Source organism: Comamonas odontotermitis (assembly GCF_040396735.1).
GTDB lineage: Bacteria > Pseudomonadota > Gammaproteobacteria > Burkholderiales > Burkholderiaceae_C > Comamonas > Comamonas odontotermitis_C.
The window spans coordinates 1-56,218 of sequence record NZ_JBEBNZ010000020.1; the positions used below are offsets into that span (position 1 = coordinate 1).

Sequence of the window (56,218 nt, forward strand, 5' to 3'; positions counted from 1 at the left end):
ACCAGACCAACCCGCTGGCGGAAATCACGCACAAGCGTCGTGTTTCCGCTCTGGGTCCGGGCGGTCTGACCCGCGAGCGTGCTGGCTTTGAAGTGCGTGACGTGCACGTGACCCACTACGGCCGCGTCTGCCCGATCGAAACGCCTGAAGGTCCGAACATCGGTCTGATCAACTCGCTGGCACTGTACGCCCGCCTGAACGAGTATGGCTTCATTGAAACGCCATACCGCCGTGTGGTGGATGGCAAGGTCACGAACGAGATCGATTACCTGTCTGCCATCGAAGAAGGCAAGTACGTGATCGCTCAGGCCAATGCCGAGCTGGACAAGGATGGCCGCCTGACGGGTGACCTGGTGTCTGCCCGTGAGAACGGGGACTCGACCCTGCTGTCTGCCGAGCGCGTGCAGTACATGGACGTGTCGCCTGCGCAGATCGTGTCGGTGGCTGCCTCGCTGATTCCTTTCCTGGAGCACGATGACGCGAACCGCGCGTTGATGGGTGCCAACATGTCGCGCCAGGCCGTGCCTGTGCTGCGTCCTGAAAAGCCCATGGTCGGTACCGGTATCGAACGCGTCGCTGCCGTGGATTCGGGTACGGTGGTGACCGCTACCCGTGGTGGTATCGTTGACTACGTCGATGCGACCCGTATCGTGATCCGCGTGAACGACGAAGAAGCGGTGGCCGGTGAAGTGGGTGTGGACATCTACAACCTCATCAAGTACCAGCGCTCCAACCAGAACACCAACATCCACCAGCGCCCTGTCGTCAAGCGTGGTGACGCGCTGGCCAAGGGTGACGTGATCGCCGATGGCGCATCGACCGACCTGGGCGAAATCGCCATTGGTCAGAACATGCTGATCGCGTTCATGACCTGGAACGGCTACAACTTCGAAGACTCGATCCTGATCTCCGAACGCGTGGTTGCAGAAGACCGCTATACCTCGATCCACATCGAAGAACTCGTGGTGATGGCTCGCGACACCAAGCTGGGTGCCGAAGAAATCACGCGCGACATTCCGAACCTGTCCGAGCAGCAACTCAACCGCCTCGACGAGTCCGGCATCATCTATGTGGGTGCAGAAGTGCAGCCTGGCGACGTGCTGGTGGGCAAGGTCACGCCAAAGGGCGAGACCACGCTGACGCCTGAAGAGAAGCTGCTGCGCGCCATCTTCGGCGAGAAGGCATCCGATGTGAAGGACACTTCGCTGCGTGTGGATCAGGGCTCGCAAGGTACCGTGATCGACGTGCAGGTCTTCACCCGTGAAGGCATCCAGCGCGACAAGCGTGCTCAGCAGATCATCGACGATGAACTCAAGCGTTTCCGTCTGGATCTGAACGACCAGTTGCGCATTGTTGAAGCCGACGCGTTCGACCGTATTGCCAAGCTGCTCAACGGCCGCGTGGCCAACGGTGGTCCGCAGAAGCTGGCCAAGGGCACGAAGATCGACAAGGCGTATCTCGACAGCGTGGAGAAATTCCACTGGTTCGATATTCGCCCAGCCGAAGACGACGTGGCTGCGCAGTTGGAGTCCATCAAGAACTCCATCGAGCAGCAACGTCATAACTTCGACCTGGCGTTCGAAGAAAAGCGCAAGAAGCTCACCCAAGGCGACGAGCTGCCTGCCGGCGTGCTCAAGATGGTCAAGGTGTACCTGGCCGTCAAGCGCCGCCTGCAGCCAGGCGACAAGATGGCCGGCCGCCACGGTAACAAGGGTGTGGTCTCCAAGATCGTGCCGGTGGAAGACATGCCATTCATGGCAGACGGCACCACCGCCGACATCGTGCTGAACCCGCTGGGCGTGCCATCGCGCATGAACATCGGTCAGGTGCTGGAAGTCCATCTGGGCTGGGCAGGCAAGGGTCTGGGTCAGCGCATCGGCGACATGCTGCAGGCCGAAGCGCGCGCTACCGAAGTGCGCTCCTTCCTGGAAGAGGTGTACAACAGCCGTGGCCGCAAGGAAGACCTCAAGCAGCTGTCCGACGAGCAGGTCATGGCCATGGCCGAAAACCTGAAGAACGGCGTGCCATTCGCAACGCCAGTGTTCGACGGCGCCTCGGAACAGGAAATCAAGGACATGCTGAAGCTGGCATACCCTGATGACATCCAGGCGCGCAAGGGCCTGACCGAGCCACGCACGCAGGCTTATCTGTATGACGGCCGCACTGGTGAGCGCTTCGAGCGTCCCACCACGATCGGCTACATGCACTACCTGAAGCTGCACCATCTGGTCGACGACAAGATGCATGCCCGCTCCACCGGTCCTTATTCGCTGGTGACGCAGCAACCTCTGGGCGGCAAGGCCCAGTTCGGTGGCCAGCGTTTCGGTGAAATGGAAGTGTGGGCGCTGGAAGCTTACGGCGCCGCCTATGTGCTGCAGGAAATGCTGACCGTGAAGTCCGACGACGTGGTGGGCCGTACCAAGGTGTACGAGAACATCGTCAAGGGCGAACACTCCATCGAAGCCGGCATGCCGGAATCGTTCAATGTGCTGGTCAAGGAAATCCGTTCCTTGGGCCTGGACATCGAACTGGAACGTTCTTAATTTGAAGGGGGTAAGAGTCTATGAAATCGCTACTCGACCTGTTCAAGCAATTCACGCCAGATGAGCATTTCGATGCCATCAAGATCGGCCTGGCTTCGCCCGAAAAGATCCGTTCGTGGTCTTTCGGTGAAGTGAAGAAGCCCGAGACCATCAACTACCGTACCTTCAAGCCCGAGCGCGATGGTCTGTTCTGCGCCAAGATCTTTGGCCCGATCAAGGACTACGAATGCCTGTGCGGCAAGTACAAGCGTCTGAAGCACCGCGGCGTGATCTGCGAGAAGTGCGGCGTTGAAGTCACCCAGACCAAGGTGCGCCGCGAGCGCATGGGTCACATCGACCTGGCTGCGCCTTGCGCCCACATCTGGTTCCTGAAGTCGCTGCCTTCGCGTCTGGGCCTGGTGCTCGACATGACGCTGCGTGACATCGAGCGCGTGCTGTACTTCGAAGCCTATGTGGTGACCGACCCTGGCATGACCCCGCTGAAGAAGTTCAGCATCATGTCGGAAGACGAGTACGACAAGAACGTTGAAGAGTACGGTGATGAGTTCGTTGCCAAGATGGGCGCCGAAGGTATCAAGGACCTGCTCGAAGGCATCGAAATCGATGCGGAAATCGAGCGTCTGCGCAATGACCTGACCGGCTCCGAAGTCAAGGTCAAGAAGAACGCCAAGCGCTTGAAGCTCCTGGAAGCGTTCAAGAAGTCCGGCATCAAGCCCGGCTGGATGGTGATGGAAGTGCTGCCTGTGCTGCCTCCCGATCTGCGTCCGCTGGTGCCGCTGGACGGCGGCCGCTTTGCGACCTCCGACCTGAACGACCTGTACCGCCGCGTCATCAACCGCAACTCGCGTCTGCGCCGCCTGCTGGAGCTGAAGGCTCCGGAGATCATTGCCCGCAATGAAAAGCGCATGTTGCAGGAAGCCGTCGATTCGCTGCTGGACAACGGCCGCCGTGGCAAGGCCATGACGGGCGCGAACAAGCGCGCGCTGAAGTCGCTGGCCGACATGATCAAGGGCAAGAGCGGCCGCTTCCGCCAGAATCTGCTGGGCAAGCGCGTCGACTACTCGGGTCGTTCGGTCATTACCGTGGGCCCAACGCTCAAGCTGCACCAGTGCGGTCTGCCCAAGCTGATGGCGCTGGAGCTGTTCAAGCCTTTCATCTTCGCGCAGCTCGAAGCGCGTGGCATCGCCACGACCATCAAGGCCGCCAAGAAGGAAGTGGAAACCGGCACGCCGGTGGTGTGGGACATTCTGGAAGAGGTGATCCGCGAGCATCCGATCATGCTCAACCGGGCACCTACGCTGCACCGTCTGGGTATCCAGGCGTTCGAGCCTATCTTGATTGAAGGCAAGGCCCTGCAACTGCACCCGCTAGTCTGCGCTGCTTTCAACGCCGACTTCGACGGTGACCAGATGGCTGTGCACGTTCCCCTGTCGGTGGAAGCGCAGATGGAAGCCCGCACCCTGATGCTGGCATCCAACAACGTGCTGTTCCCCGCTTCGGGCGAGCCTTCGATCGTTCCTTCTCAGGACGTGGTGCTGGGCCTGTACCAGGCGACCCGCGAGAAGATCAACGGCAAGGGCGAAGGCATGGTGTTCGCGGATCTGGGCGAAGTGCAGCGCGCACTGGACGCCGGTGAAGCCGAGCGCGCAGCCAAGATCAGCGTGCGCCTGACCGAGTGGAGCAAGAACAAGGCCACTGGTGAGTTTGAGCCATCGACCAAGCTGGTGGAAACCACCGTTGGCCGTGCACTGCTGTCCGAGATCCTGCCCAAGGGCATGCCTTTTTCGACGATCAACAAGACGTTGAAGAAGAAGGAAATCTCCAAGCTGATCAACATCTCGTTCCGCAAGTGTGGCCTGAAGGAAACCGTGGTGTTCGCCGACAAGCTGCTGCAAAACGGCTTCCGTCTGGCAACGCGCTCCGGTATCTCGATCGCCATCGGCGACATGCTGGTGCCTCCGCAGAAGGCGGAAATCATCGGTCGCGCCGAAGCCGAGGTCAAGGAGATCGAGCAGCAATACGTCTCGGGTCTGGTGACCTCGGGCGAGCGCTACAACAAGGTCGTGGACATCTGGGGCAAGGCCGGTGACGAAGTCTCCAAGGTCATGATGGCTCAGTTGGCCAAGGAAAAGGTGGTGGACCGCCATGGCAAGGAAGTCGATCAGGAGTCGTTCAACGCGATTTACATGATGGCCGACTCTGGTGCCCGTGGCTCCGCTGCCCAGATCCGTCAGCTGGCTGGTATGCGTGGTCTGATGGCCAAGCCTGATGGCTCCATCATCGAGACGCCGATTACCGCGAACTTCCGCGAAGGCCTGAACGTGTTGCAGTACTTCATCTCCACGCACGGCGCCCGTAAGGGTCTGGCCGACACGGCGTTGAAGACCGCAAACTCGGGTTACCTGACCCGTCGTCTGGTGGATGTGACACAGGATCTGGTCATCACCGAGATCGACTGCGGCACGCACAACGGCACGCTGATGCGCGCTGTGGTGGAAGGTGGTGAAGTGATCGAGTCGCTGCGCGACCGTATCCTCGGTCGTACTGCGGCTGATGAAGTGCTGCACCCCGAAACCCGCGCAGTGCTGGCCAAGGCTGGCGATCTGCTGGATGAAGACCTGATCGAAGAGCTCGAAGCTGCTGGCGTCGATGAAGTGAAGGTGCGTACGGCGCTGACCTGCGAAACGCGCTTTGGCCTGTGCGCAACCTGCTATGGCCGCGACCTGGGCCGTGGCGGCATGATCAACCTCGGCGAAGCCGTCGGTGTGATCGCTGCCCAGTCCATCGGTGAACCAGGCACGCAGCTGACCATGCGTACCTTCCACATTGGTGGTGCCGCATCGCGTGCTGCCGTGGCATCGAGCGTGGAAGCCAAGTCCAATGGTGTGGTCGGCTTCAACGCTGCCATGCGCTACGTGACCAACAATAAGGGCGAACTGGTGGTGATTTCGCGTTCGGGCGAGATCGTGATCCAGGACGAGTATGGCCGCGAGCGCGAGCGTCACAAGCTGCCTTATGGCGCAACGCTCACCGTCAAACCTGATCAGCAGATCAAGGCCGGTACGATTCTGGCGAACTGGGACCCACTGACCCGACCCATCATTACCGAATACGCCGGCCAGGTGAAGTTCGAGAATGTGGAAGAAGGTCTGACGGTGGCCAAGCAGGTCGACGAAGTGACCGGTCTGTCCACGCTGGTGGTGATCGATCCAAAGCATCGCGGCTCTGCCAAGGTGGTGCGTCCACAGGTCAAGCTGGCCGATGCCAATGGCCAGGAAGTCAAGATCCCTGGTACCGACCACGCAGTGACGATCGGCTTCCAGGTCGGCGCTCTGCTGCAGGTGCGTGACGGCCAGGAAGTGGGCCCCGGCGAAGTGCTGGCACGTATCCCGATGGAAGGCCAGAAGACCCGTGACATTACCGGTGGTCTGCCACGTGTTGCCGAGCTGTTTGAAGCCCGTACGCCGAAGGACAAGGGTGCGCTGGCAGAAATGACCGGCACCATCTCCTACGGCAAGGAAACCAAGGGCAAGGTGCGCCTGCAGATCACCGATCTGGAAGGCAAGGTCTGGGAAGAGCTGGTTCCGAAGGAACGCAACATCCTGGTGCACGAAGGTCAGGTGGTGAACAAGGGCGAACTGATCGTCGACGGTCCAGCCGATCCGCAGGACATCCTGCGTCTGCTGGGCATCGAAGAGCTGTCGCGCTACATCGTTGACGAGGTGCAGGATGTGTACCGTCTGCAAGGCGTGAAGATCAATGACAAGCACATCGAGGTGATCGTTCGCCAGATGCTGCGCCGCGTCGTGATCGAAGCCCCAGGCGATACCAGCTACATCCAGGGCGAGCAGGTGGAGCGTTCCGAGGTGCTCAACACCAACGAAGCAGCGCAGCGCGATGGCAAGATCCCTGCAACGTACTCGAACGTGTTGCTGGGTATTACCAAGGCTTCGCTGTCGACCGACTCCTTCATCTCGGCCGCTTCCTTCCAGGAAACGACCCGCGTGCTGACCGAGGCTGCCATCATGGGCAAGCGCGACGAGCTGCGTGGCCTGAAGGAAAACGTCATCGTCGGCCGCCTGATCCCTGCCGGTACCGGTCTGGCTTACCACCAGGCTCGCAAGGCCAAGGACGAGATGGACGAGGCCGAGCGCCGCGCCATCGCCGATGCGGAAGCTGCTGAGCTGGCTGCCGCGTCGGAAGAAGTCACGGCTTCTGCCGATGGCGCTGCTGCAGACCCTGCAGCGGACTAAGGCGTCAAACATCTGGCAGGCGCTGCCTGCCAGATGCGGATCCCGGAAGACCCGTAATTTCGCGCAGCGGAGTTACGGGTCTTTTATGCTTTATGCGCATGACGCATGGCCGGAACCTATCCGGACTATTCAATAATCAGCAATTTCACGGGCAGATGGCAGCTTGCATCTGTTCCCTCATGGCATGAACCAGGCATCTCGCAAACCACATTCCTCCCGCGCTGCAGACGCATCGACCCAGGGCCCCAGCTTGGCAGAGCAACTGGTGGCGGTGGCTCGCGCCTTGCAGGATGTGCGCCAGGGGCAGTCAGCCCGGGCCGTGCTCGCGGGCGTGGACGCGCCCTTGCGTGCGGGCGTGCAGGCCTTGCTGATGGATGTGCTGCGTGTATTGGGCACAGCCGAGGCGGTGCGTACCGAGCTGGCTGCACGCAAGCCGGCGGCGGCAGCCGATGCGCTGCTGTGCACCGCGCTGGCGCTCCTGCTGCCTGATACGCCGCGCTATGACGGATTCACGCTGGTGAACCAAGCGGTTGAGGCGGCGAAAAAACGCTCGGTCACCAGATCGCAATCGAACTTCATCAATGGCTGCCTGCGCACCTTTCTGCGAGAAAGAGACGATCTGCTTGGTGCCGTTGCTGCGGATCCGATCGCAAAATACAACCATCCTCAGTGGTGGTTGGATCGCCTGAAAAAGGACTATCCCAGGGACTGGCAGGCCATCGTCGCCGCCAACAATTCCCAGGCGCCGATGGCATTGCGCGTCAACCTTCAGCGCTGCAGCCGGCCGCAATATCTGTCGTTGCTGGAGCAAGCCGGTGTCGCTGCGGTGGCCGGGTCAGGCGAAGTGGGCATCATCCTGGCCAAGGCCGTGCCGGTAGAGTATTTGCCGCATTTTGCGGATGGCTGGGTATCGGTGCAAGACAGTGCAGCACAGATGGCCGCGCCACTGCTGCTGAGCGGCCTGCTGCCGTGTGATGGTGCAACGCTGCACGTGCTCGATGCCTGTGCCGCGCCAGGCGGCAAGACGGCGCATCTGCTGGAATTTGCGCCAACGCCGAAGAGTTTGGATGTCGTGGCGCTGGAAATAGATGCAAAGCGCGCAGAGCGCATTGACGGCACCTTGCAGCGCCTGGGCCTGGCGGCCGATGTGGTGGTCGCCAGTGCTGATGACGTGAAGACCTGGTTGCCTGTGGTACAGGCACGCCATGGTGTGCAACAGTTTGATGCCATTTTGCTGGATGCACCGTGCTCTGCCTCGGGCATTGTGCGGCGCCAGCCGGATGTGCGCTGGCTGCGCCGCAGTGGCGATATTGCGCAGTTGGCGACCATCCAGCGCCAGTTGCTCGATGCACTGTGGCCGCTGGTGGCGCCGGGCGGACGGCTGCTGTATTGCACCTGCTCGGTGTTCCGCGAGGAAGGGGAAGACCAGATTGTGCGGTTCCTGCAGACCTGGCCAGAGGCCAAGCGCCTCGCTGCACCGGGGCATTTGTTGCCACAGCATTGGAATGCGGTGGACAATAGCCCGGGCACGCTGGCACAAGACCATGATGGTTTCTACTACGCGCTGCTGCACAAGCCCCTTCGTTAAGCCCCTATGCGATTCATTCAACACCTCTTTCTGACGCTGATGCTGTGTTTGGTCACAGCCGCGCCAGGCATGGCGGCAGAGGCGGAGAAAAAAGTGGAGATGCAGCTGGTGCGCAATGTGGAAGGTGCATTTGCATCCGTTGCGCTGCAGTTCGCATTACCCGAACAGATCGAAGATGCACTCTACAAGGGCGTGGCCCTGTATTTTGTGGAGGAGGCCGAAATCATCTCCGAGCGCTGGTACTGGCGTGACAAGACCGTGCAGAAGGCGGCCCGCTACCTGCGCCTGAGCTACCAACCCTTGACGCGCCGCTGGCGCCTGCATGTCTCCAGCAGCCCGCTCAACGAAGCCGGCATGGCGGCTTCGCTGGGCCAGAGCTTCGAGACAATGGATGAGGCGCTGGCCATCGTCAAGCGTGTGAGGAACTGGAAGATTGCCGATGCTGCAGACCTGTCGGACAGCTCTGATTATCTTGTCAAGTTCAGTTTCCGGCTCGACAGCTCCCTGCTGCCGCGAATCTTTCAGTTTGCGCCTTTTGGCAACAGCGGCCTCAATCTGCAGATCAGGAGCCAACTGCCGCTGCCTGAGTCCAGCACGCCATGAAGATCGAGAAAAGCTCGTCGATGCGTGTGGCCCATAGGCCCAGCCGGGCCCGCTGGCCGGTGATTGTCGGGTTGATGGCGATGATCGGCATTGGCCTGGTGCTGCTGTTCCTGCTATCGCTGGCCACCAACAATCGCATGCTCTACGAGCGATATTTTGGCGTGTTGCTGGGCATCAACATCGGCGTGGCGGGCCTTCTGGGCCTGGTGGTGCTGTGGGGCGTGGGCAGCCTGATGCGTCGCCTGATGGCCAAGCGCTTTGGCAGCAAGTTGCTGCTCAAGCTCGCGGCCACATTTGCGCTCGTGGGCGTATTGCCGGGCGTGGTGATTTATTTTGTGTCCTACCAGTTTGTTTCGCGTTCGATCGAAAGCTGGTTTGATGTGAAGGTGGAAGGTGCGCTGGACGCAGGGGTGAATCTGGCGCGCATCACCCTCGACACGACTGCCAATGCCATGGCCGACAGGACACGCACCGCGAGCGCGCAACTCTCGCAGGTGTCCGATGCAGCAGCGGGTCTGGTGCTTGAGCGCATCAAAGACCAGCTGGGTGCCGATGATGTCGTGCTCTGGTCTGCCGGTGGACAGGCGATTGCCAGCACCGGCCAATCGCGCTTCGTGCTCAATCCCGACAAGCCTTCGTCAGCCTTGCTGCGCACGGCAGGCCAGCAGCAGCGCGCCTTTCAGATCGATGGGCTTGACGATGTGGCCGATATTAATGGCGTGATCAAGGGAGACGCATCCAAAGTCAGGGTCAAGACTCTGGTGCAGGTGGCCAACGGCGACCTGGGTGTGATCCCCGATGGCCGATTTCTGCAGGCCACGATGGTGCTGCCGTCTGCACTGGTGACCAATGCCATCAAGGTGCAGGAGGCCAACCGTGAATACCAGGAGCGTGCCCTGGCGCGCGACAGCCTGCGCCGCATGTACATCGGTACCTTGACCCTGGCGCTGTTCCTGGCGGTATTTGGCGCGGTGGTACTGGCGGCCCTCTTGGGCAACCAGTTGGTGCGCCCCCTTCTGGTATTGGCCGAGGGGGTGCGTGAAGTGGCTGCCGGCAATCTCCGGCCCAAGCCGGTGTTGCCCACCAAGGACGAACTCAGCGGTCTCACGCGGTCGTTTGCCGAGATGACGCAGCAACTGCTGGATGCACGCCGTGCGGTCGAGCGGGGCATGCGCCAGACCGACGAAGCGCGGCAAAGCCTGCAGACGATTCTGGACAACCTGACGGCCGGGGTGATCGTGCTCGATACCGATGGCATCATTCGCTCCACCAATCCGGGTGCGACCCGCATCCTGCGCGCGCCCCTGGCCGCCTACGAAGGCAAGCCGCTGCGCGACATGCCGGGGCTTGAGGCCTTTGCGGATGAAGTGGCCCAGCAGTTTCAGCGCCTGCATGATGCGACCAGTGAACACTATCTGGACCATTGGCAGCAATCGTTCGAACTGCACGGCGACAGCCATCTGCCCAACCAGAACAGCATCAACCTGATTGCCCGGGGTGCCACCTTGCCGGACAACCGCCGCCTGCTGGTGTTCGACGATATCTCCGAGATCGTCTCGGCCCAACGCGCGCAGGCCTGGGGTGAAGTGGCGCGCCGCCTGGCGCACGAGATCAAGAACCCGCTCACTCCGATTCAGCTATCCGCCGAGCGGCTCGAGATGAAACTGGGCAACAAGCTCGAAGGTGCCGATCAGGCGGTTTTGAAGAAGTCCGTGACCACGATCGTGGACCAGGTCGACGCCATGAAGCGTCTGGTCAATGAGTTCCGTGACTATGCCCGCCTGCCTGCGGCCATGCTGCAAGGGCTTGACCTCAATGCCTTGATCCACGATGTGCTGCACTTGTACGGCGAGGAAAATGCCATTGTGCCGATTGAGGCCGACCTCGATGGAGCCGCACCGCGTATCCTGGGGGATGCGCAGCAGCTGCGCCAGGTAATTCATAACCTGCTGCAAAATGCACAGGATGCGACCGAGCAGGCTTGGGCGGGAAAGAACGAGCCTGCGCCCGCAGTGCGGATTTCTACCCGTTATGTGAGCAATAACAAGCGCGTTCGTTTGACAATTGCTGACTTCGGTTGCGGCTTTCCCGAACATATATTACAAAAGGCATTTGAGCCTTATGTCACGACCAAGCCGAGAGGGACTGGCTTGGGGTTGGCCGTGGTCAAGAAAATTGCAGATGAGCATGGTGCTCGTATAGAAATCTCAAACAAGACTGAGGGAGGAAAAATCCTGGGTGCCCAAGTGTCGCTATCATTCGCTATTGAAGAAGCAATGGCAATTTGAGCACTCTTTGCACTGGCAGCACTGGATTTTCAAGAAGATATGGCAAATATTCTGGTTGTCGATGACGAATTGGGAATTCGAGATCTCCTGTCGGAGATCCTGAACGACGAAGGGCACAGCGTGGATGTGGCGGAGAACGCCACCCAGGCGCGCGGATGCCGTGGCGAAAATCAGTACGACTTGGTGCTGCTGGATATCTGGATGCCCGACACCGATGGTGTCTCTTTGCTCAAGGAGTGGTCGATGACCGGGCTGCTGACCATGCCTGTCATCATGATGAGCGGGCACGCGACCATCGACACCGCCGTGGAAGCAACGCGCATTGGCGCATTCTCGTTTCTGGAAAAGCCGATCACCATGCAAAAGCTGCTCAAGGCCGTGGAGCAGGGCTTGCAACGCAATGTGCCGGCGCCCACTGCAGCTCCGGTCGCTGTAGCAGGCAAGGCGGTGGTGGCCAGCTATGCAGCCGGCTCCTACGTGGCGCCGGTGGCGGCCATCGCTACCGTGGCTGCGGTGGTGGATGCCATGCCCAATGCACACCAGGGCTTTGATCTGGATCGTCCGCTGCGTGAAGCGCGCGACGGCTTTGAAAAGGCCTATTTCGAATTCCATCTGGCACGCGAAGGCGGCTCGATGACTCGTGTGGCCGAGAAGACCGGCTTGGAGCGCACCCACCTGTACCGCAAGCTGCGGCAGTTGGGCGTGGACCTCACGCGCAATAAAAAGCATTAATTTCGGTTTTTCCAAAAAGGGCCGTTTTTTCACGCTATAATTCACTTCGTTGGCCCGGTAGCTCAGTTGGTAGAGCAGCGGATTGAAAATCCGCGTGTCCGTGGTTCGATTCCGCGCCAGGCCACCAGGAATCATAAGCCTCAGCATCTGCAAAGTTGCTGAGGCTTTTCTGTTTTGCCATGCACGTCCCGAAGGTGCGTGCGCGTGGCAGAGCCTTCGTCAGTCATCCTGTTGGGGCCTGTCGAGGGCGGGTCTGCATTCTTTTTGGGGCCATGCCTCTCTGCGTGGCACTTTCTTTTGTTCTTGCGCGCCAGGCATCGTATGGCCGGGTCGTTTTTCTATGTCTTTCGTTTCTTCGTCTGCCTTGCTGGGCATTGATTTCGGTACCTCCAACTCGGCCATGGCATTCAAGGGGAATGCGGCGGCAGGGCCCTCGCAACTGCTGCAGGCAGAAGGTGCGTCGCTTGCCATGCCCACGGCCGTGTTCTTCAACACCGAGGAAAACAGCACCCACTTTGGCCGCGATGCAGTGGCGCGCTATCTGGAGGGTACGGAAGGCCGCCTGATGCGTTCGCTCAAAAGCCTGCTGGGCAGCGCGCTGATGCAGGAGAAAACGGCGGTGCATGGCAAGCTGGTGGCGTACCAGGACATCGTGACCATGTTTGTGCAGCAACTGGCTGCGACGGCAAGGCGCCAGTTGGGCATGCTGCCCGCAACGGTGGTGATGGGTCGCCCGGTGCATTTTGTCGACGACGATGCAGCGCGTGACGCGCAGGCGCAGTCCGCACTGGAGCAGGCTGCACGCGCTGCGGGCTTTGCCGATGTGCGCTTTCAGCTGGAGCCGATTGCCGCTGCACTGGATTATGAGCAGCGCATCACGCGCGAATCGGTGGTGCTGGTGGTGGACATTGGCGGCGGCACCTCGGACTTTACCGTGGTGCGGCTGGGGCCGGACCGCATGCACCATGCCAACCGCACGGGCGATATTCTGGCCACGACCGGCGTACACATCGGTGGCACTGATTTTGACCGGCGCCTGAGCCTGCATGCGGCCATGCCCTTGCTGGGGCTGGACCATATGGGCCCCAGCGGCCGTGAAGTGCCCAGCGGCGTGTTCCACGATCTGTCCACCTGGCATCTGATCCAGTGGCTCTACACCGCACAGCGGCTGCGCGATGCGCAGGCATTACGCAGCAACTACCGCGATACAGCCTTGCATGACCGGTTGATGCGCGTGCTGCACGAGCACTGGGGCCACCGGTTGGCCAACGCGGTGGAAGAGGCCAAGATTGCGGTTTCCAACCAGCAAAGCGCACAGCGCCTGGATGTGGAGTGGCTGGAAGCCGCACTCAGCCCCGAGGTGGCGCCTGCCGATCTGCAGCACTGCCTGCAGGCTTTGCTGGCGCAGGTGGCCGAATGCGCCTTGCACTGCGTGCAACTGGCCGGGTTGCAGCAGTCGCAGATTGATGCGATTTATCTGACCGGTGGCTCGTCGGCACTTCAGCCTTTGCGCGCCGCATTGGCACTGGCGTTTCCTGACACACCACAGGTCGAGGGCGATCTATTCGGTGGTGTGGCTGCAGGCCTGGTGCACGGTCAGGCTATCTGATGCTATGAATTAAATAGCTTTCAGCGCCTACCAGGCAAGCGCTGGAAGCCTGTTCTCTTCAAAATCAGTCTTCACTGTCTTCGTCGTCGCTGTCGGATTGCGCATTGCGTTTCATCTGCAGCGCAGCGTCATACAGGCTGTTGCGTGGCGCGCCGGTGATGTCGGCGGCCAGCTTGACGGCGGTCTTGGTTGGCAGTTCGGCCAGCAGCAGTGCCAGCACGCGCAACGCGTCGCCGCCATCCTGCGCCACGGCCTGCGGGTGCAGCAGCACGGCAAATTCGCCTTTGCTGCGGTTGGCGTCCTGCGCCAGCCAGTCGCTCAGCCCGGCCGCAGGCAGGGTGGCAATTTCTTCAAACTGCTTGGTCAGCTCGCGTCCCAGGGTCACGGGGCGCTCGCCCAGCACTGCCAGGGCCTGGGCCAGGTCGGCAATGCGGTGCGGTGCCTCCAGCACGATGAGGGTGCGCGCATCCTCGGCGAGTCGAGTCACTGCTTGCTGGCGCTCCTGGGCCTTGGTAGGCAGAAAGCCAATGAAGGCAAAGCCGCTGCTGGCGTGATCGGCCGCCACCGCACCTGCAGCGCTGACCAGGGCGGTGACACTGCTGGCGCCGGGCAGGGGGCTGACGCGCAGGCCTGCACGCGCCACTGCAGCCGCGAGGCGGGCGCCCGGGTCGCTCACGCCGGGCGTTCCGGCATCGCTCACATAGGCGATGCGCTGGCCTTGCTGCAGGCGGGCGATGACCTGTTCGGCAGCTTCGGCCTCGTTGTGTTGGTGAACTGCAATCAGTTGCGCGCCCGACTTGCCAATGCCGTAGGCGCGGAGCATGCTGTGCGTGTGGCGCGTGTCTTCGCAAGCAACCGCGTCCGCCATCTCCAGAACGTGCAGCGCGCGCAGGGTGATGTCGGCGAGGTTGCCGATGGGCGTGGCCACGGTATAGAGCGTGGAGGCCGGGTATTGCTGCTGGCCTGCGGCTTCTTTGGCGGCTGGCAGGGCAAGGGAGAATGATGCGGACACCGTGGAAAATCCTTGAAAAATGGCGCGCGCCGGGACGCACTGCCGCGCATCCTTCCGGGGCCGATGGGGCAGCGTTTGCTGCAGCCGCCACGACGACTGTACGCGGCCAGGCGGCCGAGGATGCTGCGCTCCATTATCTCCAACAACAGGGGCTCAAGTTGCTGGCGCGCAATTTCCGCACTCCCGGTCGCGGCGGTGGCGAGATTGATCTGGTGATGGAGGAGCGCGACGGCACGGTGGTGTTTGTGGAAGTGCGCCAGCGCGGGCGGGCGGATTTTGGCGGCGCAGCCGGCAGCATTGGTGTCGCCAAGCGGCGACGCATCGTTCTGGCCGCACGCCACTATCTGGCCGCGCAACCGCGCCTGCCCGCGTGCCGCTTCGACGCGGTGCTGGTGGAGCCCGCCATCACCTGGCTGCAGGCAGCCTTTGATGCAGGCGAAGGCATTTGAGATAATTTGCTACAAAAATAAGAGCTATTGACGCTTGATGCATATGCGCCAAGGGTTCAAAATGCCATAAAGTCTGCGCAGCGCCCTGTGCCGTGCGACCGTCCTCGCCGGAAAAGGCGTGTCTAGACACCGCCTTGCGGCGCTTGAGCGACTTTGGACGTGTTCTTCACCAGGGGGAAATCTGCCAAGGGTATCATCGGGCCTCCATGCTTGAGCAACACATCCAACAGCACTTCATCGATAGCGCCGATCTCCACTACCAGGTGTCACAGGAGATCAGCGAAAGCGTCGCCAATGCGGTCTATGCCCTTCTGGCCTGCGTGACCAGCGGCAACAAGGTGATGTGCTGCGGCAATGGCCTGTCATGGGCGCAGGCGGCGCAGTTTGCCGCCATGTGCGTGTCTGGCCTGGACCGCGAACGTCCCGAGCTGGCAGCCTTTGTAATCGATGGCGGCCCGCTGGCGCAAGCGCAGTTGGGTGGCAACCTGACTGGCGACAAGCTCGCCCAGGTGGCTGCACGCCAGGTGCGAACCTTGGGCCAGAGTGGGGATCTGCTCCTGGTGATCAGCGTTGACGGCAACGACCGCTCCCTGCTGGCGGCGGTACAGGCGGCGCACGAGCGTGATATGTCGGCCATCGTGCTGACCGGGCGCAGTGGTGGCAATCTGGCCGGTGTGCTCAGCGAAACCGATGTGCTGGTCTGTGTGCCTCATGACCGCCCTACGCGCGTGCGTGAAGTGCACCAACTGGTGCTGCACTGCATGATGGACGGAATCGATACCCAGTTGTTAGGAGAAGAGGAATGATGCCTGTGTCTTGGAAGCGAGTGACCTTGGGCCTGGTGGCAGTAGGCGCCATGGTGGCGTCCGTGTCGGGCTGTGTGCCGCTGGTGCTGGGCGGCGCTGCCGTTGGCGGTACGGTGGTGGCGATCGACCGCCGCAGCACGGGTATCCAGGTGGAGGACGAGAGCATTGAGCTGCGTGTGGCCAGTGCCATCCGCGAAAAGGCGGGCAACGACGGCCATATCAACGTGACCAGTTACAACCGCCAGGTGCTGCTGACGGGGGAGGTGCCCAATGAGGCCTACAAGCTCAAGGCCGAAGAGGCTGCCAAGGCCAGCCAGAATGTGAAGTCCGTCGTCAATGAGCTGGGCGTGATGTTCAACTCCAGCCTGTCGCAGCGCTCGACGGACACCTTGATCACCGGCAAGGTCAAGGCGAGCATCGTGGATGCCAAGGATCTGTCGTCGAACTCCATCAAAGTCGTGACCGAGCGCAACGTGGTCTACCTGATGGGCCGCGTGACCGAGCGTGAATCCAAGCGTGCCGCCGAGATTGCCCGCGGGGTGAGCAACGTGCAGAAAGTGGTGCGTGTGTTCGAGGTGATCAGCGAAGACGAGCTCAAGTCGCTGAGCGTGAACCGCAGCACCGGCAATGCAGCGCCGGTGGTGAACGACGGCAGTGCAGCGCCTGTCAGCACGCAGCCCGCCACCGTGGTGCCTGCCGCTGCACAAGCTCCGGCAGCTGCCAGCAGCGCCACACCGGTCAGCACCGGTGTCACGACCTCTCCGGTGAGCACCACGCCGGTGCAGCCGCTCAATGACGGCTTTACCACCAAGCCCTGATGGGATGGCGGACGCCGCTGTAAAGCAAAAAGGCCGCATATGCGGCCTTTTTTGTATCTGGCGCATGCTGGGTGAGCGCCAGTAGCTATCATTTTTTATGGAGGCGCGCGATCAGGCTGGAGGTATCCCAGCGGTTGCCGCCCATCTGCTGCACATCGGCGTAGAACTGGTCGACCAATGCCGTCACCGGCAGGCGCGAGCCATTGCGCTTGGCCTCGTCCAGCACCAGGCCCAGGTCCTTGCGCATCCAGTCCACGGCAAAGCCGAAGTCGAACTTGCCCTCCACCATGGTCTTGCCGCGGTTTTCCATCTGCCAGCTTTGCGCCGCGCCCTTGCTCACCACATCCAGCACCTGGGGCATGTTCAGCCCCGCATTCATGCCAAAGGCGATGGCTTCCGACAGGCCTTGCACCAGACCGGCAATGCAGATCTGGTTGACCATCTTGGCCAACTGGCCCGAGCCGCTTGCGCCCAGGTAGGTGCAGGCACGCGAGAAGGCCATGGCCACCGGCTTGATGGTGTTGAACACCGCTTCATCGCCGCCGCACATCACCGTGAGCTGGCCATTGACGGCGCCCGCCTGCCCGCCGGAGACGGGCGCATCGATGAACTGCAGGCCCAGCGCCTGGGCCTGGGCGTAGAGTTCACGGGCCACATCCGCCGATGCCGTGGTGTGGTCCACAAAGACCGCTCCAGGCTGCATGCCGGCAAAGGCGCCATCTTGGCCGGTGGTGACCGAGCGCAGGTCATCGTCATTGCCCACGCAGCAGAACACGATGTCGGCACCGGCTGCTGCCTCGCGCGGCGTGGGCGCGTGGGCCGGGGCCTTGCTGGCGGAAAATTCGGCCACCCAATCCTGGGCTTTCTTGGCGGTGCGGTTGTACACGGTGACCTGGTGGCCCGCCTGGGCGAGATGGCCAGCCATCGGGTAGCCCATGACGCCCAGGCCGATGAAGGCCACTTTCAACGCGGGGGTGGAGTCGTAGGAACGCGCTTGGATACTGCTGGGCATGGAATCTCCTGAAAAAAGAAAAGGCGCGCATTGCATGGTGCATGGCAATGGCGCGCCGTGAATGCGGTGCAGCCTGCTGCGGCTGCTGTCTGCACACAGTCTAGACGATTGTGAGATGCTCGGTGCCTTCGGCCAGGTCGGTGCGCTTGGCGCGCTGGCTGCCCAGCTTGATCTGCAGGCGCAGGTCGTTGACCGAGTCGGCGTTGCGCAGCGCGTCTTCGTAGGTGATCATGTTGGCCTCATACAGGTCGAACAGCGCCTGGTCAAAGGTCTGCATACCCAGGTTGCGGCTCTTTTTCATGATCTCCTTGATCTCGCCCACCTCGCCCTTGAAGATCAGGTCCGCAATCAGCGGCGTGTTCAGCATCACTTCCACGGCGGCCACACGGCCCTTGCTGTCCTGCTTGGGCAGCAGGCGCTGCGACACCATGCCGCGCAGATTCAGCGACAGGTCCATCAGGAGCTGCGCGCGGCGCTCTTCGGGGAAGAAGTTGATGATGCGGTCCAGCGCCTGGTTGGCGCTGTTGGCGTGCAGGGTCGCCAGGCACAGGTGGCCGGTTTCGGCAAAGGCCACGGCGTGCTCCATGGTCTCGCGGTCACGGATTTCGCCCATCAGGATCACATCGGGCGCCTGACGCAGCGTGTTCTTCAGTGCGGCTTCCCAGCTTTCGGTGTCCAGCCCCACTTCGCGCTGGGTCACGACGCAGTTCTTGTGGGGGTGGACGAATTCCACCGGGTCTTCGACAGTGATGATGTGGCCGTAGGAGTTTTCGTTGCGCCAGTCCACCATGGCGGCCAGGGTGGTGGATTTGCCCGAGCCCGTGGCGCCCACCATGATGCACAGCCCGCGCTTGGCCATCGCCACGTCCTTGAGCACCTGGGGCACACCCAGGCCATCGATGGTTGGCAGGGTCAGCGGAATGGTACGCAGCACCAGGCCGACGCTGCCTTGTTGCACAAAGGCGTTGACGCGGAACCGCCCGATGCCTGCGGGCGAGATCGCGAAATTGCATTCCTTGGTCTTTTCGAACTCGGCAACCTGGCGGTCGCTCATGATGGAGCGCGCGAGCGTCAGCGTATGGTTGGGCGAGAGCGGCTGGCTGGATACTTTGGTGACCTTGCCGTCGATCTTGATGGCGGGCGGAAAATCGGCAGTGATGAACAAGTCACTGCCATTGCGCTGCACCATCAGCTTGAGCAAATCGTTGATGAATTTACTGGCCTGGTCCCGTTCCATGGTGATCCTCTCTGTGTGTCGCTCTGTATCGCTGTTGTTACTTGCGCAACAGCGACGGACACGGTCAGCTGGACAGGGAAGGTGTCAGGGCTCGATCCGGGCGGTCGTCTGGCGCAGTCGGGTGGATAGCTTGCGTGCAAACAGCGCCAGCAGGTAGGCGGCGGTGGATGCGTCCAGCTCCATCATGGCATCCAGTGTATCGGCCTTCAGCACGGCGAGGGCGCAGTCGGTACTGCTGGTGCACGAAGAAAAGCGCGGACTGCTGTCAAACAGCGACATTTCTCCCAGTACATCACCGGCCTGGGTGTCTGCCAGGTGCGCCAGGCTGCCATCGGGCATGCGGCGGTCCACCGAAACCTGTCCGCTCATCTGGATCAGCATGTAGTCGCCCAGTTCACCCTGGGTGATAAGGGTTTGCTGCGCAGGCACATGGTAGAACTCCAGGTATTGCACCAGCTGGTCGATAAAGGGCGATTGCAGGTGGCGAAGGGAGGTGTCCTGCGACCAGACCAGCCGCAGCGCGGCAGCGGGGTCTGCCGGCGTCAGCAATTGCGCGTGGACGGCCTTGCGTCTCTGGTTCCAGTGGACGAACGGGACATTGGCAGCGCTGGCCCGTTGAAAGCCGTGCAGGAAAAAGCCGGTCTCGGCTTCTTCCATGGCGTCTGCGGGTGCGAGCATGGGCTGGCTGTTCATGGCGCTGCATCTCCTTTGCCCAAGGATAAAGGGCGCCAGCGGCGTGTGCAATCACCGCTGGCGCCCTTCGTGCAACCGTTTGTCAGCCAATTGTGAACGGCTGTGACAGGGTGCCTGCGCCCGCTGCGCAGGCAATCACCTGACGCAGGGGCTCAACCCGGGAAGTTTTCCGGTGTCTTGGCCTTGCCGCGTGCCTCTGCTGGGCTGATCACGTTGCGGCGCACCAGGTCGGTCAGGTTCTGGTCCAGAGTCTGCATGCCCACGGCATTGCTGGTCTGGATGGTGGAATACATCTGCGCCACCTTGGCTTCGCGGATCAGGTTGCGGATGGCCGGTGTGCCCAGCATGATTTCGTGCGCAGCCACGCGGCCCTGGCCGTCCTTGGTCTTGCACAGCGTCTGCGAGATCACGGCCTGCAGCGATTCGGAGAGCATCGCACGCACCATTTCCTTTTCTTCGGCTGGAAACACGTCGATGATACGGTCGATGGTCTTGGCGGCCGACGAGGTGTGCAAGGTGCCGAACACCAGGTGGCCGGTTTCTGCCGCCGTCATGGCAAGGCGAATGGTCTCCAGGTCGCGCATTTCGCCCACCAGGATCGCGTCCGGGTCTTCACGCAGCGCCGAGCGCAGCGCGGCACTGAAAGACAGGGTCTGCGGTCCCACTTCGCGTTGGTTGATGAGGCATTTCTTGGACTCGTGCACGAATTCGATGGGGTCCTCCACCGTGAGGATGTGCCCGTATTCGTTTTCGTTCAAGTAGTTCACCATGGCTGCCAGGGTGGTGGATTTGCCCGAACCGGTCGGGCCCGTCACCAGCACCAGACCACGCGGCTTGAGCGACAGCTCGGCAAAGATCTTCGGGGCGTTCAACTGCTCCAGCGTCAGAATTTTGCTCGGAATGGTACGGAACACCGCACCTGCGCCCCGGTTCTGGTTGAAGGCGTTGACGCGAAAGCGCGCCAGGCCGTCGATCTCGAACGAAAAGTCGACTTCCAGGAACTCTTCATACTGCTTTCGCTGGGCATCGCTCATGATGTCGTAGACCATCGCGTGCACCTGCTTGTGGTCCAGCGGATCGACGTTGATGCGGCGCACATCGCCATGAACCCGGATCATTGGCGGCAGGCCGGCTGACAAGTGCAAGTCAGAAGCCTTGTTTTTGACGCTGAATGCCAGCAATTGCGTGATATCCACTGCAGTTCCCTCTTTGATTTGTTACTCTGCCAAGCATTATGAGCACGATTGTCGAAAAAATTCAGCACATACACCAGCAAATCGACGAGGCTTGCCGCGCCGCGGGGCGCCCCGTGGGCAGCGTGGCGCTGCTGGCTGTCTCGAAAACCTTCGGTGTGGACGCGATTGCAGACGCCATTGCCGCAGGGCAGCAAGCGTTTGGAGAAAACTACATTCAGGAAGGCGTGGAGAAGGTCGGCTACTTTGCCGACCAGCCCGCCTACCGGGACAAGGGCCTCGTCTGGCACTGCATCGGTCCGGTGCAAAGCAACAAGACCCGCCTGGTGGCCGAGCACTTTGACTGGGTGCACACCATCGACCGCCTCAAGATCGCGCAGCGCCTGTCGGAGCAGCGACCCGAACACCGGGCACCTCTGCAGGTCTGCATCCAGGTCAACGTGGATGGCGGCACCACCAAATCCGGCGTGGCGCCCGCCGACGTGGAAGCGCTGGTGCGCGAGGTGGCGCAATTGCCCCGTCTTGTCCTGCGTGGTGTGATGAGCATCCCTGACGCTGCGCCCGATTTCGAGGCGCAGCTCGCCCTGCATCAGCGCGCCAAGTCCGTTTTTGACGATATTGCGAGGCTGGGCCTGCCGCAGTTGGCGCAGTGGGACACCTTGTCGCTGGGCATGACGGCCGACCTGCAGGCCGCCGTGCAGGCCGGATCGACCCTGGTGCGCGTGGGCAGCGGAATTTTCGGCAGCCGCAACTATGCGACAGCAGGTTGATGGTTTGCTATTGTTTTTGAATGTTCTCTGCTTGCTGGGTGCGCACCAACGCCGCATTTCGGTCAAATGGATGCGGACTGCCTGCTGCCGGGGCTGCATGATAAGCTGACGCCCCGGTCCCTCTTACCTGCAAACCTTCCCAAGGAGACACCATGCCTGGATTGCTGCCTGACGTCGATCCCGATGGCCTGCTGGAGTTTTCGGTCGTCTACACCGACCGCGCGCTCAACCACATGTCCAAGAAATTCATTGGCGTGATGGGCGACATTCTCCACATTCTCAAGACCACCTACCACGCGCACACGGCCGTCATCGTGCCCGGCAGCGGCACCTTCGGCATGGAAGCCGTCGCCCGCCAGTTTGCCAACAAGGCCAAGGTGCTCATCGTGCGCAATGGCTGGTTCAGCTACCGCTGGACGCAGATTTTCGAAGAGGGCGGCCTCGGTGGCGGCGCCGTCATCTGCAAGGCACGCCCCTCGGGCAATGGCGCGCAGGATGCGTGGGCGCCGTGCCCCGCAGACGAAGTGGCTGCCACCATCCGCAAGGAAAAACCCCAGGTCGTGTTTGCGCCGCATGTGGAAACGGCCAGCGGCATCATCCTGCCCGATGACTATCTGCAGACGATCAGTGCGGCTGCGCACGAAGTGGGCGCGCTCATGGTGCTCGACTGCGTGGCCAGCGGCGCCATGTGGGTCGATATGCAGAAAACCGGCGTGGATGTGCTCATTACCGCGCCCCAAAAGGGCTGGAGCGGGACGCCCTGCTGCGCCATGGTCATGCTCTCCGAGCGGGCACGAAAGGCGATCGATGACACCAAGAGCAGCAGCTTCTCCTGCGACCTGAAGAAGTGGATGCAGATTGCCGAAGGCTACGAGAAAGGCCAGCACGCCTACCACGCCACCATGCCAACCGATGCCCTGGTGCATCTGCGCGATGTGATGAAGGAGGCCGAGGGCTACGGCTTTGACAAGCTGCGGCAGGAGCAGATGCTGCTGGGCCAGAAGGTGCGCGAACTGCTCGAATCACGGGGCTTTCCCAGTGTGGCGGCGCAAGGCTTCAAGGCGCCGGGCGTGGTGGTGAGCTACACCACCGATCCAGACATCCAGAACAGCAAGAAATTCGCCAGCGTCGGCCTGCAAACGGCAGCTGGCGTGCCGCTCATGTGCGACGAAGGGCCGGACTTCAAGACCTTCCGCATCGGCCTCTTCGGCCTGGACAAGTGGCACAACGTCGACAGAACGGTCGGCCATTTGCGTAAAGGGTTGGACGATTTGGGTATCAAAGGTTAACTTCTGTTTTGATAGCTGCTGGCGCGCACCCGAAGCGCGCAAAATGCATTTTTTCTGGTTTTAGGAAACGGATTTTTCAGCATGAAAGCATTGACCGCCAGCGCCCTGTGCGCTGCCATCGCCCTGGCTGCCGGCTTCGCCCACGCCCAAGCCAAGCCCGTCACCACCAAGAGCGGCCTGGTGTACGAGAGCGTGAAGGAAGGCACGGGCGCCAGCCCCAAGGCCAGCGACACCGTCAAGGTGCACTACAAGGGCACCTTCCCTGACAGTGGCAAGGAGTTCGACAGCTCCTACAAGCGCGGTGAGCCGATCGAATTTCCGTTGCAAGGCGTGATTCCCTGCTGGACCGAAGGCGTGCAGATGATGAAGGTGGGCGGCAAGGCCAAGCTGACCTGCCCACCGGGCATTGCCTACGGCGCGCGCGGTGCGGGCGGCGTGATTCCTCCCAATGCAACCCTGAACTTCGAGGTGGAACTGCTGGGCATCAAGGGTCAGTAAGAGGCCCGTAAAAGGCCCGTCACCCGATGCCGCATCGGTAGATGCGAGGCCTGGACGCGGAAACCCGTGTTCAGGCCTTTTTCATGGGTAGGGCAGGGCGCCGCCGGCGGTCTCCGTCAATAGTCGGCCATATTTTCGGTATAGCCCAGCAGCAGGGTGCGCTGCGTCTGCAGCAATTGCTCCAGGGTCTGCCACGCGGGGTGCTGCAGCACCTCATTGCCCTGGCCGCTGCCGTACAAGGTGCGCAGCTCGTCCACCAGGCGGCGTGCTTCGTCGCTGGAGAGTGGGGCCTGGCGCACAAAACCCATCCAGGCGGCTCCCATGCCGAAAAAGCGGTAGTTCCATTGCGCAGCCAGATGGCGGATGACGGCATGGTTCTGGAACGTGTCCCAGTCGCAGCTGAAGTAGCCATTGGGCTGGCCGGCGATCATCAGCTCATCTGACGGCACCGGCAGGCGCTGGATGTAGACCACCTCGTCCAGCAAGGCATCGGGGTCGGCGTTGACGGATACCAGCGAATCGATGTCCTCCGGGGCGGCATTGAGGCTGCCGCATACGTCGCTCCAGGTCTGCACCAACTCCGGGTTGGCCAGTTGCTGCACGCGGTGCTGCAGGCAGGCCAGTTCCCAGGCGGCAAGCTCGGCGGGGGCATCCCAGTCCATGTTTTCGGGCGCATCCACCTCCAGCCGCTCGTCGCTGCGGGCATGGCCGCTGGTATAGCTGCACTGGGCAGTGTCGTCCAGGGTGCACAAATAGCGGTGCGACGGATCGGCTGCGCGCAGGCTGTCCAGATGCGCGAGAAGCGCTTCCAGGCTGCCGGGCGCTTCCACCCATTCAAAGGCAAAGCCGTAGTTCAGGCGGCGAAAGGGCGCAGGGTCTGCCTGGCGTCCCGGGGGTGGAAAGCGACCGGTTTTCATAGGGTGTTCTGCAGCAGATGGCCCCAATCCTGGGCGCTTGGAGATCGTAAACACGTTCTTAGTGTCGCTCAATTCCCAGGCGCTTGGCCAGCCGCTGCAGGTTCGCTCGGTCCAGCTGAAGCTCGCGCGCCGCTGCGGCCCAGCTTCCGTTGTGGCGCGCAAGGCTTGCGCTGACCAACTGGCGTTCATAGGCCTGCAGACTGTCCCGCAGGCCATGGCTTGCCAAAGGCGTGCTGGCAGATTCGATGGCCGGTGCGGCTGATGCCGGCAGCGCCGCGCCCGCCAGCCCGGGTGGCATGGGCGCTGCTGCGGCGGCATCCCAAAGATCTTCTTCGCCAATGCTCAGCATGCGCGGCCGTGCCCGGTCCTTGCCTTGGGGCAGGGTGCGGCTGAGGGCCTTGAGCACGGCCCGGCTGATGCAGTGTTCCAACTCGCGCACATTGCCGGGCCAGGGGTAGCGCAGGAGCGCGGCCTGCGCGGCGGAATCCAGCCGCAGCCCGCCCAGTTGCAGGCGCGAGCGGTTTTCTTCGAGAAAGCTGCCGGCCAGTACCAGCGTGTCGCTGTCGCGCTTGCGCAGCGGCGGCACCACCAAGGGGTAGACGCACAGGCGGTGGTAGAAATCGGCACGCATGCGGCCGGCGCGCACCTCATCTGCCAGGTCGCGGTTGGTGGCGGCGATCACGCGCACGTCCACCTGGTGTTCGCGGTCCGATCCCAGGCGCTGCAACTGGCCGCTTTGCAGCACGCGCAGCAGCTTGGCCTGCACGGGCAGCGACAGCTCGCCCACCTCATCGAGAAACAGGGTGCCCTGGTGCGCCTGCTCGAACTTGCCGCGTCGCTCGGCGAGCGCGCCGGTGAATGCGCCGCGCACGTGGCCAAACAGCTCACTTTCCACCAGGTTGTCAGGCAGCGCCGCGCAGTTGATGCTGATGAGCGGGCGGTCTGCGCGCGCCGATTGCGCATGCACGGCCTGGGCCACCAGTTCCTTGCCGGTGCCGGTTTCGCCGGTGATGAGCACGGCCAGATCGCTGGCGGCGACCAGGGCAATGTGCTTTTGCAACTGGCGGATGGCGGGGCTCGAGCCCAGGATCTGCCGCATGCCGTGTGCGCCCTGGGCGGGGCCGCGTGCGGCGGGCGCATTGGCGCTGCGGGCCACCTGGGATATCTGCTGCACACGCTCTGCCGTGGCCACCGTGGCTGCGGCCAGGTTGCTGAAGGCCTGCAACAGCTCCAGTGCCTGGCTGCCTTCAAAGCGGCCGGGCTGCAGCGCGTCAAGTGTGAGCAGGCCCCAGGCGAGGCCACCGGTCTGGAGCACACAGCCCATGCAGTCATGCACATGCAGCGGGCCCTGGTGCAGGCTGTGGGCGATCAGCCCGTCATAAGGGTCGGGCAGGGGGCTGTCGGGGGCAAAGCGCATGGCCTGCCCGGCGGCCAGCAATTGCGCCAGGCGCGGGTGCTCGGCCACTTTGAAGCGCCGGCCCAGGGCATCGGGCACCAGGCCGTCCATGGCGACGGGCCGCAGCCATTCGCCTTCGAGCCGCAGCAGGGCCACGGCATCTGCGGGCAGCAGGGTGCGCAGCGCAGCCAGCAGGCGGCGCAGGCGTTCGCGCTCGGTCATCTCCTGTGCCAGATCGGCCACCAGGGGAATCACTGCGTTGAGGATTTTGGATGATGTCAAAACGACCTGTGATGTCAAAAACACTGCATTTTTAGGTTGTCAGTATGACTGCAATCATTGTGCAACACATTGATATTCCTCAAGGATGGTGTTGGCACGCTATCTGCACTACAGAGGGAGAACACACGCAAGGAGTAAGCATGCTGACTGACCGTCAAAATGAGATCGTCAAATCCACCGTACCGCTGCTGGAGACGGGCGGCGAGGCGCTGACCACGCATTTCTACAAGATCATGCTGGGCGAATACGCCGAGGTGCGCCCGCTGTTCAACCAGGCCCACCAGCAAAGCGGCGCCCAGCCACGCGCCTTGGCCAATAGCGTGTTGATGTACGCCAAGCACATCGACAAGCTTGAGAACCTGGGCGACCTGCCCGCGCAGATCGTGAACAAGCATGTGGCGCTGCAGGTGCAGGCCGAGCACTACCCCATCGTCGGCACCTGCCTGCTGCGTGCCATCCGCGAGGTGCTGGGCGCCGAAATCGCCACCGACGAGGTGATCGCAGCCTGGGGCGCCGCCTACCAGCAGCTCGCCGATATCCTGATCGCTGCCGAGCGCAGCGTGTACGACCGCACGGCCGAGACCGAAGGCGGCTGGCGCGGCGAGCGCACCTTCAAGGTGGAGAAGAAGGTGGAGGAGAGCGCCGAGATCACCTCGTTCTACCTGGTGCCCGCCGACGGCGGCGCGGTGATTGCCTATCTACCGGGCCAGTACATCGGTTTGCGTGCCGTGGTGGATGGCGTGGAGCAGCGCCGCAACTATTCGCTCTCGGCCCCGGCCAACGGCAGGAGCCTGCGCATCAGCGTCAAGCGCGAGGCGGGTGGCAAGGTGTCTAACTTTCTGCACGACCAGGTGCAGGTGGGCGACACGCTGCAGCTCTTCCCTCCGGCAGGCCACTTCACGCTGCAGGAAAGCAGCAAGCCGCTGGTGCTGATCAGCGGCGGCGTCGGCATCACGCCCACGCTGCCCATGCTGGCCACCGCGCTGGCGGCCCAGCGCCCGGTCACCTTCATCCACTGCGCGCGAGATCGCTCGGTGCATGCCTTCCGCGAGCGCATCGACCAGTTGGCTGCCGAACACCCGCAGCTCACACGCTACTACTGCTATGACCGCGCGGTGCCGGAGGACGCGGTCGATGCCGAAGGCTATCTGACCGAGCAGCGCCTGGGCGAATGGTTGCCCGCTTCGCGCGATGCGGACGTGTACTTCCTCGGTCCGCGCCCGTTCATGCGCGTGCTCAAGCGCTCGCTCCACAGCCTGGGCGTGCCCGACAAGCAGGTGCGCTACGAGTTCTTCGGCCCCGCCGAAGCCCTGGCCTGATGCGGCCCATCTCCCACGCCGCTGCAGAGCAATAAAAAGAGCTGCCTGCGCAGGTCTTCAGGGCATTTCAATGGAAATATCCGTTGAACGCCTTGAGGAGCAAGCGCAGGCAGCTTACTTTTTTGAAGGCTGGCGCAGCGGCACTTGCAGCGTCATGCCGCTCGGTGCCGGCTGGCGTCAGTCCTTGTAGTACGCCTCGACGAGGCCCTTGATCTTGATCAGCAGTGGGCGGCCCTTGCGGTCCACCGTCTTGCCGGCGGGCACCTTCACCCAGCCTTCGCTCACGCAGTATTCCTCGACATCATTGCGCTCGGTGCCGTTGAAGCGGATGCCGATGTCGTGGCTGAACACCTCGCGCACAAAGTGCGGGCTCTTGGGGTCGATGGACAGGTGGTCGGGCAGTGCGGGGCGGTCGGTGTTGTTGGTATCGGTCATGCTTGGCCTTGAAAGTGGATGGCCGCCATTGTCCATGCTTTGCAATTCCGGTAGGAGTTAGGCCAATTCCGATGGCCGGAAATGACCAGCAATGGCCGGAAAATGAAACCGGCGCCCCGCGCCGTATGGCAAAGGAGGGGTTCAGGCCGACTTGGCAACTGCCGACGCTTGCCGCTACAGTGGGCCTATGCCGATGCTTCTGACCGAAGAGCAGCAGAACCTGCTGCGCCGCGCCAAGCGTACCCCGCTGCTGCTGCTGATTGCAGTGGCCATGTTGTTTGTGCTGGCCAGCTGGAGCCTGGGCCAGCCTTTTGCACAGTCAGAACGCTGGCAGCTGGCACTGCGCTGCCTGCGCGCGATGACCGAGGCGGGTATGGTGGGCGCGCTGGCCGACTGGTTTGCCGTGTCGGCACTTTTCAAGCACATCCCCATTCCCTGGATTTCGCGCCACACCGCCATCATTCCGCGCAACAAGGACCGCATCGGCGAGAACCTGGCCGTGTTCGTGCGCGAACGTTTTCTCGACGGTGACTCGCTGGTGCAGCTGGTGCGCACGCACCAGCCTGCCGACAAGATGGCGCAGTGGCTGCGTTCGCCCGCCAATGCCGAGCTGCTGGGCCACCAGGTGGCGCGCCTTGCGGCCGCTGCGCTCGCCACGGTGCAGGATGCGCAGGTGGAGCGTTTCATCAAGCTGGCGCTGCGCACGCTGCTGGGGCAGCTTGATCTGTCCAAGTCGCTGTCCAGGGTGCTGACCGTGCTGACCCATGAGGGCCGCCACCAGGTGCTGCTGGAACAGGCGCTCGACAAGCTGGTGGAGCTGCTGCGCGAAGCCGAGACGCGGGAGCTGATGGCGCAGACGATTGCCCATTGGCTCAAGACCGAGCACCCGTTGAAGGAAAAGATGCTGCCCACCGGCTGGCTGAGCGACAAGGGCTCGGCCATGATCGCCAGCAGCCTGGAGCATCTGCTCGATGCCATTGCCGACAACCCCAGCCATGTGTTGCGTGCCAAGTTCGACGAAACCATGCAGGAATGGATCGCCCGCCTGGAAAACGACCCCGCATGGCACCAGAAGGGCGAAGAAGTGCGCCGCTACCTGCAGCACGACGCCGCCGTTGGCCAGTATGTGCAGGAGCTGTGGCAAAGCCTGCGCGCCAGTCTGCAGCGCGACCTGGCCAATGAGCACTCGGCCGTGGCGCGCAATGTGCGTGGCATGGGGCTGTGGCTGGGCAAATCGCTGTCCGCCGACGATGCCCTGCGCGCTTCGCTGAACGAGCGCATGGAGATCTGGGTGCGTGATCTGGCGCCAGAGATTTCGCAGTTCTTCGGCACCCACATCGCCGATACCGTTAAGCGCTGGGACGCGAAGGAGTTGAGCGACCTGATCGAGTGGAACATCGGCCGAGACCTGCAATACATCCGCATCAACGGCACCTTGGTGGGCGGGCTGATCGGCTTTGTGCTGTTTTGGTTGGGGTGGCTTGCCGCGCGGCTGGGCGCAGGCTGAGTCTGCTATCAAGATTGAATCTGCTGCGCAGGACAGGCAACCGCCAGCGCCTGTGTTTATGTTCCGAGGCCTGATTCCGAAGGAGCTGCTGCAGCTCGCCACAGCCATTTTTCTTCACATTCGGCAACACTTCTTCATTCATGTTTATAATGAGAATTGTTCGCATTACAATTCAGGCAATTCGCGTTTTCCCTTTGCCCAGCCATATGGCACTTGCCCCCGTGCAACCGCTGCCATCCTCCATGCCGCACTAGCTGGCGTGTGTAGCCAGGACGGACTCCCACCGAGCACCGTGGCCGCAGCCCTCACAACAAGCGAATGTTCGCTGGTCCGTTGCCAGCTTCCAGGTTGATTGCGATTAGTTCGCGTAACCCGTGGAGCGCTGCCGCGTGACTGTTGTTTACCACTAGTTTTTGAGCTTACCCATGTCCTCCTGCGCATCTGCTGCGGTGGGCGCTGCCTTGGCACGTCCGTTTTCTTCCACCTCTGTTTCGCCTTGGGCAACCGGCCAGCACCGGCTGCGGGCCGTTGCGCTGGCGATGGCGGCGGCCGGCCTGCAAGGCGCGGCGCTGGCGCAGGCGGCCGAGCAGCAGCAGGCCGCTGTCACCGTGGCCCAGGCAGATACGGGCGGCGCGGCAGAAAGCACGCTGGCGACCATGGTGGTGACCGCATCCGGCTTTGAGCAGGCGGTGGAAGACGCGCCCGCCTCGATCACGGTTATTCCGCGCCAGGAGTTGGAGAAAAAAGCCTACCGGGATGTGACCGATGCGCTCAAGGATGTGCCGAGTGTGGTGCTGACGGGCGGCGGCTCCTCCAGCGACATCAGCATTCGTGGCATGGGGGCCAACTACACCCTGATCCTGGTGGACGGCAAACCGCAGAACTCGCGCGAAACCCGCCCCAACAGCGATGGCGCCGGTATTGAGCAGGGCTGGCTGCCGCCGCTGTCTGCCATTGAGCGCATCGAGGTCGTGCGCGGGCCCATGTCGTCGCTCTACGGCTCCGATGCCATGGGCGGGGTGATCAACATCATCACCCGCAAGGTGGCCAAGCAATGGACCGGAACGGTGAGCGCGGAGACGACGCAGCAGGAATCATCCCGCTCGGGCGACATGTACCAGAGCAATTTCTACCTGGCCGGGCCGATCAAGAGCGACGTGCTGGGCCTGCAGATCTACGGCCAGAAATCGCGGCGCCTCGAAGACCGCTTTGTCAACGGATTCAACGAACAGGACAGCACCTCCGGCACGGCCAAGCTCACGCTGACCCCCAACAAGGACCATGACCTGGCGCTGGAGGTCGGCCGCACCCTGCAGGACCGCTATTCCACCAAGGGCAAGACGGCCAGCAGCACCTCCAGCTACTCCGACTACACCCGCAACCACTTCGCGCTGTCGCACACCGGGCGCTGGGGATTCGGCACCTCGACCACCTACCTGCAGCATGAAGAGGTGGACAACCCTTCGCGCGAGATGAACGTGAAGAACACCGAATTCAACAGCCAGATCGTGATGCCGTTGGGTGAGCGCAACCTGACGACCGTGGGCGTCTTCTACAAGCAGGAAAAGCTGACGGACAACGGTAACCAGATGCGGGTGGCCAACCCGATCGACACGCTCAAGCGCTACCAGTGGGCGGTGTTCGCCGAGAACGAATGGCGGGCCACCGACCAGATTGCGCTGACAGCGGGCCTGCGCATGAACCACGACCAGAACTACGGCACTGACTGGACACCGCGCATCTACGGCGTGTGGCATGCCACGCCCCAGTTGAGCGTCAAGGGCGGCATCTCCACCGGCTTCAAGGCGCCCAACCTGCGCGCAGCGGTGGCCGACTGGGGGCAGATCACCGGTGGTGGCGGCGATCCGGCCATCATCCGTGGCAACCCCAACCTCAAGCCCGAGAAAAGCACCAGCCAGGAGCTGGGCCTGATCTGGGACAACCGCCAGAACTTCAGCAGCAGCCTGACCTTGTTCAACACCAACTTCAAGGACAAGATCACGGAGGTGCGCAGCTGCGAGGACACCGAAGGCGGCGGCCGCGCCATCGTCACCGGCAACTGCAGCATCTACGGCACACCCTACAAGTTCATCAGCGACCGCGTGAACGTGGACGAGGCCACGATGCGCGGCGTCGAAGCCACCGCCACCTGGAAGGCCTCCGACGACCTGCGCCTGGCCACCAACTACACCTTCACCCGTTCGGAGCAGAAGAGCGGTGCATTTGCGGGCAAGCCTCTGAACAAGATGCCCAAGCACATGCTCAATGCCACGGTGGACTGGCAAGCCAGCAGCAAGCTGGGCGTATGGAGCCGCGTCAACTTCCGTGGCGCCGCATCGGATTACCTGAGCCGCACCTCCATGGCCAAGGGCACGCCGTCCTTCACCTTCATGGATCTGGGCGTGAACTACGCCCTGTCGAAGAACGTCAAGTTCAGCGCCGGCGTCTACAACCTGTTCGACAAGCGCGTCGATACCACCGACTTCGGCGCCGTGTATGACGGCCGCCGCTACTGGGCCAAGGTGACTGCGGGCTTCTGACCGGCCTTTGCCTCTCTTGCCGTGGCAGCGCACAGGCGCGCCGCGGCGCCATCGCTTTTGAACCAAGGAGGAAAGAACAATGACAGCGAACGCAATGCAAGCGACAGGATCCCGCCACCTGCGGCCCCTGTGGAGCATCGCCCTGGGCCTGGCGGTCTTGCCGATGGCAGGCCCGGCGCTGGCCCAGCAGCCAGCCACCATCACCGTGCAGCACGCCAAGGGCGCGGCCACGGTGCCATATGCACCCAAGCGTGTGGTGGTGTATGACCTGGCATCGCTCGACACCATGCAGGCACTGAAGCTGCCCGTGGCGGGCCTGGCCAAGGCCAACTTCCCGGCCTACATGAAAGGCTATGCCGATGCGCGGTACACGGTGGCGGGCAGCCTGTTCGAGCCTGATTTCGATGCACTCAGCCGCCTGCAGCCCGATTTGATCGTGATTGCCGGGCGCAGCGCAGGCAAGTTCGACATTCTTAGCAAAATTGCACCAACGCTCGATCTGACGGTGAACAACCAGCACCTGCTCGACGACATGCAGCGCAACGTCAACACGCTCGCCAGCCTGTGGGGCAAGCAGGCCGAGGGCCAGCAACTGATGCAGCGTGTGCGTGCCGAAGTGGACAGCACCCGCGCCATCGCGCAGCAAAAGGATGCAGGCCTTCTGGTGCTGGCGGTCAGCAGGAACATGAACGGCCAGACGCCAGGCTCGCGCTTTGGCCTGCTGTACGACGTGCTGGGCGTCAAGCCTGCCCTGCCGGCAGACCCGGCCAAGCCGCGCGGCGTGCCGCTGAAGATGGACGACATCGCCAACATCAACCCCTCGTGGCTGTACGTGATCGACCGCAACGCCGGAACCGGCAGCACTACGGACCGCGACGGCAAGCCTGTGGTGGCGAGCCAGGAGTTGTTTGACAACGACACGATCAGGAGCACCGAGGCTGGCAAAAAAGGCCAGGTGGTGTTTCTGGACCCCCGAGTCTGGTACCTGCTGGGCGTTGCAGGCCCGCAGGCCATGCTGCACAACGCTGCGCAACTCAAGGAGGTGTGGGGCCGCCGCTAGGGCAGCGGGGCAACTCCGCATTCAGCGGACTTCATGGTTTAACGAAGAAAGGAGTGCGGTGACGCACTCCTTTTTTCTTCGCAGGTTGCATACCTGCTCGGTGCTCGGGTCAGCTTTGCGCAGGGCCCGGTTCGGCCAGGTGCTTGCCAATCTGCATCCACGCATCGGCAGATTCATCGTCTCCTGCGAAGTGGTGGCAACTGGCTGCTGCCATGGCGACACGGGCATTGGTGGGCTCTTGATCGAAAGCCAGCTCGCACTGGGCTGCAGCGTTTTGCCACATCACCTGGGCGTTGGGCGAGCCTTCCTTTTGCAGTGCATGGGCTTCGGCCATCCAGGCCTGGGCCAGGCGGAATGCGGCCTCGGGCTGGCCGCGGTCGGCCTGGTGCGCGCGGTAGAAGGCCTGACCCGCCTGCTGCCACAGCGCGCGAGCGGCGGCGAAATTCGTGGTGGCCATTTGCTGCGCTTGAGCGACGAGTTGGTTGCCGGCGGCAAGTTCGGTGGAGTAGGTGTCAGCAGTCATGGCGCGGCAGCAAGTTCTTGGGCAGGGCTGCGATGGTAACAGGCCCTTGGTGCACCGGTTCAACAGCGAAGGCGGTGGCTCCGCATTTGCTATTGATTCAGAAGCTGCTGGTGCTTTGGCAGCGTGCACCGGCAGTCTGTTTCATCAAAAAAGCGCTCTCAGGGTTGGATGCGCGTGCCCAGCAACGCCAGAAACTGTGCGAGCCACTGCGGGTGGGCGGGCCAGGCCGGCGCGCTCACCAAATTGCCTTCGGTATGGGCCTGGTCCACGGCAATGTCGGCGTAGGTGCCGCCAGCCAGTTCCACCTCTGCCTTGCAGGCGGGGTAGGCCGAGCAGGTGCGCCCTTTCAAGACCCCTGCACCGGCCAGCAACTGCGCGCCATGGCACACGGCCGCCACTGGCTTATTGGCATCGAAGAAATGGCGCACCGCAGCCAGAACGCCAGCGTTGTTGCGCAGGTACTCGGGTCCGCGCCCGCCGGGAATGACCAGGGCGTCATAGCTTTCGGCCTGGATGTCGGCAAACGTTGCGTTCAGGGTGAAATTGTGGCCTGGCTTTTCGCTGTAGGTCTGCGCGCCTTCAAAGTCGTGAATGGCGGTCTTGATCTGGTCGCCGGCCTTCTTGTCGGGGCAGACGGCATGCACGCTATGGCCCACCGCCAGCAGCGTCTGGAAGGGCACCATGGTTTCATAGTCTTCGCAGTAGTCGCCGCAGATCATCAGGATTTTCTTCGCTGCCATGGGTAAGACTCCTCAGGTGAAAAAAAGAACAAGGGCCGAGCCATTGTGAACGAGGGCTGCCTGGCTGCCCATTGAGGAAACTGCCCAGCCGGTGCGGGTACAAAGTCATCATGCCGACATGAAGATAGGCTTGCTGGTCCGGGGCACACGATGGCGGGCCATGAAAAAAGCGCCCGGCTTTGCAGCGGGGCGCACAAGGATGGCTTGGAGCCATCGCAAAACGCAAGGGCGCTTGAGCGGAGCGTCAGAACTTGTAGGTCACATACAGGAAGGGAACGATCGGATCCAGCGTCACACGTGTCTTGGACACCGCCACCGTCTTGCCGCCCGCCTGCGTGGTCAGCGTGGCGTTGGTCTTCATCGGGATGTAGGACACCGAGAAGGTCACGCCCCAGTTCTTGTCGATGGCGTAGTTGGCACCCACGTTGAAAACGGGGGCCCACTTGCTGTCGATGCTGGCGGAGGTGGACGATGCGCCCGGTGGCAGCTTGAGTGCGCCGCCCAGCGTATTTTGCAGGCCCTGGCTCAGGCGAATGCTGCGGAAAGCGGAGTAGGTGACACCGGCACCCACAGATACGCGGAACTTGTCGTCCGCATTGCCGAAGAAATACTTGCCCAGCACCGATGGGGCATACAACTTGGCGCTGCCAAGCTCACCCAGTGGCGCCAGTGTGCCTGCGCCATCGAGCTTGATCTTGGGCGGAACGCCCAGCACACCTTCGACAGCCCAGTTGTCGGTCAGAAAGTAGTGCACATTCAGGCCCAGCGTGGTGGCGTTTTTCACACTCGCCCCCGATCCCGGCAGTTCCCGCTCCACCGGGCTGACAAAGCGCAGCGGTGTGGTGCTGTCCTGCGGGGCATAGAGCAGCGCACCGCCGCCAATCACCCAATCGCCTGCCTTTTGCGCGTATGCGCTGCTGGCGAGCACGGCCGTGGCGGCCACCAACATCCATTTTTTTGCCTGACGAGTCATGTCTTGTCTCCTAGTCTGCTGCTTGAACGGGATCGAAAAGCGGTGGTAATGGATCACAGCATACGAAGTGCGTCCAGCACTGTCGACGGGAGAACTGCCTAGTTTCGGCAAAAAAAGCACACTCGTTCTAATTTTTCTGGACCAAGGGAAAATGCGGGGACAAAAAAATGCCTGCCATCGTGTATATGGCAGGCCTGCTGTTGGTTGTTGGTTGTCAGTGAGATTTGAATTTTTTTCACTGGAGTTTGAACTCGGAGACGCTTTGGAACAGGCCTGAGGGGGTGCCGAGGCGACTGTTAGCTTGTCGCCAGCCCGTGTAGCTGCAGGGATGACCGCTATAGGGCTTGGTCAACTCGAAGGTAGGATGACGGCATTCGGCTAGAAGCAGCCGGTCACTAGGCAGGCATGATGCTATATATTGCGGACTACCAAACATTCATCCACACATGACATACGATAAAAACGTTTCTCCGGTGGGCTGGTATTTAGTCTCCTATCTCCCCCGTTTTGTTAAACTCGACGATAAGGATAAGAACAACGACAACGCTCGCTTCCTATCCTGGGAGAACAGTATCCTTGTTCGTGCGACAACCATGGATGAAGCGTACGAAAAGGGAGTGAGAATGGCCCATAAGGCGACTAAGCCATACAAAGGAGGCTCGGCGGGAGTTCCTGTTCAGTGGGAATTGGTAGGAGTCACAGACGTTCTGCTGATCTATAAGGAGCTAGATGATGGAGCCGAAATTGCTTGGACCGAGCGAGCTCCACGGCTACTGAAGAACCTTAAAAAGATGGTACATCCAAAAGGCTCGTTTCAGCAGTAGGCTAGTTTACCTGTGTAATTTAGTCGCCCATATGCGACGACGCACTCTCATTTGATGACCGAGATCGGCCATAATCAGCCTCAACAGATATACCTGTAGATGACGGCTTAAGGCTGAAAATCTTAGACAGGCACTGAGCTGTCCAGGCGCTGGAAGGACTTGAGCGCCGCGGCATTTTCCAGATCAGCTTTAAACCACACCATTAGCTCCAATATCTCCTCGGCAAGAGTATCAAAACGCGCCGGTGAGATACTGAGATATTCCCCATGCGCGATCTTGTTTCTGGATGCCAGCAGGGTTTCATCAATTAGATTGAAGCGAGAAGAGTATTGTGCCACATCAATACCAATCCAGCCCGCAATATTGACAAACACCTCCGACTTCAGGTTCCCCTCTGCGTGAATACCTGCGACCGGAAGCAAAGCTGGTTTGTCAAGTAACGACATCAAATGCGAAATTACGGGGACTGCTACCGAAGACTTTCCACTTTCACCCATCAGAGTGAGCTTGGTTTTGATGCTGAGCGCAATAAATGAATCCTGCAAATCGCGCGTCCTCATTCCCCGTGTGGACACAAAGACGACGTAAGCATTGGAAGCATTCTTTATAAAGCCTTCCCAATGCGCGTACAACATTGCGACACCTGCACGAACATGAACATCTGCCTTCTTTGCCTTTGCTGATTTTGCCATTGCGCGCAGTTCAATAATTTCTTTGCGCCGCCACGCTAAATCATCGTCTAGGTAGTTCGTCAGATCCTCAATTGACCTGATCTTCATGGTTTGAAATACTCTACGGCAAAGGGCAGTAGATTAGCCATACGCGTTGTGCCTCGTACACCCTGACCAGAGTAGTTCGAATAGGTTTGGTTTTTCCACAATGCATGAACTTTGTCTATAAGCCATTTCTGTCGGTGGACATCATTTGGCATGTCCATTATGGCCTGTCGGTTTTCAGCCACGCCATAACCAATCACATCAAAGGCAGCAAGCATTGATCTGCCGCTGTGTCGAGTGCCATCCCAACGCTTGAACGCCTCGCCTTCAAACGTCTTCCACAAAAGCTCGAAAGTCCAGTTAAAGATTTCTGCCTCATCGGCAAGATCTTCGACGGTCAGTGCGCTCAATTTACGTGCGGCGAGGTCCAAGTATTCATTCACATCTAGCCCCTTGGTGTAAGGAGCGCGTCGGTAGGCCACAAAACGCAACACCATTTCATTGTCTTGGGCCAATTCCTCTTGTGTGGATGTGAGTTGGATGGTGTCTTTGAATTCCGGCTTGACTGAAAGATCGCGGATCCATTTGAAAAAATTCTCATTGAGCATCACCAACACGCTGTTGCGTACTTCTTGGTCACTGAGCTTCGATCCTCCAGTATTGAGGCGCTGGAACAGCTCGTACTTGGCATCTTGATCGCTTTCTTTGCGCAAAATTTCCACCCGAATTCTGGCCCTCTTGATCTCGAGCTGCAGCGGGGTGTTGAATACATTCATGTCGCCAGCTTGGCTGCTAGACCATTTCATCCCCTCTAGCGAAGGCAGAAAATTAGTCCCCGATAGCACCAACGGCTCCACAAGGTCTCCATTAACCTTTAACACCCCCATCAGATGCAGAGCAGTTGAGATACGCTGTAGGCCATCGATCAGTTCCCAGACACCGTCTTCACGCTGAAAAACAAATACTGGAGGGACTGGAAGCCCAAGCAAAATCGACTCGACAAAGCGGGTCTTCTGTGATTCTTCCCAACGAATTAGGCGTTGATAAGCGGGCGCAATGATCAACTCATCACTTTTGTAGAGGCTTGCGATTTCGCCCAGCGACATCTCATACCCATCGGTAACGACTTGTCGTTTTGCTTTTTCCAGCTCAGCCTGAAGGTCTTGAACACTCATCTAATTTCCCTTGGTAATCCGCACACGGGCCACAATTTTCGAAAATAAATCAAACCGTCTCGGCAAACGCGTATTAAAAATGCTAGTGAGGTGCGTCGCTCAATTGGCCGTATTAGACAGCGGTGGAGTAAAGAAGCGCCACCTTTTACGTACAATTTTTATTGTAACCAGCCGCAAGAGCGCCAGACGCCTTTAAGTGAAGATGCGCATGCCATCGTATGCAGGATGTACGTAGTTCTTTTAGCAGCCACAGTCACGACTCAGTGCACAGGAGGCATCCGCCGTTGATGCCTAGACAACTGCAATGGGTCGCTCAGCGATAACGGTAGACCGGCCAAGAGCTGTCTTAAGTCTCAATCAAGGGGGATGTCGCCCAAGCCCAGTAGATTGCCATGGCGATCGCGGATCTGCATGGCGCTTGCGCTACGGTTATTGGTTTGCTGCATAAAGCTGCTCTTCCACAACTCGGAGCGGTCGTTCCGCCACCATTCACAGACTACTCCCTGAAGCCAGAGTCCTTCCTGAGATTGGCGCTTGCATTGCACAGAGCCGTCTTCACTGGCCGCCGCATCCCCAAGATCGCGGCTTAGCGTAATGAAGCGGGTTTCCTGCCATGATGGTTTGGTGCGATCCGGGCCTAGAAAAATCAGCATCCATTGTCCTAGCAAGCCTTGGTGGCTGCTGGAATCGGGCTCCAGCGCTAGACGCTGCATGCGTTGGGGCAGCTCCCCAGGGAACTGCACTGTGCCAGCCACGCGGTTTGCATCCAGGCGCTGCTGATTGAGTTCGGCAAACTGCAATTGCATTTCACCCACTGGCTCTACCGCTCGAGCCGAGCGCTGTGGCCCACCAAAATAGCGGCCATCCGCATACCGAGTAAGCGCCATCGTAGTGGTAATGCCTGCATAGTCGTTACTACCCATGTGGAAGCTAGAGCGACCATCAGCCAGGTAATTAAAGACCTGGGCAATTGCCAGGCCGTTCTGCACATCCACGGCTATACCGCGCCCTGGTTTACCCGACAGCTCATCTGTGATGATCCAGGTGCCGTTGGACGGCGTAATAACCGGAGGGCCGCCGCAGTATCGTGGCCCGGTTTGCACATAGATCTGCTGGTATTGAAGGCATTCCGGTATGCCAGCTCCCCCGGCGGAGATTCCCATGCCTATCAACGCATAGCGGCGGCTGGTTTCACCCTCACGCATCTCGATCTGGCCTTGTATATCAATGCCTACAACACGCAGTTGTGCCGAAGCAACCCAGGCGCTTCCGTCCTCGGGCTCTTGCCCTTGGCAGATGTAGGCCTCCAGTTGGGGGAGTTCCGAGCATTCCAATCGCCGGCTACTGGATTTTCCGGTTATCTGGAACAGACCCAAATTCTCACGGACTAACACGGCATCCCAGGCGATTGCCGGTTGCCCGGCCTCGTCCAAGCCAACCACTTTCAGCTGACGCCCTACCTTTCGCGGGGATAACTGACCAACCACGAACTGCTCGCTCATTGCAATGAATCGCTCTATTGCTACCGGCCCCTCTCCCGGAAACTGCACCGTGCCCTGCAGCCCGTTGGCAAAACTCACCGTCACGTTGCCCGGCGATCCCAGTTCCACAGCATCCCGCGCGTCGCCACCAAAGCTGCGCCCGCCTTGGTACTGCATCAACGGCGCCGTGACAGTGTTGCCCTTCATCTGACCCGTTGCGGTGTAGAACGTCGCATCGCCATTCTTCTCGTAGCCAAACACTTGCATGAAGAAGGTATTGCCTTGCACGTCAATGGCGAGGCCGCGACCGGGCTTGCCGTCCAACTCTTCGGAGATGACCCAGGTACCCGCTTGCGGTGTGAAGTCACGTGCCGCCCAACTCAGAGTGCATGAAAGCGCTACTGCCGAGGCGGCGATGGCTGAGCGTAGGGTACGAAAGCGACTTGAGCTTTTCACTGTGTCTCCTGATTTTTGGTCAGTATAGGGTGAAGTCTTTAAGTAACCAATGTGTCTGCTCTGAGCCACCCGAATGCCCAACAGTAAAAGGCCCGCCAGTACTGGCGGGCCTTTGCAAAGCGGTCTAGCAACGCGACTGCACACGATTTGAAACCTATTGCGCGTCCATGTTGCCTTCCTGCGGGAAAGCTACCCAGTATCGGACGGGAGGACATGAAGAGCAGGGGCGTGAGATGGTGCCTCTATCAACGGACTATCCCGAGGTGAGTTGGCACTGATGTCCTGCAGGTCGCAGCTCTGCGCCGGAGCGTGCATCAAAGTACAACTCGTGCGATGCAAGCCCGGTTGGTGGCCTTGGTTTCCTGCCCGGCTTCTTGCGTGCTGGCGTGTACTGTTGCCATGGGAAGAGTGCCGCTTCAATGTCTCGCAGCGCAATCATTCCGAATCCTGGAAGTTTTAGAAGGCGGATAGGGTAGGCGTCCATCACTTCTTCCACTGTGGTGATGCCACTGCGAGCCAGCGTATTACGCGTACGGCTGGAGAGTTTCTCCGGCAGTGGCGTTGGACGAGGTGAGCCAGCGATGATCATGCGATGTTGATGGGTATATGGACAAGGCTGACTACATCAAATCACGCAATGACCGAAATCAAGTGCTTGCCGGGACAGGCTTAGGCGAAAAACCGATGAACGGTTGTATTGGCAAAAAAAAGCCCGCATTTGCGGGCTAAGCACAATACCTCAATGGGTCCGTGTGCCATGGTGCCTCCGCTCCCAGAGGCAGGTGGATAGTAAGGCAGGGAGAGGGGGCGTACTTTGCTTTGGGTCAAGGCGTGGGGATGGAATGGCTGGAGTCGTCCGGAAACAATCCATCCAGCACTGTTCTTGATGGGCTGTTTCCGGTTTTTGGAAGCATCTGCGGCAGTTGGCTCTGGCGGCGGTTGCGTTCGCTAACAGCTATTTGGTAGGGGGCACCTCATGACCGATGAAACACCCAGGCCCGCTACCGGGGTTTTCGGCCTCCCCCCTTCGCGCCGTCTCACCGGCCAATAGCGGGCACCGGCCACCCTGTTCTGGTCCGTTTGCTGACAGCATCAACCCTTGGCGCGCTTGCCAGGCAGGCGCACTGCCACCAGCACTACCAAGGCCATCAACAGTGCAGTCACCCCATGGGACAGCATGGGAACTGGTGCTGCCCTGGAGGCGGTGGGTGGAGTAGGTGCCGTAGGTGCAGAAATGGGGGCCTTCACCGTGATGGAGACGACAGCGCTGCTGCAATTGGCGGGGCTGGCTGCGGTCTGGCACAGGGTGTAGGTGAAGCTGTAGGTGCCAGCAGCCAGCGTGGCGCTGCTGATGCTGACTTCTCCGGTAGCCGTGTCAAACGCAATGCCAGCTGGCATCGTGTCCAGCAGGGCGAGCGTGGTGGTGGCACCGGTGGCTGCGTTGCCGCCCATCGTATCGTTGCTGCGTACCGTGGCAATCACCTGTCCGGTGGCGCCTTGGGTGATGCTGGCGGTGTCTGCCGTGGCGGCGATGGGGGTGGCACTGGCAGCGGTGACGTTGACAACGGCTGTGGTGGTGGTGCAGTTGCCGGCGTTGGCGCTGTCACACAGCTGGTAGGCGAGCACATAGGTGTCTGCAGGCGTGCCGCCAGCCACCGTGATAGCGCCCGTGGTGGTGTTCAATGTAATGCCCGGAGGCCATACGCCCTGCACGGCAAGGGTAGAGTTGGCGGCACTGGCTGCAGCCGTGCCGACGAGGTCATTGCTGCGTACATTGGACACTGGCGTGCCGCCTGTGGCGGAGGGGATGCTGCCCGTATCGGGTACGGCAGTGATGGTCAGCATCCGGGCCTCGTTGACGGTGACGGTCACCAGTGCCTGCTGGCAACTGGCCGGGCTGGTGCTGGTGTCGCACAGTTCGTACCAGTTCTGGTACACCCCGGCGGCGACGGTGGGTGCCACGTTCACCGCGCCCGAAGCGGCGTCCAGCGTGATGCCGGCTGTCCAGGTGCCTGCAGGGGCGATGGTGGTGAGCGGCGCAGTGGGCGGGACGCCTTCCAGGTAATCGTTGGTGCGTACATTGGCAACGGCGACGCCTCCCTCGCCCGCCTGCACGGCGCCGCTGTCGTCGCTGATGGCCATCACCAGCGTGGTGAGAATGGCGCCTGCGTTATCCATGTAGCACTGGTTTCCAGTTTTGCCAAAAAGCGCCATGGAGTCAGCCTGTCCAAAAAACATGCGTGTGGCGCCTGTGGGCAGGGTGATGGTTTGCCGTTGTTGGGTACCGTTCGGGGCAGTTGCTCCCGTGTATGGGGTGGCCGACCCGCTGCCATAGCTGCTCATGGTGGGCCAGTCCACCACCGAGCCGTCACCGAGAAAGAATGGAGTGGCCAGGGCGGGTGACACCACAGGCGCATTCATCTGCGCCACGGTGTAGGTATTGGTTGTGCTTGCCGCCGGGCTGGAAGGGTTGGGCACCACGGTGTCATTGTTCAAGAAAACCATGCCTAGGAGGCCATAGCGACCTGCAAGTGCCATACCGGGCATCGTGCCAGAAGGATTGCTGGCAATCGTCGCGCCAGTCACCGTATCGATGGCTCCATCGGGGGTTGACGACGGGCCCGGGTCAAAGGGGCCATAGCGGATGTCAGAGGTATTGCGGGCCCGGAACTGCACGGATCGCATACCAACTGGCAGCGTCAGAGAGGGCGGCAAGGCGCCGTCGCCCAGTTGGGTGGCGGGGTCCACTGTGCAGACAACGGTGGGCGGCACCAGCCCCGACGTGCCTGCATAAAAGATGTTGGATTGTGCGCTGACCGACGTCAACAGTGCCTGCTGGGCGGATGCCGGGCCCGCACCAAGCCCCAGGAAGGCCAGGGCGATCCATGCCCGCCTTTGAGTCAATAAGTTTTCAATCAACATAAAAACCTTGGTAGAAAATAGCTACCAAAGTATTGTGGCAATGCTTCTGGCTTTCGGGTTTATCAATTATGTTTACGTGTATTGATTGCTGACTTGCTGATAATTTTTAGAATTTGCTTTATTTTATTAATCGACAGATTTTATTTTTGAAATTCATAATATGTTGTATTGAAAGAGATTTTGATGAAATTTCTTCAATGAATCGATTTGTTTTGGTGTTGTTTTTTTAGCGTGATTTATTTTTAACGGGAGGCGCAGCGCTTGCCAGCTTCAATCATTATTTGCAATAATTTTCAATGACTATCTATTGGTGGATAGCCATGGTTAATTATTTGATTTGATTAATTGGAGGGTAAATGCAGGCAATTAATCAGCGAACAGGTGTTGGAATCTTTTCCGGGCAGATGCCGTGCTTGCGCGACATGCCCTGGCGAACACGCGGCGGCCTTGCTGCCGGAGCGGGTGCGGGGCGCTACCGGGTGCACGCAACCCTGGGGTGCCAGCCGGTCAATGTGCCTGTGCAGTCCAACCCGCGCGATGGCCTCCAGCCGGTGGCCGGCAATCTCTTTTCCTGGATGGTGCACCGCTATGACTGACGATAAAGGCGCAAGGCGCAGCCGCCAGTATGGGCCAACGCCACGGCAGTTGGCGTACTTCAAGGAGGTGGCGCATCACCTCAGTTTCAGAAACGCCGCTTCCGTGCTGTCGCTGAGCCAACCGGCGCTGACTTCCGCCATTCAGGAGCTGGAATCCCTTGTCGGCACCAGGCTGTTTGACCGGGGCACGCGCTCGGTGCAACTGACGCCTTCCGGCAAGGCGATTCGCCCGCAGATGGAGTGGATGCTGAGCAACTACCTCCTGGGAGTTCAGGGCATTGAGCAGATGCTGCAGCGAGGCGAGGACATGTTGCGTATCGCGTATGTGCCTGCTGCCGCTCAGCTGGCGGCGGCTTCGATCATTCAGTGGCAAAGAGCCCGCCCGATGACCATGCTCCAGTGGACCGATATGGGAGACCATCTACTGGCCGCTGCCGTTGAAAGTGGAGAGGTCGATATTGGCCTGGGGCTGGGCTTCACGGCTTCCGAGACGCTGGATACGCAACTGATTGCGCAGGAGCAGGTCGTGGCCATTGTGGCGCCGCACCATGTGTTGGCCAAAAAGCAGTCCCTGCAATGGATCGAGTTGCGCAACCACCCCTTGGTGATGCTGTCACACGGCCACCATCAGCAGGCGATCATGCGTTCGATGGAGCAGAGCGATACCGACATGGCCCTGGTCAAATCGGTCTCGCATATCGAGTCCCTGTATGCCATGGTGGAAACCGGCATGTACGTGGGCCTGGTGTCCAGCCTCTATGAGGCCTGCTATCAGGCCAGGGGGCTTGTGGCGGTCAAGGCGCAGTCGCCTGCATTGACCCGGTATGTGAGCCTGGTGACACGCAAATGCCTGCCCGGCGCGCGCCGCCCGATTGTGCAGGATTGCTGGGAATACCTGTGCATGCACATGAAGAAGGTGGCGTAGAGCCCAGCCAGCATGCCTTTCATGCCATTGGTGAAAAGGCAACCAGCCACGGTGCGACGCAATGCTTTGCTGTGCATCTGTCGCATTCTGAAGGCGCACGATGCCGTGCGCCAAGTGTGATCAGGCGGTCAGGCGGTCCAGCGCTTCACGGTATTTGGCCGCCGTCTTGTCGATCACATCCTGGGGCAGGCGGGGAGCGGGTGCGGTCTTGTCCCAGGGCTTGCCGTTCACCTTGGCCTGTTCCAGCCAGTCGCGCACAAACTGCTTGTCATAGCTGGGGGGGTTGGTGCCATGGGCCAATGCATCGGCATAACCTTCCACGGGCCAGTAGCGCGAGCTGTCGGGCGTCAACACTTCGTCCATCAGCACCAGCTTGCCGTTTTCGTCCAGGCCGAATTCGAACTTGGTGTCTGCAATGATCATGCCCTTTTCCAGGGCAATGGCGGCTGCCTTTTTGTAGATGGCAATGCTCAGGTCGCGGATCTGGGCTGCCAGCTCGGGGCCCACGATTTCCACGGTGCGTTCAAAGGTGATGTTTTCGTCGTGCTCACCTGCTTCGGCCTTGGCTGCGGGGGTGTAGATGGGTTCGGGCAACTTGGCGGAGTTGACCAGGCCTGCGGGCAGCTGGACGCCGCACACCGCTTGCGATTCCTGGTATTCCTTCCAGCCGCTGCCGGCGAGATAGCCGCGCACCACGGCCTCGATGGGCACGGGCTTGAGGCGCTTGACCAGCATGGAGCGCTGGGCAACCTGGGGCACCTCGTCAGGCTGCACCACGGATTCCGGTGCATCACCTGTCAGATGGTTGGGGCAGATGTCGCCCAACTTGTCGAACCAGTACAGCGCCATTTGCGTCAGCAGTGCGCCCTTGCCGGGGATCGGCTCGCCCATGATCACATCAAATGCGGAGAGGCGGTCCGACGCGACCATCAGGATGCGATCGCTGCCGACAGCGTAGTTGTCGCGCACCTTGCCGCGGGCCAGCAGAGGCAAGGAGTGGAGCTTGGAGGTATGCAGTGCAGAAGGTACGGACTGGGTCATGGTGATGCAAAACAATGGACGGGCACCCGCCGCGCGCATGGCAGGCGCGCAGGCTCGCTGCGGAGGGCAAGCCTGGAATTGTAGTCGCCATGTCTTGCGTGCCTTGACGTGGGCACTGTATGTCTTCTTTCCCGGTGCAGTATTGGTTTACCAGATGGTAAAACACGTAGGTGCCTACGTGCGCTTGCACGCTGCAGCACGGGTGGCGCTAAACCTGCAACTGTCCGCAGCGCGCCAGCACATAGGGGGTTGGGGCTGCAAATTTGGGAGCGGGACTGTCTTATTTGTAACAAAACGAGCCGAAATCGTTGTCAGCGAACAGAAAGAATCCTACTTCGATGGGTTGTCATAGGCTTGCAATTTTGTAGGTCAGGGCGCATCATGGTTTCTACGCATGCATGTGTTTCCCCCTTTGGGTGGCTTGGGTTGCAAGCAACCTGAGGCACTTTTCTCGATTTGCAGAAGGAGACTTATTCATGAACCTGACGATCAGCGGGCACCATTTGGAGGTGTCCCCGGCGTTGCGCGAATATGTAACCGCAAAGTTGACCCGCATCACGCGGCACTTTGACCAGGTGGTGGATGCCAAAGTTTTACTTTCGGTGGAAAAGCAGAAGGAAAAGGAGAAACGGCAGCGTGTAGTGTGCAATCTGCGGGTGAAGGGCGATGAGCTGTGTGTACAGTGCTCCCACCATGATTTGTATGCTGCGGTAGATGCTTTGGTGGATCGGCTCGATCGCATGGTCGGTCGCCACAAGCAACGTGTTCAATCTCACTACAGCGATGCTTTGCGGCAAGCAATGGCGTAAACCCTCGGCTTTTGCCGAGGAAAAAAGGAATCTGTCTGAGTACTGACCGATAATACGTGCAGCAACACCTGCATCAAGGTGTTGCTGCGTTTGTTTGATCACGCTCCTGGTTGCCTGCCTTATTGCCGCACTTCACTATGAACTGTCTTGCCTCTATCTTGCCCCCAGCTCAAGTGCTAGTGAGCGTGGATGTCACCAGTAAAAAACGCGCGTTCGAAGAAGCCGGTCTGCTGTTTGAAAGCCTGCATGGACTCTCGCGTGCCTTGGTCACCGACAGTCTGTTTGCACGTGAACGCCTGGGCTCCACCGGCCTGGGCCATGGTGTGGCCATTCCGCATGGCCGTATCAAGGGGCTCAAATCGCCGATGGCCGCCGTTTTCCAACTGGAGCGTCCCATTGGTTTCGATGCTCCTGACGAGCAACCCGTCCATCTGCTGATTTTTCTGCTGGTACCCGAGGCGGCCACCCAGCAGCACCTCGAGATATTGGGCGAAATTGCCGAACTGCTCTCCAACGCCGGCCTGCGCGAGCAGATGAAATCCACCACCAACGCAGAACAGTTGCACCAGCTGATCGACTCCTGGCAGTCATCGGCCCATTCGTCGACCACGGCGCACGCGTAAGCTCGCCTCCAGGCGGCGGCTTTTCGCGCCACCTGTCTTTCAGCTCCCGTACCAAAGCGCACCTGCGGGTGCGCTTTGTGTTGCTGTTGCGGCTTTTCCTGCTACGCTTTCAAGTCTGCAAGGTGCGCGAGCGGCGTGCCCGCCACCTTGCATACAGGTTTTGAAAGGGCAGTACGGTGAAACCCAATGTCGTCAGCGCAGATGTGTTGTTTGAGGAATTCCGTTCCTCGCTCCGGTGGGAGTGGCTGGCGGGCCTTGGCGCGTCCGAGCGGCGCTTTGACGAAGTGGCCGTGCGCAGCGCGCGTTCCAGCGCCGATCTGGTCGGCTACCTGAACTACATCCATCCGTACCGCGCCCAGGTGCTGGGTGAGCGCGAAATCGCCTATCTCACCAACTCCACCACCGAAGACTGCCGCCGCCGCATTGCGCGCATCGTCACGCTGGAGCCACCAGTGCTGGTGCTGGCCGACGGGCAGGGCGCGCCCGATGAGCTGTTGTCCATGTGCGAGCGCGCGCACATCCCGATGTTTGCAACCAGGGAGTCGGCAGCGTTTGTGATCGATGTGCTGCGCGCCTACCTGTCCAAGCATTTTGCCGACCGCGCCACCATGCATGGCGTGTTCATGGACATTCTGGGCATGGGCGTGCTGATCACGGGCGAATCGGGCCTGGGCAAGAGCGAGTTGGGGCTGGAGCTGATCACGCGCGGCAATGGACTGGTGGCCGACGATGCGGTGGATCTGTACCGCATCAACCAGACCACGATCGAGGGCAAGTGCCCGGACTTGTTGCAGAACCTGCTGGAAGTGCGGGGCATCGGCCTTCTGGATATCCGCGCCATCTTTGGCGAGACCGCCGTGCGCCGCAAGATGCGGCTCAAGCTCATTGTGCATCTGGTGCGCAAGGAGACCATGGAGCGTGACTACGAGCGCCTGCCCTCGGCGCCGCTGACGCAGGATGTGCTGGGCATTCCGGTGATGAAGGTGGTGATCCAGGTGGTGGCCGGCCGCAATATTGCCGTACTGGTGGAAGCGGCTGTGCGCAACACCATCTTGCAATTGCGCGGGATCGACACCTACCAGGAGTTTGTGGACCGGCACCGCAAGGCGATGGCCAGCGGGCGCGAACTGTAGGCCTTTCGCGGCCAGGCCCGCGCTACACCCGCTACACCAGCCGCAAATCCTTGACCGCTGCCTGCGGAAATACCTGCTGCACCTGCGCGGGCGTCAGGCCGTACATGCGTGCAAACAGGCCACCCAGCACGCTGCGGTACTCGTTGAGCACGGGGTAGTCGCGGTTCTGGAACAGATTCGCTTCGCTCACCTCCATCTGCTCGCCCACCACACGGCCTCCTGCCTGCGCGGAGAGACTGCCGCCCAGCAGCCAGTACGCGGTGCCGTGGCCATGGTCGGTGCCCTTGTTGCCGTTTTCGCGGAAGGTGCGGCCAAACTCGCTGATCACCGCCACCACGGTGTGGCGCCAGGGTTCGGGTCCCATCTCCTGCGCGAAAGCGGCCAGGCCGCGGCCCAGGTCGTCCAGCCGGTTGGCCAGGTTGCCGCTGGCGCCGCCCTGGTTCACATGCGTGTCCCAGCCGCCCACGTCGACGAAACCCAGGTCGAACTGGTCGCGCATCAATGTGGCCATGCGCTGCGCCACAAGGCTGAAACCCTTGGCGCTGATGGCATCGCGCCCGGCCTTGTCCATTTCTTCCTGCATGCCGCGTAACACGGCATCGCGCACGGCAAAGCCTTCGTTTACGGCGGGCGCCAGCGGGGTGCCGGCATACATGGCGGCAATGGCGCGGCTGCGGTTGGCATCGACACCGCCTTTGCCGACATCTGCCAGGGCTGTATTGGCGATGCGTGCTGGCCCGCGCATGCACAGCGGCAGTTGCGCGGTGAATGCCATGGGCGCCATGCCGCTGCGCCCTTGCAGCAACTGGGCCAGGCGGTTCATGAAGCCGGTGCGAAAGCTCTGGTGGGCGTCCAGCGGCTGGCCCAGCTCGATGGAATCCTGGGTTTCGAAATGGCTGCGCGAGAGGTCGTCGGTGCCTGCAAACGGTACAAAGCAGGCCTGCCTGCCCTGAAAGAGCGGCAGGATGCTGCCCTCCATTGCCGGGTGCAAGCCCCAGCGGGTATCCAGCGGCAATGCGCCATTGGCTTCCCCCGGGCGCGCGATGGCAATCGTGGGGCGCGCGGCGTAGTAGAAATCGCTGTGCGTGGGCACCAGCAGGTTGCTGCTGTCGTAGGCGCCGCGCAAGAATACGAGCAGAAGGCGCGGCGTATCGCTATGCGGTGCTGCGGCGCGCGCGCGCGCCAGGCTGAATGCGAGCGGCAGGCTGGCTGCGGCGGAGAGAAAGTGGCGTCTTTGCATGGCGAACCTCGTCAGCGAACCATCATCTCGGGGGCGGAGAGAAAGTAGGTGTTCCAATCGGGCACATTGCGCGCCTGCGCGAGCGCGGCACGGGTTGCAGCGCTCCAGTGGGCCAAGCGGGCCTGGGCCGTGGCCCGTTGCGCCAGGTCGGGGTAGGGCGGCTGCTCAAGCGGCGCCTTGGGGTCGGTGCGGAACAGGACTGCACTGCGTGTTGCAATCTGCCGGGCCACATCAAAGCGCGCGGCCATCTGGCCGGAGCTGGCCCAGTCCGACTGCGACATGGGGTAACCGTCCGGCGTTTCGTGGCCGTAGATGGGCTGGCCCAGGCGGTTGATCCAGCCGATCACCGGGCGCACGTCGCTGGCCACGCGCTCGTCGTACCCCAGGCGCACGGCGCCCAGTACATAGTGCATCGGGTCCTTGAAGCGCTGGCCTTGCTGTGCCTGAGCCTGTGGCGCCGTCAGCAGGCTGCGCAGGGTCGCGGCGATATCGCCGTGGCTGCCGGTGAAGGCGGCTGCGGTGCGTTGCACCAGAGCGGGAGGCGGGTTGTCGCCGATGAAGAACACCGCCAGCTTGCGGGCGATGAACTGGGCCGTGGCAGGCGATGCAACGATGCGGTCCAGCGCCTCATCGACCGCTGCCAGGCCTTTGGCGCGCAGCGGTTGCCCCAGAAAGACCTGCGGCGCATAGTCGTGCCGGTTGGGGTTGAACTCGAAAAATCCCTGGCGGCGGTAATCGGCCTGCAGCGCGGGGGCCATCCGGGGCGGCGGCGCATCAGCGTCGCGGGTGCTGAAACCCACGCCCGTCAGCACGTGGGCCATGGCCTGCACATCGGCCTGCGTGTAGCCGCTGCCCACGCCCATGGTGTGCAGCTCCAGCAGCTCGCGGGCGTAGTTTTCGTTGATATGGTCTTTGGCGTTGCTGGCATTGTCCAGGTACAGCAGCATGGCGGGGTGGCGCATGCTGGCTTCCAGCAAGGTGCGGAAGTTCCCCAGCGCATGCGGGCGAATGGCTTGTTCCTCGTAGTCGCCAATCCACAGCCGGGTTTCGCCCTTGCGGGTGCTGACGTTGAAGTGGTTCATCCAGAACCAGGTCATCTGCTCCTGCAATTGGGCTGGCGAGTACAGGGCGCGCAGCACCTGGCGCTGCTGGGCCTGGGCCGCAAGCTGGTTCAGGTGGCGCTGGACTTCCTGGCGCATGCGCGTGCTTTCGCCTTCGTCAGTAGCGTTGCGTACGGCGAGGCGTTGCGAGGCCACATCGCGCTGGATGTCGGCCATGCTGCGCTGGCTGATTTCCATCTCTGCAATGCGTTGCTGCGCATCGGGGGGCAAGGCTGGTTGCTGAGGATGGAGTTGCTCGTCGAGCCAACGGCGCAGCCCCAGGCGCTGCAAGCGCTGATCTGCACTGTCACTGGCGCCCCAGGTCACGCGGTCGAGCCACTGCAGGCGCTGGGCGGCGCTCAGCGGCGCGTCGGGCACCGCGGTCTGGCTGCTGACCACGCCTGGTGGCTCGTGTGAGGCGCAGGCGGTAAGCCAGAGGGCGCCAGCCAGGGCGGCAGCGCTGAGGGATAGCATTCGGTAGGCACGCATGGCAAAGGGCTCTTGCTGCAGATATGACATGGTGCCTTGCTGCCGTCGCGCTGCTGTAAAGCTATGTATGCAAAACGTAAAAAAGCGAAGCGTTTTGGGCGCTTCGCCTCGAATTTTTAAAAGATGAAAAAAGAGTCTGCTTATTTGGCCTTGGTGGCGCAATCTGCACACTGGCCGTAGAGGGCCATCGAATGGTCATGCACCACCCAGCCCTTGCTCTTGGCAATGGACTGCTGGCGCTTTTCGATCTCGGCGTCGTAGAACTCCTCGACCTTGCCGCAGCTGGTGCAGACGAAATGGTCGTGGTGCTGGCCTTCGTTCAACTCGTAGACGGCCTTGCCGCTTTCAAAATTGCTGCGGATCAAGATACCAGCCTGCTCAAACTGGGTGAGCACGCGGTACACGGTGGCCAGGCCGATGTCGGAGCGCTCTTCCAGCAGCACGCGAAACACGTCTTCTGCCGTCATATGCCGCTGGGAGCCGTTTTGGAAGATGTCCAGGATCTTGAGGCGTGGCAGGGTTGCCTTGAGGCCGGTGCTTTTGAGTTCGTCGATGTTCTTCATAACAAGGTCTTTCAAGTTTGCCCGCGCAGGATGCGGGCTTCTGGAGAAGGCCCGGAGACCAGCCGCTACAATGGCCGATCATATCGCTATGTCTATAACCATGCCTGAATTTGTTCGTTCCGGCGTCCGCATGGCGGCGCTGCTCGCCTTGGGCGCCAGTGTTGCTGCCTGCGGCTCATTCAATGAGGCCAGCCGCAAGTTTGCCGACTCCATCACGCCCTACAAGGTGGAGGTGGTGCAAGGCAATGTGATCACCAAGGAGCAGGTGGACGCCCTGCAAAAGGGCATGAGCCGCCAGCAGGTCCGAGACCTGCTGGGCACGCCGCTCCTGACCAGCGTGTTCCACTCCAACCGCTGGGATTACGTCTTCACCATCAAGCGCAAGGGTGTGCCGGAGCAGGAGAGGCGCTTTACCGTCTTCTTTGATGACACGGGCCTGGAGCGTTACGAAGGCGATGAGATGCCGAGCGAGCAGGAGTTTGTCGCATCGGTCACCACCTCGATCAAGAACCCCAAGGTGCCGCGCCTGGAGGCAACGCCAGAAGAGCTGGCCAAGTACCAGAAGGACGAGGCCAAGCCCGCCGATGCGGAACCGGCACCCGCCTCCAACACCAGCAACGCTGCGGCTCCCGACAGCTACCCCCCGCTGGAATCCGCACCGCGTTGATGCACCTGTTTTGATAGCTGCTGGTGCTTGCTGGGCGGGCGCTGGTGGCCAAAATTAATGATAATCAGGCAATGGAGCGGGCAGGCCGCCCGCGCCACAGGAACCGTTTCATGACTGCCACCGCTACCTCCGCACCATCTGTCATCCGCGTTGCCATTGCTGGCGCCAGCGGCCGCATGGGCCACATGTTGATCGAAGCTGTGCTTTCCAGCACCGACCTGCGTTTGACCGGCGCGCTGGATGCTGCGGGCAACCCCAGCCTGGGCGCCGATGCCGGTGCTTTTCTGGGCAAATCCACGGGGGTTGTCGTCACCGCTGATGTGGGCCAGGCGCTCGCCCATGCCGATGTGCTGATCGATTTCACCCGCCCCGAGGGCACGCTGGCCCATCTGGCCGTAGCGGCCGAAAAAGGCGTGGGCGTGGTCATTGGCACCACGGGCTTCAATGACGCGCAGAAGGCGCAGATTGCCCAGGCGGCCGAAAAGACGGCCGTCGTCTTCTCCCCGAACATGAGCGTGGGCGTCAATGTCACCTTCAAGCTGCTCGAGATGGCAGCCAAGGCGCTGCAGGACGGCGGCTATGACATCGAAATCATCGAAGCACACCATAAGCACAAGGTGGATGCGCCTTCCGGTACGGCGCTGAAGATGGGCGAGGTGATTGCCGATGCCCAGGGCACCAAGCTCGCCGACCGCGCGGTGTACGAGCGCTATGGCGATACCGGCGCGCGCGTGGATGGCAGCATCGGTTTTGCCACCGTGCGCGGCGGCGATATCGTGGGCGACCATACCGTGCTGTTTGCCGGCGATGGCGAGCGCATCGAGATCGCCCACAAATCCAGCAGCCGTGCCGGCTACGCCAAGGGCAGCCTGCGTGCGGCACGCTATCTGGCACAGCACAAGCGCGGCCTGCACAGCATGTACGACGTGCTGGGCCTGAACCCATAAGCCTGCGGGGAGCGGCACATGACGACATGGCAATGGCTTTTGCAAGCGGACGGCGTGGCCCGGGGCACGGCCGTGGTGCTGCTCATCATGTCGGTCATCAGCTGGGTGCTCATTCTCTACAAGGCCTGGTGGCTGTCGCGCGCCCAGCGAGATACCGCGCGCGCCACCAGCGCTTTCTGGCAGGCCAGCAGCTGGGAGCAGGCGCGCACCCAGTTGCCGGGTTTTGACCGCGCAGCGCTCATCACGCCTGCGGTGGATGCCATTGAAAACATTGTGGGCGGCATTCCCGCTGCGCAGCACAGCCTGGCGGTGGCCAGTGGCGCGCAGGTGCAGACCACGCGCCTGCTGCGCGAGGTGCTGCAATCGGCCAGCCACCGCCTGCAATGGGGGCAGACAGTGCTGGCCACCATTGGCGCCACGGCGCCCTTTGTCGGCTTGCTGGGCACGGTCTGGGGCATTCACCACGCGCTGGCGGCATTGGCCGGGGCCGATCATGTGAGCCTGGAGCAACTGGCCGGTCCGGTGGGCGAGGCCCTGGTGATGACCGCAGCAGGCCTTGCCGTGGCATTGCCTGCCGTGCTGGCCTACAACCTGCTGGGCCGCAAGGTGGCGCAGGTGGAAGAGCAGCTCGAAGGATTCGCTCTCGACATGCAAACCTGGGCCTTGCAGCAGGTGGTGCAGCCCAATGCGGCGGTGGCAACCATCCCTACGCCGCAAACAGCTATGGATTACATAGCAAACGTGGGTAGCCGCTGACGCGGCGGGAGCACGGCCATGGCATTCGGACGCTTCAGCAAACCCGCGAGTCACCCGCCCATCAGCGCCATCAATGTGACGCCGCTGGTCGATGTGATGCTGGTGCTGCTGGTGATCTTCATCATGGCGGCACCCCTGCTGGCCGCGTCCATCCGGCTGGATCTGCCCAAGGCTGCCAGCGCGACCGCCGACAACCCTCCCGCTGCCATCGCCGTGCAGATGAACGCGAAAGGCGAATTGTTTGCCGATGGCAAGGCGACGGATCTGGCCGCACTCAAGGCGCTGCTCAAGCAGCAGGCCGAACGCAACCCGCAAACCGAGGTGCAACTGTCCATTGACCAGAGCCTGCCTTATGCGCGAGCGGTGGAATTGATGGACGCCGCACAATCCGCTGGCCTCACCCGCATGGGCTTTGTGGCGCAACCGGCAGCCGCTTCGTCCGCCGCGCAAAGCCGCTGATATTCTTGCCAGTGCAGGCAGCACCTGCGTCGCCTGCCGGTATCGGCAATCGATACTTGCCTGCGCCATGCGTGGGCGATGGGTGGCATTGGCTACAGTGCTGCGGCATGTTCGATGCATCCCCAAACGAGGAGTAGTGATGGATTCAAGCCTCTACCAAGCAGCCGCGCAGGCCGCGCCCGGCGACGGCAGGGCCGCCCGGCTGTATGCATTGGCGGTATCGCCCGGTGCGCCGCAGGCCCTGGCACGGCGTGTGCGCTGGGGCTTGATGCTGGTGGCTGCGCTGTTGCTGGCCAGCGGGCTGATCTTCTGGGTGGCTGCCAACTGGCAGGGGCAGTCGCGCTTGTTCAAGCTGGGCCTGATCGAAGGGGCGCTGGCGCTGTCGGTGCTGGCAGCCTGCGTCTGGACGCGCGCCAGGGTGCCCGCGCTTTTGTGCGCCACATTGGCGCTGGGCGGGTTGCTGGCCTACGTGGGCCAGACCTACCAGACCGGCGCAGACGCCTGGCAGTTGTTTGCCGTGTGGGCGGCGCTGTCGCTGATCTGGGTGGGTCTTGCGCGCAGCGATGTGCTCTGGACGGTTTGGGTGCTGGTGCTGGCCACCGGCATCGTCACCTGGTCGGGTCGGGTGGACATCTGGAATGTGTTTTTCCTGGATAGTGGGTACCTGCCGCAACTGCTGCTGCGCATGGCCCTGTGGCTGGGCCTGGCGCTGGTACCTGCGGTGGTGTCGCTGATTCCGTGGCTGCGGGTGCAGGGGGGCGTAGCCTGGTGGTCGCACCGCATGGCACTGGGCCTGGCGCTGGCAGCCTGGGTGGGCATTGGGATAGTTCAGGTATTCGATTTTGGTGGCAAGCACACCGCGCTGGGCTGGGTGCTGCCGGCCGTGCTGGTGGCGGCCACCTTGCTGGTGTCGCTCTATGGGCGGTTTCAGGACTTTGTGGCGGCCAGTCTGGCGGCGCTTGCCGCCAATGTGCTGGTGCTGGCGCTGGTGGCGCGCTGGCTGGCAGACGGCAGCGATCTGGACGCATTGGTGGTGTTTGGCCTGATCGCCTTGGCCTGTCTGGGTGGCTCGGTGCGCGGCCTCATTGCAGTGCAGCAGCGCATGCGCGCTTTGCCTGCGGCAGAACGGGAGGTGGTGTGATGGCCGGTTTGCGATCTTCATCCGCATGGTGGGCGGCGGCCCGCCAGCAGGGTCTGGTGCACACCGATGCACCTGCTGACGATACCCATGAGCCCGCGCCGCTGCTGATCGGCCTGGCCATGCTGGGGGCGCTGGCCTGTCTGCTGCCTCTGGGTGTCTTTTTTGCACTGGCATTGGACGAGCGCTTTCTGGTGGGCCCTGGCGGCCTGGTGACAGGCACGCTGGCGCTGGCCATTGGCGGCTGGTTGCTGCGCGGCTACACGCAGGCCTTTGTCAATTGCGTGGCTCTGGTCCTGTGGGCACTGGGGGGTGGGCTGCTGGTTTTCAACCTGGGCGATTCGCTGTTCGATTCGCGCCCCGGAGCGCTTTTTCTGTGCGCCCTTGCGGCTGGCTGGGCCATCGGTGGGGCCTGGCTGGCGCAGGCGCGCTGGATCCAGTCGATCATGGGCGTGTGCTGGGCGGCGGCTGCATATGCATTTCTCAGCATCTTGGAGAGCTTTGTGCCGGTGCTGTGGAGTCTCCAACTGGGCAGTCTGCTACTGGCAGCCCTGTGGTGGTGGTGGCTGCGTTCCGAGCCCGCGCGGCTGGCACGGCCGCATCAGTGGTGGTCGCATCCGCGCTGGGCGGCGTTTGCCGATGCTGCCGTGGTGGGCGTGCTGGGCTCTGCTCTGTGGGGTTTTGGTCGCTGGTGGTGGCTGACCAGTTGGGCGGGTGTCTCAGATGCAAATGCTCCGGGTTGGGGTGATGTGGTCACAAGCGCATGGATATTGAGCCGGGGCATTGCCGCAGCGGTGACCTTGCTGGCCACGGTGCTGCTGGTGCAAACCTGGAAGTCGCGCGGCGTGGCGCAAGCCCGGGACCGTGCAGAGGGTGCGGACGCTTCTGGCGGCCGGTTGCAGGCCCTGTTGTACCTGGCGGGAGCGCTGCTGGCTGCGGCTGCCTGGTTCAGCACCAGCCTGGCCGCTGTGGCGTTGGTGGCCGCCGGCGCGCTGCTGGGTGCGCGCTGGCGCATTGCCGTGCTGTGCGCGGCCATTGCGCTGTTTCTGCTGGGCCAGTTTTACTACTACCTG

At 61.5% G+C, this 56,218-nt stretch carries 49 protein-coding genes and 1 tRNA gene (1 of these 50 cut by a window edge); 30 read left to right on the forward strand and 20 right to left on the reverse strand.

Going from position 1 to position 56,218, the window contains the following annotated elements:
• From rpoB to ACH2DG_RS15930, 8 genes are all read left to right on the forward strand, one after another.
• On the forward strand, positions 1–2,543 hold a 2,543-nt coding region (gene rpoB, locus ACH2DG_RS15895), incomplete at its 5' end, for a DNA-directed RNA polymerase subunit beta (RefSeq protein WP_395027339.1).
• A 20-nt stretch (positions 2,544–2,563) separates the two neighbouring features.
• Positions 2,564–6,796 (forward strand): DNA-directed RNA polymerase subunit beta', encoded by a 4,233-nt coding sequence (rpoC, locus tag ACH2DG_RS15900; protein WP_395027341.1) that lies wholly within the window; start codon positions 2,564–2,566, stop codon positions 6,794–6,796.
• Between the two features lie 184 nt (positions 6,797–6,980).
• On the forward strand, positions 6,981–8,384 hold the full coding sequence (gene rsmB / locus ACH2DG_RS15905; protein ID WP_395027343.1) for a 16S rRNA (cytosine(967)-C(5))-methyltransferase RsmB: 1,404 nt from the start codon (positions 6,981–6,983) through the stop codon (positions 8,382–8,384).
• Between the two features lie 6 nt (positions 8,385–8,390).
• Complete coding sequence (locus tag ACH2DG_RS15910; RefSeq protein ID WP_395027344.1) at positions 8,391–8,987, forward strand: DUF4390 domain-containing protein; 597 nt, start codon at positions 8,391–8,393, stop codon at positions 8,985–8,987.
• Positions 8,984–11,275: an ATP-binding protein gene (locus ACH2DG_RS15915; protein WP_395027346.1), complete on the forward strand. Its 2,292-nt coding sequence runs from the start codon at positions 8,984–8,986 to the stop codon at positions 11,273–11,275. Before ACH2DG_RS15910 ends, ACH2DG_RS15915 begins: the two co-directional genes overlap by 4 nt.
• A gap of 39 nt (positions 11,276–11,314) precedes the next feature.
• The gene (locus ACH2DG_RS15920; RefSeq protein ID WP_395027347.1) at positions 11,315–12,007 is read left to right on the forward strand and encodes a response regulator; all 693 of its coding nucleotides are present in this window, start codon (positions 11,315–11,317) and stop codon (positions 12,005–12,007) included.
• Positions 12,008–12,058: 51 nt separating this feature from the next.
• Positions 12,059–12,134: transfer RNA gene (locus ACH2DG_RS15925), tRNA-Phe, on the forward strand.
• A 213-nt stretch (positions 12,135–12,347) separates the two neighbouring features.
• Positions 12,348–13,616 (forward strand): Hsp70 family protein, encoded by a 1,269-nt coding sequence (locus ACH2DG_RS15930; protein WP_395027348.1) that lies wholly within the window; start codon positions 12,348–12,350, stop codon positions 13,614–13,616.
• A 64-nt stretch (positions 13,617–13,680) separates the two neighbouring features.
• On the opposite strand, the gene rsmI is transcribed toward ACH2DG_RS15930, so the two are convergent.
• Positions 13,681–14,628, reverse strand: coding sequence for a 16S rRNA (cytidine(1402)-2'-O)-methyltransferase (gene rsmI, locus ACH2DG_RS15935; protein WP_395027349.1), 948 nt, complete (start codon positions 14,626–14,628; stop codon positions 13,681–13,683).
• Between rsmI and ACH2DG_RS15940 the strand changes: the two genes are divergently transcribed.
• From ACH2DG_RS15940 to ACH2DG_RS15950, 3 genes are all read left to right on the forward strand, one after another.
• Positions 14,619–15,077, forward strand: a complete 459-nt coding sequence (locus ACH2DG_RS15940) for a YraN family protein (RefSeq protein WP_395027350.1) — start codon at positions 14,619–14,621, stop codon at positions 15,075–15,077. The genes rsmI and ACH2DG_RS15940 overlap by 10 nt on opposite strands.
• 206 nt (positions 15,078–15,283) lie before the next feature.
• The gene (locus tag ACH2DG_RS15945) at positions 15,284–15,883 is read left to right on the forward strand and encodes an SIS domain-containing protein (protein ID WP_395027352.1); all 600 of its coding nucleotides are present in this window, start codon (positions 15,284–15,286) and stop codon (positions 15,881–15,883) included.
• Entirely contained in the window at positions 15,883–16,701 is an 819-nt protein-coding gene (locus tag ACH2DG_RS15950; protein ID WP_395027429.1) for a BON domain-containing protein, read from the forward strand. Before ACH2DG_RS15945 ends, ACH2DG_RS15950 begins: the two co-directional genes overlap by 1 nt.
• Before the next feature lie 88 nt (positions 16,702–16,789).
• Here ACH2DG_RS15950 and ACH2DG_RS15955 read toward each other — a convergent pair whose 3' ends face one another.
• From ACH2DG_RS15955 to ACH2DG_RS15970, 4 genes are all read right to left on the reverse strand, one after another.
• Positions 16,790–17,713, reverse strand: a complete 924-nt coding sequence (locus ACH2DG_RS15955) for an NAD(P)-dependent oxidoreductase (protein WP_395027354.1) — start codon at positions 17,711–17,713, stop codon at positions 16,790–16,792.
• A gap of 100 nt (positions 17,714–17,813) precedes the next feature.
• Positions 17,814–18,950, reverse strand: a complete 1,137-nt coding sequence (locus ACH2DG_RS15960) for a PilT/PilU family type 4a pilus ATPase (RefSeq protein WP_395027356.1) — start codon at positions 18,948–18,950, stop codon at positions 17,814–17,816.
• Between the two features lie 84 nt (positions 18,951–19,034).
• Positions 19,035–19,643 (reverse strand): cyclic nucleotide-binding domain-containing protein, encoded by a 609-nt coding sequence (locus ACH2DG_RS15965; RefSeq protein WP_395027358.1) that lies wholly within the window; start codon positions 19,641–19,643, stop codon positions 19,035–19,037.
• 152 nt (positions 19,644–19,795) lie between these two features.
• On the reverse strand, positions 19,796–20,839 hold the full coding sequence (locus ACH2DG_RS15970; protein ID WP_224151151.1) for a type IV pilus twitching motility protein PilT: 1,044 nt from the start codon (positions 20,837–20,839) through the stop codon (positions 19,796–19,798).
• Between the two features lie 38 nt (positions 20,840–20,877).
• On the opposite strand from ACH2DG_RS15970, the gene ACH2DG_RS15975 reads away from it, so the two are divergent.
• From ACH2DG_RS15975 to ACH2DG_RS15985, 3 genes are all read left to right on the forward strand, one after another.
• Positions 20,878–21,606, forward strand: coding sequence for a YggS family pyridoxal phosphate-dependent enzyme (locus ACH2DG_RS15975; RefSeq protein WP_395027359.1), 729 nt, complete (start codon positions 20,878–20,880; stop codon positions 21,604–21,606).
• 152 nt (positions 21,607–21,758) lie between these two features.
• Positions 21,759–22,895, forward strand: coding sequence for an aminotransferase class V-fold PLP-dependent enzyme (locus ACH2DG_RS15980; RefSeq protein ID WP_395027361.1), 1,137 nt, complete (start codon positions 21,759–21,761; stop codon positions 22,893–22,895).
• Positions 22,896–22,976: 81 nt separating this feature from the next.
• Positions 22,977–23,393, forward strand: coding sequence for an FKBP-type peptidyl-prolyl cis-trans isomerase (locus ACH2DG_RS15985; protein ID WP_395027363.1), 417 nt, complete (start codon positions 22,977–22,979; stop codon positions 23,391–23,393).
• A gap of 116 nt (positions 23,394–23,509) precedes the next feature.
• On the opposite strand, the gene ACH2DG_RS15990 is transcribed toward ACH2DG_RS15985, so the two are convergent.
• Positions 23,510–24,310, reverse strand: coding sequence for a hypothetical protein (locus ACH2DG_RS15990; protein ID WP_395027364.1), 801 nt, complete (start codon positions 24,308–24,310; stop codon positions 23,510–23,512).
• Positions 24,311–24,368: 58 nt separating this feature from the next.
• The gene (gene norR / locus ACH2DG_RS15995; RefSeq protein WP_395027365.1) at positions 24,369–25,988 is read right to left on the reverse strand and encodes a nitric oxide reductase transcriptional regulator NorR; all 1,620 of its coding nucleotides are present in this window, start codon (positions 25,986–25,988) and stop codon (positions 24,369–24,371) included.
• Between the two features lie 140 nt (positions 25,989–26,128).
• On the opposite strand from norR, the gene hmpA reads away from it, so the two are divergent.
• On the forward strand, positions 26,129–27,307 hold the full coding sequence (gene hmpA, locus ACH2DG_RS16000) for an NO-inducible flavohemoprotein (RefSeq protein ID WP_395027366.1): 1,179 nt from the start codon (positions 26,129–26,131) through the stop codon (positions 27,305–27,307).
• A 177-nt stretch (positions 27,308–27,484) separates the two neighbouring features.
• Here hmpA and ACH2DG_RS16005 read toward each other — a convergent pair whose 3' ends face one another.
• The gene (locus ACH2DG_RS16005) at positions 27,485–27,742 is read right to left on the reverse strand and encodes a DUF3297 family protein (protein WP_395027367.1); all 258 of its coding nucleotides are present in this window, start codon (positions 27,740–27,742) and stop codon (positions 27,485–27,487) included.
• A gap of 187 nt (positions 27,743–27,929) precedes the next feature.
• On the opposite strand from ACH2DG_RS16005, the gene ACH2DG_RS16010 reads away from it, so the two are divergent.
• The 3 genes from ACH2DG_RS16010 to ACH2DG_RS16020 all read left to right on the forward strand — a co-directional run bounded on the left by ACH2DG_RS16010 (position 27,930) and on the right by ACH2DG_RS16020 (position 32,849).
• Positions 27,930–29,249 carry a DUF445 domain-containing protein gene (locus ACH2DG_RS16010; RefSeq protein ID WP_395027368.1) on the forward strand — a complete coding sequence of 440 codons (1,320 nt, stop codon included), beginning with the start codon at positions 27,930–27,932 and terminating at the stop codon, positions 29,247–29,249.
• Positions 29,250–29,674: 425 nt separating this feature from the next.
• A complete protein-coding gene (locus tag ACH2DG_RS16015) occupies positions 29,675–31,789 on the forward strand; it encodes a ligand-gated channel protein (protein ID WP_395027369.1) in 2,115 nt (704 codons plus the stop codon).
• A 79-nt stretch (positions 31,790–31,868) separates the two neighbouring features.
• Positions 31,869–32,849, forward strand: a complete 981-nt coding sequence (locus ACH2DG_RS16020; RefSeq protein ID WP_395027370.1) for a siderophore ABC transporter substrate-binding protein — start codon at positions 31,869–31,871, stop codon at positions 32,847–32,849.
• Positions 32,850–32,958: 109 nt separating this feature from the next.
• On the opposite strand, the gene ACH2DG_RS16025 is transcribed toward ACH2DG_RS16020, so the two are convergent.
• From ACH2DG_RS16025 to ACH2DG_RS16035, 3 genes are all read right to left on the reverse strand, one after another.
• Positions 32,959–33,372 (reverse strand): hypothetical protein, encoded by a 414-nt coding sequence (locus ACH2DG_RS16025; RefSeq protein WP_395027371.1) that lies wholly within the window; start codon positions 33,370–33,372, stop codon positions 32,959–32,961.
• A 158-nt stretch (positions 33,373–33,530) separates the two neighbouring features.
• Positions 33,531–34,112, reverse strand: coding sequence for a DJ-1/PfpI family protein (locus tag ACH2DG_RS16030; protein ID WP_395027372.1), 582 nt, complete (start codon positions 34,110–34,112; stop codon positions 33,531–33,533).
• Between the two features lie 244 nt (positions 34,113–34,356).
• Complete coding sequence (locus ACH2DG_RS16035; RefSeq protein ID WP_395027374.1) at positions 34,357–35,085, reverse strand: OmpW family protein; 729 nt, start codon at positions 35,083–35,085, stop codon at positions 34,357–34,359.
• 446 nt (positions 35,086–35,531) lie between these two features.
• Here ACH2DG_RS16035 and ACH2DG_RS16040 point away from each other — a divergent pair, with 446 nt between their 5' ends.
• A complete protein-coding gene (locus ACH2DG_RS16040; RefSeq protein ID WP_395027376.1) occupies positions 35,532–35,909 on the forward strand; it encodes a DUF4288 domain-containing protein in 378 nt (125 codons plus the stop codon).
• 122 nt (positions 35,910–36,031) lie between these two features.
• Here the strand turns inward: ACH2DG_RS16040 and ACH2DG_RS16045 are convergent, their stop codons facing one another.
• The 5 genes from ACH2DG_RS16045 to ACH2DG_RS16065 all read right to left on the reverse strand — a co-directional run bounded on the left by ACH2DG_RS16045 (position 36,032) and on the right by ACH2DG_RS16065 (position 42,659).
• Positions 36,032–36,688, reverse strand: coding sequence for an MAE_28990/MAE_18760 family HEPN-like nuclease (locus ACH2DG_RS16045; RefSeq protein ID WP_395027378.1), 657 nt, complete (start codon positions 36,686–36,688; stop codon positions 36,032–36,034).
• Positions 36,685–37,800: a DUF262 domain-containing protein gene (locus ACH2DG_RS16050; RefSeq protein WP_395027380.1), complete on the reverse strand. Its 1,116-nt coding sequence runs from the start codon at positions 37,798–37,800 to the stop codon at positions 36,685–36,687. Before ACH2DG_RS16050 ends, ACH2DG_RS16045 begins: the two co-directional genes overlap by 4 nt.
• A gap of 353 nt (positions 37,801–38,153) precedes the next feature.
• Entirely contained in the window at positions 38,154–39,737 is a 1,584-nt protein-coding gene (locus ACH2DG_RS16055; RefSeq protein ID WP_395027381.1) for a hypothetical protein, read from the reverse strand.
• A 253-nt stretch (positions 39,738–39,990) separates the two neighbouring features.
• Positions 39,991–40,326 carry a DNA-directed RNA polymerase subunit alpha C-terminal domain-containing protein gene (locus ACH2DG_RS16060; RefSeq protein ID WP_395027382.1) on the reverse strand — a complete coding sequence of 112 codons (336 nt, stop codon included), beginning with the start codon at positions 40,324–40,326 and terminating at the stop codon, positions 39,991–39,993.
• Positions 40,327–40,829: 503 nt separating this feature from the next.
• Positions 40,830–42,659: a hypothetical protein gene (locus tag ACH2DG_RS16065; protein ID WP_395027384.1), complete on the reverse strand. Its 1,830-nt coding sequence runs from the start codon at positions 42,657–42,659 to the stop codon at positions 40,830–40,832.
• A 422-nt stretch (positions 42,660–43,081) separates the two neighbouring features.
• On the opposite strand from ACH2DG_RS16065, the gene ACH2DG_RS16070 reads away from it, so the two are divergent.
• The gene (locus ACH2DG_RS16070) at positions 43,082–43,255 is read left to right on the forward strand and encodes a hypothetical protein (protein WP_395027386.1); all 174 of its coding nucleotides are present in this window, start codon (positions 43,082–43,084) and stop codon (positions 43,253–43,255) included.
• Positions 43,248–44,180, forward strand: coding sequence for a LysR family transcriptional regulator (locus tag ACH2DG_RS16075; RefSeq protein ID WP_395027387.1), 933 nt, complete (start codon positions 43,248–43,250; stop codon positions 44,178–44,180). The genes ACH2DG_RS16070 and ACH2DG_RS16075 overlap by 8 nt, the downstream gene beginning before the upstream one ends.
• Before the next feature lie 120 nt (positions 44,181–44,300).
• Here the strand turns inward: ACH2DG_RS16075 and ACH2DG_RS16080 are convergent, their stop codons facing one another.
• Positions 44,301–45,221, reverse strand: coding sequence for a phosphoribosylaminoimidazolesuccinocarboxamide synthase (locus tag ACH2DG_RS16080; protein WP_395027388.1), 921 nt, complete (start codon positions 45,219–45,221; stop codon positions 44,301–44,303).
• A gap of 476 nt (positions 45,222–45,697) precedes the next feature.
• On the opposite strand from ACH2DG_RS16080, the gene hpf reads away from it, so the two are divergent.
• The 3 genes from hpf (at position 45,698) to hprK (ending at position 47,786) form a co-directional block, all read left to right on the forward strand.
• Positions 45,698–46,030 carry a ribosome hibernation-promoting factor, HPF/YfiA family gene (gene hpf / locus ACH2DG_RS16085; protein WP_224151171.1) on the forward strand — a complete coding sequence of 111 codons (333 nt, stop codon included), beginning with the start codon at positions 45,698–45,700 and terminating at the stop codon, positions 46,028–46,030.
• Between the two features lie 137 nt (positions 46,031–46,167).
• Entirely contained in the window at positions 46,168–46,653 is a 486-nt protein-coding gene (locus ACH2DG_RS16090) for a PTS sugar transporter subunit IIA (protein ID WP_395027390.1), read from the forward strand.
• A 176-nt stretch (positions 46,654–46,829) separates the two neighbouring features.
• On the forward strand, positions 46,830–47,786 hold the full coding sequence (gene hprK / locus ACH2DG_RS16095) for an HPr(Ser) kinase/phosphatase (RefSeq protein ID WP_224151173.1): 957 nt from the start codon (positions 46,830–46,832) through the stop codon (positions 47,784–47,786).
• A gap of 31 nt (positions 47,787–47,817) precedes the next feature.
• Here hprK and ACH2DG_RS16100 read toward each other — a convergent pair whose 3' ends face one another.
• From ACH2DG_RS16100 to fur, 3 genes are all read right to left on the reverse strand, one after another.
• On the reverse strand, positions 47,818–49,026 hold the full coding sequence (locus tag ACH2DG_RS16100) for a DUF1501 domain-containing protein (protein WP_395027392.1): 1,209 nt from the start codon (positions 49,024–49,026) through the stop codon (positions 47,818–47,820).
• 11 nt (positions 49,027–49,037) lie between these two features.
• Complete coding sequence (locus ACH2DG_RS16105) at positions 49,038–50,615, reverse strand: DUF1800 domain-containing protein (protein ID WP_395027394.1); 1,578 nt, start codon at positions 50,613–50,615, stop codon at positions 49,038–49,040.
• A 140-nt stretch (positions 50,616–50,755) separates the two neighbouring features.
• Entirely contained in the window at positions 50,756–51,178 is a 423-nt protein-coding gene (gene fur, locus ACH2DG_RS16110) for a ferric iron uptake transcriptional regulator (RefSeq protein WP_184711297.1), read from the reverse strand.
• Between the two features lie 100 nt (positions 51,179–51,278).
• On the opposite strand from fur, the gene ACH2DG_RS16115 reads away from it, so the two are divergent.
• The 6 genes from ACH2DG_RS16115 to ACH2DG_RS16140 form a co-directional block, all read left to right on the forward strand.
• Complete coding sequence (locus ACH2DG_RS16115; protein WP_395027396.1) at positions 51,279–51,845, forward strand: outer membrane protein assembly factor BamE; 567 nt, start codon at positions 51,279–51,281, stop codon at positions 51,843–51,845.
• 110 nt (positions 51,846–51,955) lie between these two features.
• Positions 51,956–52,792, forward strand: a complete 837-nt coding sequence (dapB, locus tag ACH2DG_RS16120) for a 4-hydroxy-tetrahydrodipicolinate reductase (protein WP_395027397.1) — start codon at positions 51,956–51,958, stop codon at positions 52,790–52,792.
• Between the two features lie 18 nt (positions 52,793–52,810).
• Positions 52,811–53,548 carry a MotA/TolQ/ExbB proton channel family protein gene (locus ACH2DG_RS16125; RefSeq protein ID WP_395027399.1) on the forward strand — a complete coding sequence of 246 codons (738 nt, stop codon included), beginning with the start codon at positions 52,811–52,813 and terminating at the stop codon, positions 53,546–53,548.
• An 18-nt stretch (positions 53,549–53,566) separates the two neighbouring features.
• The gene (locus ACH2DG_RS16130) at positions 53,567–54,007 is read left to right on the forward strand and encodes an ExbD/TolR family protein (RefSeq protein WP_395027401.1); all 441 of its coding nucleotides are present in this window, start codon (positions 53,567–53,569) and stop codon (positions 54,005–54,007) included.
• Between the two features lie 139 nt (positions 54,008–54,146).
• Positions 54,147–55,148: a DUF2157 domain-containing protein gene (locus ACH2DG_RS16135; protein ID WP_395027402.1), complete on the forward strand. Its 1,002-nt coding sequence runs from the start codon at positions 54,147–54,149 to the stop codon at positions 55,146–55,148.
• Positions 55,148–56,218: the 5' portion of a GDYXXLXY domain-containing protein gene (locus ACH2DG_RS16140; RefSeq protein ID WP_395027404.1), read on the forward strand. Its footprint extends 756 nt past the window's final position; the window shows 1,071 of its 1,827 coding nt (coding positions 1–1,071); the start codon lies at positions 55,148–55,150; its stop codon lies off the right edge, out of view. Before ACH2DG_RS16135 ends, ACH2DG_RS16140 begins: the two co-directional genes overlap by 1 nt.

What these genes read in the sequence shown, in the direction of transcription:
- rpoC (WP_395027341.1), top strand. Translation starts at nt 2,564, where the DNA reads ATGAAATCGCTACTCGACCTGTTCAAGCAATTCACGCCAGATGAGCAT.
- rsmB (WP_395027343.1), top strand. Translation starts at nt 6,981, where the DNA reads ATGAACCAGGCATCTCGCAAACCACATTCCTCCCGCGCTGCAGACGCA.
- ACH2DG_RS15910 (WP_395027344.1), top strand. Translation starts at nt 8,391, where the DNA reads ATGCGATTCATTCAACACCTCTTTCTGACGCTGATGCTGTGTTTGGTC.
- ACH2DG_RS15915 (WP_395027346.1), top strand. Translation starts at nt 8,984, where the DNA reads ATGAAGATCGAGAAAAGCTCGTCGATGCGTGTGGCCCATAGGCCCAGC.
- ACH2DG_RS15920 (WP_395027347.1), top strand. Translation starts at nt 11,315, where the DNA reads ATGGCAAATATTCTGGTTGTCGATGACGAATTGGGAATTCGAGATCTC.
- ACH2DG_RS15930 (WP_395027348.1), top strand. Translation starts at nt 12,348, where the DNA reads ATGTCTTTCGTTTCTTCGTCTGCCTTGCTGGGCATTGATTTCGGTACC.
- ACH2DG_RS15940 (WP_395027350.1), top strand. Translation starts at nt 14,619, where the DNA reads ATGCGGACACCGTGGAAAATCCTTGAAAAATGGCGCGCGCCGGGACGC.
- ACH2DG_RS15945 (WP_395027352.1), top strand. Translation starts at nt 15,284, where the DNA reads ATGCTTGAGCAACACATCCAACAGCACTTCATCGATAGCGCCGATCTC.
- ACH2DG_RS15950 (WP_395027429.1), top strand. Translation starts at nt 15,883, where the DNA reads ATGCCTGTGTCTTGGAAGCGAGTGACCTTGGGCCTGGTGGCAGTAGGC.
- ACH2DG_RS15955 (WP_395027354.1), bottom strand. Translation starts at nt 17,713, where the DNA reads ATGCCCAGCAGTATCCAAGCGCGTTCCTACGACTCCACCCCCGCGTTG.
- ACH2DG_RS15960 (WP_395027356.1), bottom strand. Translation starts at nt 18,950, where the DNA reads ATGGAACGGGACCAGGCCAGTAAATTCATCAACGATTTGCTCAAGCTG.
- ACH2DG_RS15965 (WP_395027358.1), bottom strand. Translation starts at nt 19,643, where the DNA reads ATGAACAGCCAGCCCATGCTCGCACCCGCAGACGCCATGGAAGAAGCC.
- ACH2DG_RS15975 (WP_395027359.1), top strand. Translation starts at nt 20,878, where the DNA reads ATGAGCACGATTGTCGAAAAAATTCAGCACATACACCAGCAAATCGAC.
- ACH2DG_RS15980 (WP_395027361.1), top strand. Translation starts at nt 21,759, where the DNA reads ATGCCTGGATTGCTGCCTGACGTCGATCCCGATGGCCTGCTGGAGTTT.
- ACH2DG_RS15985 (WP_395027363.1), top strand. Translation starts at nt 22,977, where the DNA reads ATGAAAGCATTGACCGCCAGCGCCCTGTGCGCTGCCATCGCCCTGGCT.
- ACH2DG_RS15990 (WP_395027364.1), bottom strand. Translation starts at nt 24,310, where the DNA reads ATGAAAACCGGTCGCTTTCCACCCCCGGGACGCCAGGCAGACCCTGCG.
- hmpA (WP_395027366.1), top strand. Translation starts at nt 26,129, where the DNA reads ATGCTGACTGACCGTCAAAATGAGATCGTCAAATCCACCGTACCGCTG.
- ACH2DG_RS16005 (WP_395027367.1), bottom strand. Translation starts at nt 27,742, where the DNA reads ATGACCGATACCAACAACACCGACCGCCCCGCACTGCCCGACCACCTG.
- ACH2DG_RS16010 (WP_395027368.1), top strand. Translation starts at nt 27,930, where the DNA reads ATGCCGATGCTTCTGACCGAAGAGCAGCAGAACCTGCTGCGCCGCGCC.
- ACH2DG_RS16015 (WP_395027369.1), top strand. Translation starts at nt 29,675, where the DNA reads ATGTCCTCCTGCGCATCTGCTGCGGTGGGCGCTGCCTTGGCACGTCCG.
- ACH2DG_RS16020 (WP_395027370.1), top strand. Translation starts at nt 31,869, where the DNA reads ATGACAGCGAACGCAATGCAAGCGACAGGATCCCGCCACCTGCGGCCC.
- ACH2DG_RS16025 (WP_395027371.1), bottom strand. Translation starts at nt 33,372, where the DNA reads ATGACTGCTGACACCTACTCCACCGAACTTGCCGCCGGCAACCAACTC.
- ACH2DG_RS16030 (WP_395027372.1), bottom strand. Translation starts at nt 34,112, where the DNA reads ATGGCAGCGAAGAAAATCCTGATGATCTGCGGCGACTACTGCGAAGAC.
- ACH2DG_RS16035 (WP_395027374.1), bottom strand. Translation starts at nt 35,085, where the DNA reads ATGACTCGTCAGGCAAAAAAATGGATGTTGGTGGCCGCCACGGCCGTG.
- ACH2DG_RS16040 (WP_395027376.1), top strand. Translation starts at nt 35,532, where the DNA reads ATGACATACGATAAAAACGTTTCTCCGGTGGGCTGGTATTTAGTCTCC.
- ACH2DG_RS16045 (WP_395027378.1), bottom strand. Translation starts at nt 36,688, where the DNA reads ATGAAGATCAGGTCAATTGAGGATCTGACGAACTACCTAGACGATGAT.
- ACH2DG_RS16050 (WP_395027380.1), bottom strand. Translation starts at nt 37,800, where the DNA reads ATGAGTGTTCAAGACCTTCAGGCTGAGCTGGAAAAAGCAAAACGACAA.
- ACH2DG_RS16060 (WP_395027382.1), bottom strand. Translation starts at nt 40,326, where the DNA reads ATGATCATCGCTGGCTCACCTCGTCCAACGCCACTGCCGGAGAAACTC.
- ACH2DG_RS16065 (WP_395027384.1), bottom strand. Translation starts at nt 42,659, where the DNA reads ATGTTGATTGAAAACTTATTGACTCAAAGGCGGGCATGGATCGCCCTG.
- ACH2DG_RS16070 (WP_395027386.1), top strand. Translation starts at nt 43,082, where the DNA reads ATGCCCTGGCGAACACGCGGCGGCCTTGCTGCCGGAGCGGGTGCGGGG.
- ACH2DG_RS16075 (WP_395027387.1), top strand. Translation starts at nt 43,248, where the DNA reads ATGACTGACGATAAAGGCGCAAGGCGCAGCCGCCAGTATGGGCCAACG.
- ACH2DG_RS16080 (WP_395027388.1), bottom strand. Translation starts at nt 45,221, where the DNA reads ATGACCCAGTCCGTACCTTCTGCACTGCATACCTCCAAGCTCCACTCC.
- hpf (WP_224151171.1), top strand. Translation starts at nt 45,698, where the DNA reads ATGAACCTGACGATCAGCGGGCACCATTTGGAGGTGTCCCCGGCGTTG.
- ACH2DG_RS16090 (WP_395027390.1), top strand. Translation starts at nt 46,168, where the DNA reads ATGAACTGTCTTGCCTCTATCTTGCCCCCAGCTCAAGTGCTAGTGAGC.
- ACH2DG_RS16100 (WP_395027392.1), bottom strand. Translation starts at nt 49,026, where the DNA reads ATGCAAAGACGCCACTTTCTCTCCGCCGCAGCCAGCCTGCCGCTCGCA.
- ACH2DG_RS16105 (WP_395027394.1), bottom strand. Translation starts at nt 50,615, where the DNA reads ATGCGTGCCTACCGAATGCTATCCCTCAGCGCTGCCGCCCTGGCTGGC.
- fur (WP_184711297.1), bottom strand. Translation starts at nt 51,178, where the DNA reads ATGAAGAACATCGACGAACTCAAAAGCACCGGCCTCAAGGCAACCCTG.
- ACH2DG_RS16115 (WP_395027396.1), top strand. Translation starts at nt 51,279, where the DNA reads ATGCCTGAATTTGTTCGTTCCGGCGTCCGCATGGCGGCGCTGCTCGCC.
- dapB (WP_395027397.1), top strand. Translation starts at nt 51,956, where the DNA reads ATGACTGCCACCGCTACCTCCGCACCATCTGTCATCCGCGTTGCCATT.
- ACH2DG_RS16125 (WP_395027399.1), top strand. Translation starts at nt 52,811, where the DNA reads ATGACGACATGGCAATGGCTTTTGCAAGCGGACGGCGTGGCCCGGGGC.
- ACH2DG_RS16130 (WP_395027401.1), top strand. Translation starts at nt 53,567, where the DNA reads ATGGCATTCGGACGCTTCAGCAAACCCGCGAGTCACCCGCCCATCAGC.
- ACH2DG_RS16135 (WP_395027402.1), top strand. Translation starts at nt 54,147, where the DNA reads ATGGATTCAAGCCTCTACCAAGCAGCCGCGCAGGCCGCGCCCGGCGAC.